Genomic DNA, 56,783 nt, shown 5'->3' with positions numbered 1-56,783 from the left:
CGGGCGCGGTCGTCGTCGGGCGGGTGACGCTGGGACGCGCGTCCAGCGTCTGGTACGGCTCGGTGCTGCGCGCCGAGGACGAGGAGATCGTCGTCGGCGCCGAGTGCAACATCCAGGACCTCAGCTGCCTGCACTGCGACCCGGGCATGCCCGCCGTCCTGGAGGACCGCGTCAGCCTCGGCCACAAGGCGATGGTGCACGGCGCCCACGTCGAGACCGGCGCGCTCATCGGGATCGGCGCGATCGTGCTGAACGGCGCCCGCATCGGGGCCGGGACGCTGGTCGCGGCGGGCGCGCTGGTGCCGCCCGGGAAGAAGATCCCGTCCGGGGTGCTGGTGGCCGGGACGCCGGGCAAGATCGTCCGGGAGCTGAACGACGGCGACCGGCTCGTCCTGGAGCACACGCCCACGGTCTACATGGACAAGGCCGAGCGGCACCGCGCCGCGACGTGGCGGTGACGTCAAGCCCCCCTTGATCTCTGGCTGACCTGCGAAGACGCGGTCTCCGCGCCGGTCAGGAGCCCGCCGGGCGGGTTCTGCTGACTACGATGACCATCGTGGTGTGGGGACCGGGCTATGGCAGCGCTCCGCCGCCCAGCCCGCAGCGGGGGCAGGATCCGTTCACGGAGGCGGAGCGCGACACGCGGGCGATGGTGGCCGCCGCGTGGTGGCCGTCGGCGCCTCCGCAGCAGCGCCACCACGCCATCGGCGGCCGCATGCTCGTGCTCCCCGACGGGACGTGGTGGCTGTTCGGCGCGTGGGCCCGCTGGTACCGGCTGCACCCGTCCGACGGCCAGTGGTACCTGTGCCCGCCGCCCCGCACGCCCGCCGTCCGGATGGCGGCCAGGCCCGCCCAGCAGGGCGCCGGGCAGGTGCCGAACCTGCCGCCGCACGTCGTCCCGGCCGGGCCCGACTTCGGCTACGACCCGCCGTCCGGCCTGCCGTTCGTGGGGCACGGGTTCGCGACCGACCTGACCTCGCGCGTCCGGTCCACCGTCGAGTCCGCCGCGACGCTCGCCGCGCCCGACTACCCGCACTGGTGGCCCGACTTCACCGCCGAGACGCCGTCGACCGTCGCGGCCGCGTGGGGCGTGATGTTGTGGTGCTCGACCGCCCCCGCCTTCGACGCGCGGCTCGACGCGCAGATGCTCGACCTCTGGAAGCCCTACCGGGCCCGTCCCCTCCCCGATGTGGACGGCCCCCGCTGGCTCACCCCGCCGACCCTGGAGAGCCTCGTCGCGCTGTACGCGGAACGGCTCCGGGCCAGCCGGGTGGACGCGGCGGTCGTCATCCTGCGGACGATGTGGGCCGTCGCCAGCGCGCTCCGCGAGGACGTCCGGTTCCAGATGCGGGCGGACGCCCTGCTCGCCATCCTCAGCACCACGCTCGCCAACCCGACCGTCGACTACGGCGCCCTGCCGTACGGGGACGGGGCGATCGTCCAGCAGTGGCTCACCCGGTGCCCGCCGCAGCTCGTCCCGGCGCTGCGGAACGAGAGTTCGCCCGGGGACAACTTCCGGCACGCGTTCTACACGCTCAGCGACAGGATCGCCGAGCTGTCCGGCGACCCGGCCGAGCCGGCCTACCTGGAGCCCCGGCTGGTGGCCGCGGCGCTGCTCGCCGCCGACCTGAACGTCGTCCGCAAGGACATGGTCGGCACGATCGTCCCGTGGCTGGACCCGGAGATCCGGTACACGGTGCAGGCGGTGGCCGAGCAGAAGGGGCATCCGCTGCGCCGGCTCTGGCCCTCGGACATGCGCCTCCCCGAGCCGCTGCGCTCCGCCGCCGGGTCCGGGGCGGGCGCCGAGTCGCTGCTGGCCGCGATGTACGAGACCGACCTGGCCTGGTGCCGGCTCGGCGGGATGCCCGCCCGGCCGCGCGGCTTCCCCGTGCCGACCGCGATCATCGCCGGGATCATCGGGCGCAACCGGGCCCGCGCCACGGCCGCGGCCACGATGTCCACGCCGCAGCCGAACCCGGCGCCGGCGCAGCCGTCGCCGCACGCCATGCAGAGCCAGCCGGGCCTCGCGCCCGGCGCGCCGCCGCAGCCGCAGGGCGCGCCGTCCGAGCCCGACCGGCCGTTCGTGCAGCCGCCCGCGCAGCCGGTCCGGGAGAGCGCGCCCCCCGGCCCCGCCGCCGCCCCCGCAGCGCTCCCGCAGCCCGGCCCCGGGCAGCAGGCCGCGTTCGCGCCGCCGGACCCGCTGCTCGCCGCGCCCTCCGGCGACGACGACAAGGACGAGGCGAGCGCCGCCGCCCCGCCGTACACCGAGCTCGGCTTCCAGCGCCCCGCCGCTGGCCCCGTCCAGCCGCCGGCGCCCGCACAGCCGCTCGCACAGCCGCCCGCACAGCCACTGGCACCCGCGCAGCCACCGGCACCCGCGCAGCCGCCCGCGGCCGCGCAACCGCCCGCGCCCATGCAGAGCCCGGCGCCCCCTCCGCCGGTGCAGAACCCGCCGCCGGTGCAGGCGGCGTCTCCGCAGCCGGAAGCGCAGCTCGGCGGCGTCTCACCCCAGGAGGAGGCGCCGGACGAGGACTTCGTCCCGCCGTACACCCAGCTGGGCTACCAGCCGGCGGGCGCGGCACCGGCACCCGCACCGGCGCCCGCCGCGTCCCCGGCACCCCCGCCGCCCGTGCGGCAGCCGGAACCGCCCGTTCCGGCGAATTCGCCCGAACCGCAGCCGACCACGTTCGACGCGTTCTCCACCCGCGTCGAGGGCCAGGACTCACCGCGGCCCGGCCCGCCCGCACAGGCCCCCGCGCCCCCGCCGCCCGCGAACCGGCCGCCGGGCACGCGCGTCCTCGGCCCCGGCGACATCGAGGACGACCCGGCCCCGGCGCCCCCGCCCGGCCCCGGCGGCGCCGCGCCCCCGCCCGGGACGAAGGTCATGTCCAAGACGATGGTGGGCGACTTCGACTTCCTGGACGACACGCCGTCCCCGGAGCGGCCCGTCGACGAGATCCCGCCGCCGAGCGACCGCAGCACCCGCCGCGTCCTGGAGCGGTTCGGGTTCGGGTTCGTCTACGGGGAGCACGACGCGTCCGTGCTGCTCGGGGACGTCAAGGCGCAGGCCGAGGAGTGGAACAAGCCGACCGGCGACCAGGCCGAGGCGACCCGGGTGGACGGCGCCCCGAGCGCGATCAAGTCGGGCCTGCCCGGGGTGCTGCTGGTCGGCGACCCGCACTCGGGGCAGCGCCGGCTGTCCCGGATGATCGCGCTGACGCTGGCGAACGCGGGCCTCGGCGACGGGACGATCCGCGCCCATGACGCCGAGGACGTCCGGAACGCCCCGCCCGAGCGGATCGGTCAGCTGCTCGCCCAGCCGGGCCCGGTGATCCTGTTCGAGCGGCTGGACGTGGCGATCGCGGACGCCGCCGACCCGGCCGCCGTCGTCGGGGCGGTGCGCCGCGCCCGCCGCGACCCGGTGAACACGACCCCGGTGATCGCGACCTGCGAGCCGCGCGCCTACCGGGAGCTGCTGCGGGAGCACCCGAAGCTCGTGCAGGCGTTCCGCGTCCACCGGCTGCCCGACTTCGCCGACCTCGACAACCGGATGACGCTGCTGCACCTGCTCGCCGACGAGCGGCGGGTGACGATCGGCGCGGCGGCGCTGGAGACCGTCCGGGCCGACCTGGAGCGGCTCCGCGGGCCGGGCGACCTGGTCAACGCCCGCCTCGTCGAGGCGTACCTCGACCAGGCGGCGCAGCGGAACATGGAGCGCGCCGGGGCGTCCCACGACCGGCTCGTGCTGACCCCGGACGACCTCGCGGGCGTCGCGGAGGGCATCGAGCCGGCGCTGCGCCCGCCCGGCGACATCGGCGGCTACCTGCGGCAGCTCGACCAGCTCACCGGGCTGGAGGACGTCAAGGCGGCGGTGCGGGAGCTGGCCGACGAGGCGGCGCTCGCCGCCGACCGCGCCCGGTACGGCGTGTCCGGCGACGCGCCCCGCCACCTGGTGTTCACCGGGCCGCCCGGCACCGGGAAGACGACCGTGGCGGGGCTGGTCGGCGGCGTGTACGCGGCGCTGGGGCTGCTCCAGTCGGGCCACGTGGTGGCGTGCCGTCCCGTCCACCTGGCCGGGCGCGACCAGGTCGACACCCGCAACCGCGTCGCGGGCATGGTCGACCAGGCGCTCGGCGGGGTGCTGCTCATCCAGGAGGCGTACCGGCTCGACCGGGCGCCCGCCGTCGTCGACGAGCTTCTCCGCCGGATGCACCAGTCCGGTACCCGGTTCATCGTGGTCTGCTCCAGCCCGGCGGCGGAGATGGAGGGCTTCCTCGCGGGCAACCCGGCGTTCCGCGCGGAGTTCGGCCGGATCCTGGAGTTCACCGCGATGGGCGACCGCGACCTGGTGGGGCTGTTCCAGAGCTACGCCGAACGCGACCTCTACATGCTGGACGAGGAGCTGCGCGTCGAGCTGCTGTCCCGGTTCGAGGCGATGCGCGAGGACCCGCGGTTCGCCTACGCCCGGACCGTCCGCGCCCTGTTCGAGCAGACGGTGGCCCGGCAGGCGGCCCGGCTCGCGGGCGCCGACGTCAACGCCGCGACCGTGGCCCGCCTGACCGCCCGCGACCTCCCCGAAACCCCGCTGGAGCAACTCCTGGGCGACTTCCGCGCGGGGCCCTGAGCGCGCGGTGTCCCGTCCCGGCGGGACGGAGGCATCAGATGGGCATCACCCGGGAAGACCAGTCGGGAAGGTGGCCCGCGAATGGCCCTCTTGGGTCATGTGCCGGTCGGGGCGGTACGCGTAGCCTCGACTCGGGTGTGGGGAACGAACGGGAGGTGGACGCGGTGCGCCAGAACCTTGATCTGCGCGTCCACGACCGTGTTGCGCTGGACGAGATCGAACTCTATGCCGAGATGCTCAGCGCGGTGGCGGCGGCGGAACGGCCGCTGACCATCGCGGAAATCGACATGGTGCTCGGAGTACGGTCCGACGAAGCCGGTCGTCGCGAGCTTACGCCGCAGGACTAGAACAGTCACGGGCTCGCTAGGTCCGGGGACGCCGCGATTCGGGGCGTCCCCGGTTCGTCATTTCGGACATTGTCACCGTCGGAACGCCGCAGGTCACGCAGGGTTAATGTAAGGAATCTCACTTTTGCCGGTCTCGACCGGGTTCGCCGGGTCGCCCGAGAGACCCCCAAACGGGGGGCGTTCCTCCAGTTAGGGCCCACCCTCACGGGTATGCACCTGCCGATCTAGGGCAATCTTGTAGGTGAGAGGATGGGCGACACCAGCCGAAGCTGGGGCAAAGGTTCTTTTTACGGCGGGTAGCGCCTACGATCCTCTGCGGACTGTTCCAGCACATCAGGAGAACGACGTGCGCTTGCGTCTCACGCCGCGTGAGGACAGCTTCTACGACATGTTCACCGACTCGGCGAACAACCTGGTCACCGGCGCCAGGCTCCTCGTGGAACTCATCAGCGACGGCGCCGACCGGGCGGCGATCGCGGAGAAGATGCGCGCCTGCGAGCATGCGGGCGACGAATGCACCCACGCGATCATGCGCCGGCTGAACGAAACGTTCATCACGCCGTTCGACCGCGAGGACATCTACCAGCTCGCCTCGTCCATCGACGACGTCATGGACGAGATGGAGGAGGCCGCCGACCTCGTCGTGCTCTACAAGATCGACGAGTTCCCCAAGGGCATCGTCAACATGGTGGAGGTCCTGGAGCGGGCCGCCGAGCTCACCGCCGAGGCCATGCCGCGGCTGCGCTCGATGAAAGAGCTCAACGAGTACTGGATCGAGATCAACCGGCTCGAGAACCAGGGCGACCAGGTCTACCGCAAGCTGCTGGCACAGCTCTTCAGCGGCGAGTACGACACGCTCACGGTGCTCAAGCTGAAGCAGGTCATCGACCGGCTGGAAGACGCCGCCGACGCGTTCGAGCAGGTCGCGAACACGGTCGAGACCATCGCGGTCAAGGAATCATGAGCACGGCCAAGGATCCCGGCGTGACCGCCACCCGGGAGCCGGCCGCGGAGGACGACCCCGCCTCCCTCGGAGAGCAGGCCACCCGCCGGGTCACCGGACGGGCCTGGCTGCTCCTGCTGGCCGGCATCCTCATCGTCATGATCGGCGGCGCGCTCGGGCTCCGGTCCGACGCGCAGATGGCCGTCCTCGTCCTCGTCGTGGTCGTCGCGCTCGTCTTCGACTACACCAACGGCTTCCACGACGCCGCCAACGCCATCGCCACCGCCGTCTCCACCCGCGCGCTGACCCCCCGCGTCGCGCTCGGCATGGCCGCCGCCATGAACATGATCGGCGCCCTCCTCGGCGTCGGCGTCGCCAAGACCGTCAGCGAGGTCATCACACCCCCCGACGGGCTGCACGGCCTCACCGTCGTCGCCGCCGGCGTCCTCGGCGCCATCACCTGGAACCTCATCACCTGGTACTTCGGGCTGCCGTCGTCGTCCTCCCACGCCCTCATCGGCGGCGTGGTCGGCGCCGGACTCGCCTCCCTGTCCGACGTCAACTGGCACACCGTCGTCGAGAAGGTCGCCGTCCCGATGGTCGTCTCACCGGTCGTCGGGTTCTGCCTCGCCTACCTCGGCATGGTCGCCATCCTGTGGATCTTCCGGCGGGCCAACCCCAGCCGCGTCGGCCGCCGCTTCCGCATCGCGCAGACCATGTCCGCCTCGTCCCTCGCGCTCGGGCACGGCCTCCAGGACGCGCAGAAGACCATGGGCATCATCGTCCTCGCGCTCGTCACCACCGGCCACGCCGACGGCAGCACCGTCCCCTGGTGGGTGGTCATCGTCTGCGCCGGCGCCCTGTCCGCCGGAACCTACGCGGGCGGCTGGCGCATCATGCGGACACTCGGCCGCAAGGTCATCGAAGTCGACCCGCCCAAGGGCTTCGCCGCCGAAGCGACCGCGTCCGTCGTCCTCTACACCACCGCGTTCATCTGGCACGCTCCAATCTCCACCACCCACACGATCACCTCAGCGATCATGGGGGCGGGCGCCACCAAACGCCTCTCCGCCGTCCGCTGGGGCGTCGCCGGCAACATCCTCGTCGCCTGGGTCCTCACCATGCCCGCGGCCGCACTCGTCGCCGCGATCGTCTACTACGTCGTCCACTTCTTCGGGGCGTGATCTCTTGGGGGGGCTGTGTCCACCCAGGGGGGCGACCCCCTGGAACCCCCGTTGCGAGCCGGTCGATCCTCACGCCACGGTTTCGGTTTCTGTGACCGTGCGGGTTTGTGGCGTGTCGCTGCGGTCGCCCGGCTCGGCGGGTCGGGCGGCCTCCGGGCGCTAGAGCGCCCTCCGGCCGCCCGACCCGTGGCGCAACCTGGGGTCGTTGGGCAGGGTTTCCTGTGGTTGAGGTCGTTGGTGAACGTTTCTGGTCGTGAGGTGGGTGTGGCCCGGGGGTTTGCCCCGGGCCACGTTTGGTTTGCTCTTGTGTTTTTCTACTGGCCTTTGATTCGGGTCAGGGGTGGGGGTGTGATGGTGCCCTGGGCGTTGAAGTAGGCGACGAAGGTGTCCAGGTCTATGGCGCCCAGTACCTGGTCCTGGCCTTCGGTGAAGACGGTGAAGCCGTCGCCGCCGCCCAGGAGGAAGTTGTTCGCCGCGACCTTGTAGGTGGTGGACGGGTCGACCGGGGTGCCGTCGATGGTGATGGCGGAGACGCGGTCGCCCACCGGCTTCGAGCGGTCGATGGTGAAGTTCAGGTTCGCCGACGGCTGGAGGATCTTCTCGCCCGCGGACGTCCACTGCTGTTCGAGGAGGGCGTCCAGCTGCGCGCCCGTCAGGGACGTCACGCCCATCACGTTGCTGAACGGCTGGACGGCGAACGCCTCGCCGTAGGTGACGACGCCGTCGCCCTCGGAGCCGCTCGCGGCGTAGGTGAGGTCGGTGCGGACGCCGCCCGGGTTCATCAGCGCCACCTGGGCGCCGAGGTCCTTGGTGCCGGCGAGCTGGGCGTCGGCGATGACGTCGCCGAGCGCGGTCTCGCCGGACGGGGACGGGGTGCGGGTCAGATCCGCGGTGATCCTGCCGATGGGCTTGTCGGCGATGACGGAGACGCGGTCCTTCCAGGTCTGGACGAACTTCTTCGTCGCCGGGTCCGGGGCGACGTCGCGGGTGACGACGTGGTTGTCCGCCCGCACGGAGGAGCGGACGACGTCGCCGGTGCGCCGGTCCACCTTGAGGTTCACCTCGGTGAGCACGCGGCCGAAGGAGGAGCCGGAGGAGAACAGGCGCGGCCGGCCGGCGGGGTCCTTCACCGAGCAGACGTACTGCTGGTGGGTGTGGCCCGACAGGACCATGTCGATCTCGGGATCGGCCTGCTGCGCGATGCGGGAGCCGGCGCCGGGCACGATGCCGCACTCGTCGGGGCGGCTGCCGGCCTTCACCTGGTCGCCCTCGTGGACGAGCACCACCATCGCGCGGACGTTGCGGCGCTTCAGCTCGCGGGCGGCGCGGTTCGCGGCGGCGACCTCGTCGTCGAACGTCAGGCCCTTGATGCCCTCGGCGGTGACGATGCTCGGGGTGGTCTTGGTGACGAGCCCGATGAAGCCGACCCGGACGCCGTTGATGCGGCGGATCGTCCACGGCTTCATCGCGGGCCGCTGGTGGTGGCCCTGCTTCTTCAGCACGTTCGCGGCGAGGTAGTCGAACTTCGCGCCGCGCCAGGTGCCTTCGGGCGAGCAGCCGTCCACGGGGTGGCAGCCGCCGTTCTGGATGCGCAGCAGCTCCTGGTAGCCCTCGTCGAACTCGTGGTTCCCGACCGCCGACGCCGTGACGCCGACGTTCCCGAGGAACTGCACCGACGGCTCGTCGTGGTACGCGGCGGAGATCAGCGGGGAGGCGCCGATCAGGTCGCCCTGGGCGACGGTGAGGGTGTCGCGGTTCCGCAGCTGCTTCAGGTGCGTCGCGATGTAGGCGGCGCCGCCCGCGAGGACGGTGTCGCCGTTCTCGTCGATGGCGTTGCCGGAGCTTCCGGACGGCGGCTCCAGGTTCCCGTGGAAGTCGTTGAGCGCGAGCAGCCGTACGGACGCGGTCGGCGCGGGACGGGCGGCGGCGGGTTGCGCGGCCAGTCCCACGACCGTCAGCCCCGCCGCGGCGCAGGCCAGGATGGTGCGTCGTCGAGTCATTCTGTGGACGGTAGGTTCGCCCGGCATACGGATCCCGGCGGTGGGATGACGTTTTTGTGACAAATCGATCAGGGCCCCGGACGATCTTCTGGGGCGTCCCGGCGCGTAGGGTGGCGGCGTGGGTGAGCTGCGGGGAACGCTGGACGAGGCCGGGATCGCGCAGGCGCTGGCGCTGGCGGAAGCGGCGGCACAGGTCGACGGCGTGGGGCCGCTGTCGGAGCATGCCCTGCTGGCGCTCCGGGGTGGGCGGCCCGGCCCGGCCATCGTCGATGGCGGGGCTGTTGTGGCGTATGCCCACTTCGACGCTGCGACTGAGGACGAGCCCGCGGCGGGTGAGATCGTCGTCCATCCGGAGCATCGGCGCAGGGGGCACGGGCGTTCGCTGCTGCGGGCGCTGCGTCAGGAGGCCGGCGGGTCTTTGCGGGTGTGGGCCCATGGTGATCTTCCGGCGGCCGCCGCTCTGGCGTCTTCGGAGGGGATGGAGCGGGTCCGTGCGCTGTTCCAGATGCGGCGGCCGGCGTCCGACCCGCTGCCGGAGGCGCACGTCGCCGAAGGGGTGAGCGTCCGCTCCTTCGAGCCCGGACGGGACGAGCAGGCGTGGCTCGACGTGAACGCGCGCGCCTTCGCCGACCACCCCGAGCAGGGCGCCTGGACCATGGACGACGTCCGCGCGCGCGAGGCCGAGGAGTGGTTCGACCCCGCCGGGTTCTTCCTCGCCGAGCGGGATGGGCGGCTCGTCGGGTTCCACTGGACGAAGGTGCATCCCGGCAAGATCGGTGAGGTCTATGTCGTGGGCGTCGACCCCGACGCGCAGGGTCTCGGGCTCGGACGCTCGCTGACCCTGGTGGGCCTGCACCATCTGCGCTCCACCGGGATGGAGCAGATCATGCTGTACGTGGACGAGTCGAACGTCGCGGCCGTCCGCCTGTACGAGTCGCTGGGGTTCACCCGGTACGCCGTCGACGTCATGTACGCCTGAAACCCGGTTGACCGGGTCTCGACCCGGTTTTTGGCCGGTTGAGCTGCGCCGTTAACCCGGCGTCCATCCCAAATCGGGACATTCTTCGCGATCACGCGCGCCCACGTTCATCCGCCGTTCACCTGGATCCGGGCGGCTGGTCACCTCGCCTGCTTAGCGTCGCATTCGACGGCGAACCCCACGGTCCGTCGCGGTGCGAACGGCGAAATCCAAGAGGAGACCCCCCGGTGAAGAACGGTTCCCGGCTCGCCGCCCTGGGCGGTGCGGTCGTCGCGGGCGTGCTGGCCCTGTCCGCATGCGGGAGCGACAACAACGTCACGGCGAGCTCGAGCAGCGCCCCGGCCGGCGACATCGACTGCGCCAAGGCCAGCGTCAACGCGGCGGGGTCGAGCGCGCAGAAGAACGCGATCGAGGAGTGGACGAAGCTCTACGCGAGCAAGTGCGCGGGCGCCAACCTGAACTACAACCCGAGCGGGTCGGGCGCCGGCATCCAGGCGTTCACCAGCGGGCAGGTGGCGTTCGCCGGTTCCGACTCGGCGCTCAAGCCCGAGGAGGCCGCGGCCGCGCGGGAGCGCTGCCAGGGCGGGGCCGCGCTGAACCTGCCGATGGTCGTCGGCCCGGTCGCGGTCGTCTACAACATGCAGGGCGTGGACGGGCTGAAGCTGTCGCCCGAGAACATCGCCAAGATCTTCTCCGGAAAGATCAAGAAGTGGAACGATCCGGCGATCGCCGGGGAGAACGCGGGCGCGAAGCTGCCCGACGCGGAGATCAAGCCGATCTACCGCTCGGACGAGTCCGGCACGACGGACAACTTCACGAACTACCTGCACACGGTCGTCCCGAAGGTCTGGACGTGGGAGAAGGCCAAGAAGTGGCCGAACTCCACGGGCCAGGGCGCGGCCAAGTCCGACGGCGTCACCGGCCAGGTGAAGAACACCGAGGGCGCCATCTCCTACGTGGAGATGTCGTACGCGGAGAACAACAAGCTCCAGACCGCGCATGTGAAGAACGGCGCCGGTGAGTACACCGAGCTGTCGCCGGAGAGCGCGTCCAAGGCCGTCGCCGGGGCGAAGGTCACCGGCACCGGCAACGACGTCGCGCTGGAGATCGACTACGCGACCGAGGAGCCGGGTGCGTACCCGATCGTCCTGGTCACCTACGAGATCGCGTGCGAGAAGGGGCTGCCCGCCGAGCAGGCCGGGTTCGTCAAGTCCTTCCTCACCTACACCTCCAGCGCCGACGGCCAGAAGATCCTCACCGGCCTCGGGTACGCCCCGCTGCCGCAGAGCGTGCTCACCAAGGTCCAGACGTCCGTGAAGGCCCTGTCCTGACCCAGCACGACGGCACCCGCAGCCCCGCCGCCGACGACCTCGGCGACGGGGCCGGCGTGGGTCGCGACGTCATCCAAGGAGGTTTCCCCATGACCACCGAGACCGGCGTCGAGGCGCGCGCCGGCACCCCGGCCCGCACCGCCGCCCCGATGGGCACCGGACGGGCCGGAGACAAGGTCTTCGCCGGGGCCGCCCGCGGCTCCGGCATCGCCGTGCTGGCGATCGTCGCCGCGATCGCCGCCTTCCTCGTCTGGAAGGCGGTCCCGGCCCTGCGGGACAACGAGGCGAACTTCCTCACCGCCGAGGAGTGGAACCCGAACGCGACGCCGCCGGAGTTCGGCATCGCGCAGCTGGCGTTCGGCACGCTGGTCTCGTCGCTGCTCGCGATGCTGATGGCGACGCCGGTCGCGATCGGGATCGCGCTGTTCATCTCGTTCTACTCGCCGCGGCGGCTGGCGTCCGGGCTCGGCTACGTCGTCGACCTGCTCGCGGCCGTCCCCAGCATCGTGTACGGGCTGTGGGGCCTCGCGTTCCTGTCCCGGCACATGGAGGGGATCAGCGCCTTCCTCAACGGGGCGCTGGGCTGGATCCCGCTGTTCGGCGGGGACAGCCCCGGCAAGAACTCGATCTTCACCGCCTCGGTGGTGCTGGCGATCATGATCCTGCCGATCATCTCGTCCATCTCCCGGGAGGTGTTCCTGCAGGTCCCGCGGGCCAACGTGGAGGCGGCGCTGGCGATCGGCGCGACCCGCTGGGAGATGATCCGGATGGCGGTGCTGCCGTACGGGCGGTCCGGCATGATCGGCGCCTCGATGCTCGGCCTCGGCCGCGCGATGGGCGAGACGATCGCCGTCGCGATGGTGCTGACGTTCGTGCCCGGGATCAACTGGCGCATCCTGGAGAACGGCGGCGCGACCTTCGCCGCGAACATCGCCAACAGCTTCGCCGAGGCATCGGTCACCGGGCGCGGCGCGCTGATCGCCTCCGGCCTGGTGCTGTTCGTGATCACCCTGGTCGTCAACATGGCCGCCCGCGCGGTCGTCGCGCGGCGGAAGGAGTTCGCGTGACCAGCGCCTCCACCCCCGAGAGCGTGAGCCTCACCTCGGTGTCGGCGGGACGCAAGATCAAGGACCGGCTCGTCCAGGGGCTGGTCTATCTGGCGTTCGCGCTCGCGGTCGTCCCGCTGGTCTCGGTGCTGTGGACGGTCGCCGTCAACGGCGCCGAGCGGCTCGACCCCACGTTCTTCCAGTTCTCGATGAACGCGGTCAGCGGCAGCGACCCCGGCGGCGGCGCCTACCACGCCATCATCGGCACCCTGGAGCAGGTCGCGATCACCACCGTGATCGCCGTGCCGCTCGCCCTGCTGACCGCGATCTACCTGGTCGAGTACGCCGGCGGCGGCCGGCTCGGCAGGCTGATCAGCTTCACCGTGGACGTGATGACGGGCATCCCGTCGATCGTCGCCGGCCTGTTCGTGCTGGCACTGTGGCTGCTCACGATGGGGTTCGGCTTCTCCGGCTTCGCCGGGGCGCTGTCGCTGACGATCCTGATGATCCCGACGGTGGTGCGCGCCGCGGAGGAGATGCTGAAGCTCGTCCCGAACGACCTGCGCGAGGCGTCCTACGCGCTGGGCGTGCCGCGCTGGCGGACGATCTGCTTCGTCGTGCTGCCGACGGCGCTGACGGGGATCGTCACCGGCGTGATGCTGGCCGTCGCCCGCGTGATGGGCGAGACCGCGCCGCTGCTGCTCACGATCTTCTTCACCAAGGCGATCAACAACGATCCGTTCACCGGTCCGCAGGCGTCGCTGCCCACCTTCATCTGGGAGCAGGCCGCGGACCCGAACCAGCACTCGATCGACCGGGCCTGGACGGGCGCGCTCGTGCTGATCGGGATCATCATGCTGCTCAACCTGGTCGCCCGGCTCGTCGCCCGGCGCGCCGCGCCCGCCGGCCGCTGACCCCCCGAAAGGAAGACCCATGGCCAAGCGGATCGACGTCTCCGGGCTCCACGCCTACTACGGCGGCGTCCACGCCATCGAGGACATCTCGATGACGATCGAGCCGCGCTCGGTGACCGCGTTCATCGGGCCGTCGGGCTGCGGCAAGTCCACCTTCCTGCGCACGCTGAACCGGATGCACGAGGTCATCCCGGGCGCGCGCGTCGAGGGCAAGGTCATGCTGGACGACGAGGACCTCTACGACCCGTCCGTGGACCCCGTCGCGGTGCGCCGCGTCGTCGGCATGGTGTTCCAGCGGCCCAACCCGTTCCCCACCATGTCGATCTACGACAACGTCGCCGCCGGGCTCAAGCTGAACGGCGTGCGGCGCAAGTCCCGGCTGGACGAGATCGTCGAGGAGTCGCTGCGCGGCGCCAACCTGTGGAACGAGGTGAAGGACCGGCTCGGCAAGCCCGGCGCGGGCCTGTCCGGCGGGCAGCAGCAGCGGCTGTGCATCGCCCGCGCGATCGCCGTCCGGCCGCAGGTGCTGCTGATGGACGAGCCGTGCTCCGCGCTCGACCCGATCTCCACGCTCGCGATCGAGGACCTGATCGACAAGCTGAAGACCCAGTACACGATCGTGATCGTCACCCACAACATGCAGCAGGCGGCGCGGGTCAGCGACCGGACGGCGTTCTTCAACATCGCCGGGACCGGCAAGCCGGGCAGGCTCATCGAGATCGACGACACCAGCAAGATCTTCGCGAACCCGGAGGAGAAGGCCACCGAGGACTACATCACCGGCCGCTTCGGCTGACCCGCCCGTCCCGCCGGGGCGGCGGGACGGGCGGCCGGCTCAGCCGGACTGCTCGATGAACGGCGTCTTCTTCGCGGGCTCGGTCGCGGTGCCCGTGCTCACGACGGTGGACGTCCCGGGGCGGGCGTCGGCGTCGGACGCCTGGACGGTGCCGGTGCGCGCCGGGCCCTCCAGGGCCGTCCAGGACGAGCCGTCGAAGTGCAGGTACCGGGTCCTGGTGCCGGTCGTGACCGGCAGCACGACCACGCCGCCCCGCCCGTCGGACGACATCCCGAGGCCGGTCGCGCCCAGCGGGATGTCGGAGGTCGTCCAGGACGTGCCGTCGTAGTGCTGGACCGCGTTCGTGATCTGCGCGTTCTGCCGGACGCGCAGCACGTAGACGTTCGTCGGGGAGTCGGCGACGATGCGGTACAGGGTGCCCTGGAAGCCGAGGGCGCCGAGCGAGCCGGGGACGTCGATCCGCTCCCAGGACGTCCCGTCGAAGTGCATCACGATGCCGGTCGCGGCCGTCCCGGACTCCGCGGTCGTGCCGGCGAGCCACACGTCGTCGGCGGCGCGGACGTCCGCCGCCGTGATCGACGAGGACGGCGGCAGCGGGACCTGCGGGTCGACCCACGCGTCACCCGTCCAGCGGAGGATCGCGCTCGGGCCGCCGTTGAACTGGTTGAGCCCGGCGATCGAGTAGGCGGTGCCGTCGGGGGCCGCGGACACGGCGTTCGGGATGCCCACCAGCGGATACGGGACCTGGCTCCACGCGGTGCCGTTCCAGTACAGGCCGACCGTGCCGCTCAGGCTGTACCCGATGACCCACGCCTTGGACGGGCCGGAGACGGCCACGTCGACCGGTGTGAAGCCGACCGGGCTCTGCTCGGCGGTCCAGCCGGAGCCCGTCCAGCGGACGATCTTCGCCGCCGGGCCGAAGATGTTGCCGGCGGCGCCGACGGCCCAGCCGGCGTCCCCGGCGCCGAAGTCGACCCGGTCGAGGGATCCGTCGTAGGCGATCGCTCCGGTCGCCACGTCCGTCCAGCCGGCGGCGTGCGCGGGGGCGGCCGCCGCCACCGTCCCGGCGGCGCAGGCCAGGGCGGTGGCGACCGCCAGTGCCGCGGTGCGTCTCATGGGGGCTCCCTTTCATGATCACAGCAAGCCCCGGACAGCGTACGCGATCACTTACTCGGCGCCCGGCGGGGCACCGCCCCCGGCTAGCGGAACAGCGCCTGGCGCGTCCCCATCATGATCCGGTCGCCGGGGAGGAGCGTCCGCATGATGGACTCCAGCTCGGGCCGGGCCATCGCGACGCAGCCCGCGGTCGGTCCCGAGCCGATGTGCATGAAGATCGCCGAGCCGGCCCCGTGGACGATCGGGGAGTCCGGCGGCCGGTTGTAGTTGACCACCACGGACTGCTTGTAGGGGCCCCGCTGCATGAGCTGCGACAGGTTCTCGTCGTCCGGCAGGCACGCGCCCCGGTAGTAGCGGTTGTAGCGCGAGTCGCCGATCGTCGAGCCCCAGCAGTCGCCGCTCGCACGCAGCGAGCGGTAAGGGAGCCACGTTCCCGGGTCGCCCTCGCCGAACGCCTCGGTCATGGTGTAGGACCCGGTCGGCGACTTCCCGTCGCCCTCTCGCTTGGCGCCCGGTTCGGCGTAGCCGTTCCGGCCCACATGGCCGAGAGTGGTCAGGAACTGCTTCCAGAAACGGCCTTTCCTGACGCATTCGGTGACGGTCACCTCGGTCGTCCCGTATCCGGCTGCGACGGCGAAGACGACATGCCGGGCTCCGCCCGGTTCGTAGCGCGTCTGCCCCTGGCTGAGAGCCCAGCACGGATCGCTTACGTGGCTCTCTCGAGCGGAGGCACGCGGAATGCCGACGGCCATTGCGACCAGCCCTGCGGCGGCGGAAAGGGCCGCGATTCTCATGGCGGCTGAACACTTCCTCATGAAGCTACGCCTCCCCCTCCGACCTTCCGGATACGCCCGAGCGCGCCTCTCAGATCGATCAAGGAAAAGACATATGACAAGACGCCCGGAACCGTGCGGTTCCGGGCGTCTCGTGCCGAGGGAAAGGGCTACTCGCCCTTCCAGTTCGGCTTGCGCTTCTCGGCGAACGCCGCCGGGCCCTCCTGGGCGTCCTTGGAGGTGAAGACCGGCAGGGTGATCTCCTGCTGCTTCTTCCACGCCTCCTCGGACGACCAGTCGGCGGACTCGACGATGACCTTCTTGGTCGCCGCGAGCGCCAGCGGCGCGTTCTCGGCGACCTTGAGGGCCAGCTCCTTGGCCGCGGCGAGCGCGCCGCCCGGCTCGGCGAGCCGGTTGACGAACCCGAGCTCGGCCATCCGGTCCGCCGGGTACTTGTCGCCGGTGAGGGCGATCTCCATGGCGATGTGGTACGGGATGCGCTGCGGCAGCCGCAGCAGGCCGCCGCCCGCGGCGACCAGGCCGCGCTTCGGCTCGGGCAGCCCGAACTGGGCGTCCCGGGCCGCGACGATCATGTCGCAGGACAGCGCGACCTCGCAGCCGCCGGCCAGGGCGTAGCCCTCGATCGCGGCGATCATCGGCTTGGCCGGCGGGCGCTCGGTGAGGCCCGCGAACCCGCGCCCCTCGACGACGGGGTTGTCGCCGGTGAGGAAGCCCTTCAGGTCCATCCCGGCGCAGAACGTCCCGCCCGCGCCGGTGAGGATGCCGATGGACAGGTCCTTGCGGGACTCCAGCTCCTCGACGGCCGCCGCGATGCCCCGCGCCACCTCGCCGTTGACCGCGTTGCGGGCCTCCGGGCGGTTGATGGTGACTACGAGGACGGCGCCGTCTTCTTCGGTCAGAACAGCGTCGGTCATTCAGTGCCTCACTTGGGCTGGAAGCGGATGCCGCCGTCGAAGCGGATCGTCTCGCCGTTCATGTAGTCGTTCTCGATCAGGGCCTTGACGAGGTGCGCGAACTCCGACGCCTTGCCCATCCGCTTCGGGAACGGGACGGGCGCGGCGAGCTTGGCCTTGAAGGCCTCCGCCTGCTCGCCCTGGCCGTAGATCGGGGTGTCGATGATGCCGGGGCAGATGGTGTTGACCCGGACGCCGATCGCGGCGAGGTCGCGCGCCGCCGGCAGCGTCATGCCGATGATGCCGCCCTTGGACGCGGAGTAGGCGATCTGCCCGGTCTGGCCCTCCAGGCCGGCGACGGACGCGGTGTTGATCACCACGCCGCGGGCGCCGTCGGCGTCGGCGGGCTCGGTCTTGGAGATCGCGGCCGCGCCGATCCGCATCAGGTTGAAGGTGCCGATCAGGTTGACCCGGATGACGGTCTCGTAGGAGGCCAGGTCGTGCGGGGTGCCGTCGCGGTTCACGGTCCGCGACGCCCAGCCGATCCCGGCGCTGTTGACGATGACGCGCAGCGGGGCGCCGGTGTCGACGGCGGCCTGCACGGCGGCCTGCACCTGCTCCTCGTTGGACACGTCGGTCTTGACGAAGACGCCGCCCACCTCGTCGGCGAGGGCCTTGCCCTTGTCCTCGTTGAGGTCGGCGACGACCACCTTGGCGCCTTCGGCGGCCAGCGCGCGGACGGTGGCCTCACCGAGGCCGCTCGCGCCACCGGATACGACGGCGGAAACTCCGTTCAGGTCCATAAGCGACACCTTACGTGAGGGACCGAATGTGGTTCGGGGTGATGCTATCCAGACGTCCGTCCGCGCTCCGCGCACACCCCGGCGGATCGCGGAGCGCGTTATTACTCACGGGTTACAATAGGGCCCGCGTTTGCTCCGCGCAGCTCCGGGCACCCGCGTCTTGTGGACGGCGGGGTCGAAACCTGGAGGAACCGAGCATGAGCGAGCGTCCGGCACAGAGCCAGTCCTACCCCGGCCGGACGGGGGAGATGGCCCCCGAACCGCGCGACGAGATGCGCGACTACCTCGGCAGCGACCAGCTGCGCGGGCGGCGCGCGCTGATCACCGGCGGCGACTCGGGGATCGGGCGGGCCACCGCGGTCGCCTTCGCCAAGGAGGGCGCCGACGTCGCGATCACCTATCTGGAGGAGGACGACGACGCCCGGCACACCGCGAGCCTGGTCGAGGACGCCGGGCGGCGCTGCGTCACGTTCGGCGGCGACATGGCGGAGGAGCGGCAGTGCCGCGAGGTCGTCGAGCACACCGTCCGGCAGCTCGGCGGGCTGGACGTCCTCGTGCTGCACCACGGCACGCAGACGCCGGTGAAGGACGTCCGGGAGATCGACGGCGAGCAGCTCCGCCGCACGTTCGAGGTCAACGTGTTCTCGGTGTTCTGGACGATCCAGGAGGCCCTCGACCACATGGGGCCGGGCTCGTCCATCATCATCACCGGCTCCATCAACGGGCTGCGCGGCAACAAGACCCTCATCGACTACTCCGCCAGCAAGGGCGCGGTCATGTCGCTCACCGCGAGCCTCGCCCAGAACCTGATGGACCGCGAGATCCGCGTCAACTGCGTCGCGCCCGGTCCGGTGTGGACGCCGCTGATCCCGGCGACGTTCGACGCCGAGCGGGTGGAGTCCTTCGGTAAGAACGCGCCGATGGGGCGTGCGGCCGATCCGGATGAGATCGCGCCGTCCTACGTGTTCTTCGCCTCCAACCGCCAGTCGTCCTACTACACCGGGCAGACGCTCGTACCGGCCGGCGGGGAGATCCACCCGGGCTGATGGAGCTGCAACGCTGATGGAGCTGCAACGTAGTGACACCGGCGAACCGGGCTACGGACGCCGGAGAGCAGGCAAAGGCTTCGTATTCCTGGGGCTGGACGGTCGCCCCCTGCAAGACCCCATTGAGAAGGAACGCATCAGGTCGCTCGTCATACCGCCCGCCTGGAAGGACGTCTGGATCTGTCCGGACCCGGACGGCCACATCCAGGCGATGGGCACCGACGCGGCCGGACGGCGCCAGTACCTCTACCACGAGGCATGGCGGGAGCAGCGCGACCAGGAGAAGCACGAGCACGTCCTGGAGCTGGCCGAACGGCTGCCCAAGGTGCGGCACACGCTGGACGAGCACCTGTCCGGGCGCGGCTACTCCCGCGAGCGGGTGCTGGCCGCCGCCGTCCGCCTCATCGACCTCGGCTTCTTCCGCATCGGCGGGGAGTCGTACGCGGCGGAGAACGGCACGTTCGGGCTCGCGACCGTCCTGCGCGAGCACGTCACCTGCCGCCGCGGCGGCGAGGTGACCTTCGAGTACCCGGCCAAGGGCTCGAAGGACCTGTACCGCGCGGTCGCGGAGGAGAACGTGTGCAAGGTCGTGAGCGGCCTCAAGCGGCGTCCCGGCGGCGACCCCGAGCTGCTCGCCCACCGGACGCGGGACGGCTGGCACGACGTCACCACGTCCGACATCAACGAGTACATCCGCGAGGTGACCGCCGGCGACTTCACCGCCAAGGACTTCCGCACCTGGCACGCCACCGTCCTCGCCGCGGTCGGGCTCGCGGTGTCGGTCCGCGCGGACGGCGGCGACACCGCCCGCAGGCGCGCCATCGTCCGGGTCGTGAAGGAGGTCGCCGCCTACCTCGGCAACACTCCCGCCGTCGCGCGGGCCTCCTACATCGACCCGCGCATCATCGAGTGCTACGAGAACGGCGAGACGGTCGCGCCCGTGCTCGACCGGCTGGGCGTCGAGGCGTCGGAGGGCGAGCTGGCGACGCAGGGCCCGGTCGAGCAGGCCGTCCTCGACCTGCTCCGCGCCGCCCGGTGACCTGAGGTTCCGGCCGGGCCGCGGGACGGCGCGGGATCACTCCCCTCCTCGCGATCTCGCGGCCGTCCCACCGGCCCATCACGTAGAGGCGAACGTCACCAGGCCGACACCCGTTCCCGGACGTCCTGGCCTTCCGCGGCCTCCGGCGCCTCCAGCGAGTACACGGCGTAGGCGTGCTGCAGCACCGGCAGCGCCACGTTCCGCACCCGCATGCCGCCGGACGTGAGGCCCTTCTCCGTCCCCTTGTGCGCGTGGCCGTGCACCGCGAGGTCGACGCCCGCCGCGTCGATCGCCTCCCCGAGCAGGTAGCTGCCGAGGAACGGGTAGATCTCCAGCGGCTCCCCTTCGAGGGTGTCCGCGGACGGCGAGTAGTGCGTGAGGGCGACCGTGACGTCAGCGTCCAGCTCCGTGAGGGACAGGTGCAGCCGGTCGGCGAAGTCCTTGGTGTGCCGGATGAACGCCTTCATCTCCGGCTCGCCGAAGTCGCTGGCGCAGCGGCCCTCGAACCCGCCGCCGAACCCCTTGCCGCCCGCGACGCCGAGGGTCGTCCCGCCGCAGTCCAGGACGGTGCCGTCGCCGTCGAGGACGGTCACGCCCGCGTCCCGCAGCACGCCGGTGATCTCGTCCTCGGCGTCAGAGTGGTAGTCGTGGTTGCCGAGGACGGCGACCACGGGCGGCCCGAGGTCGCGCAGCACGCCGGCGGCGATCCGGCCCTCCTCGGGCGTGCCGTGCCGGGTCAGGTCCCCGGCGACCAGGAACACGTCCGCCTGGTCGGCGAGCGCGGCCAGCCGGGCCCGGTACTCCCCGGCCATCTCCGGTCCGACGTGCAGGTCCCCCGCGGCGGCGACACGGATCATGAGATCTGCTCCTCTCCGTCCGGCTCGGGCACCGCGACGACGTGCAGCTCGTTGCAGATCCGGCGGCCCCCGGCGGCCTCCCGGGCCGCCTCCTCGACGGCGCGGCGCCGCTCCTCGCTCACCACCTCGCCGCGCAGGTGCACGAACTCGCCGCGGACGTCCACCCGGATGCCGAGCTCGTACGCCTCCGCGGCGAGCCGCTCCTGGATGTGCGCGGCCAGGTAACCCGACATGTCCGCCATGGCCTGCCCCCCTTCGGTCACAGCACGGCCCTCACAGCACGTCCTCCTCGATCACGCCGAGCCGCGCGAGCAGCGTCAGGAACGCGTACGCGTACGGGGACCCGGCGGTCTCCGCCGCGACCCGCCGCCAGTCCACCTGCTCGCGCAGCGCCCGGCCGACGTGCAGGAACCCGCTGAAGTCGCAGGCGGTCTCGGCGAACGCCATCAGCCGCATGACCATCAGGTCGGTGGCGGGCAGGACCGGCATGAACACCGCGCCCACCGTCATCTCCTCGGCCCGCCGCAGCAGCTCGCCGTCCACCGGACGGCCGGACGGCGTGTGGATCAGGTCGATGGTGTGCTCGCCGTCGTAGGCCTTCTCCAGCCAGTTCTCCGGACTCTCCAGGTGCGCCATGCCCACCGCGGCGAGCGCGTCCAGCGCCGCCTGGACGTCCCGCGGCCGCAGCACGAAGTCGACGTCGTGGGTCGACACCGCCGCGCCGTGCGCGTACGCCGCGAAGCCGCCCGCGAGGGCGTACTCCAGGCCCGCGTCGCGGAGGGCGGCGGCCGCGCGCTTCAGGGCGGTCAGCAGATCGTCCGCCACGCCGCCCAGGCCGGGCCCCGGTCCCGCGGTGCCGGACCCGCGCGTCGCGGCCTTCGGCTGCGTCTGCACGTCCCCCACGCGCTCCCCTGCTCGATTGCGGTCGCGGTGGCGGGGTACCCGGCGAGGGGCCGGTCATGCGTCCCCGGTCACCCGGCCGGGCGGTATCCGGCGGGCGGGGTGGGGGTCGTGCCCAGGCAGGTCGCGACGGGGTCCTCGATCGAGCACCAGCCGGGCTTGCGCACCGGCACGTACCCGGAGGGGACGCCCCCGTTCGCGATGATCGAGCGGTAGGCGGGGACGGCGTCGGTCGGGCGGCGCGCCAGGGACGGGTCGGTCAGGACGTCCACCGTGTAGAGGCCGAACCGTGCCCGGTAGCTGCCCCACTCGTAGTTGTCGGTGAGGCTCCAGTAGTTGTAGCCCATCATCTTCACGCCGTCGGCCATCGCGCGCTGGATCCAGTACATGTGGTCGCGGAGATGGTCCGCGCGCGTGTAGCCGTCCTGGCGCGGCTTGCCGTCATCGGTCGGCATGCCGCTCTCGACGACGAAGACCGGCAGGTGCGGTAGCCGGCGCTGGTAGTTCTTCAGGACGTAGTACAGCCCCTCAGGCTCGGGGTCGACCTTCCAGAACTCGCCGGTGAGGGCGTACACCGCAGTGAAGTTCTGCAGGTTCGCGCCGTAGTAGTAGTCGATGCCGATGAAGTCGAGCTTTTCGGTGACGTCGTTGAACAGGGCCGCGTCGAAGATGCCGTTGAGGGCCGTCCCGTAGGCGACGTTGCTCGACACCGGGGCGCCCGGGTCGACCTTGTGGATCATGTCGTACGCGGCCCGGTGCGTCCTGATGAGGGCGTCGCGCATCTTCAGCATCTGCCCGAGGTCCATCGGGCGGGTGGTGAGCTCCTTGTAGATGTAGGCGCTCGCCTCGTTGAAGGTGATCCAGATGACGCCCTGCCCCTTGTAGCGGTCGACGACGTAGCGGGCGTTGCTCAGCCAGTCGTCCTGCGTGCGGGGGTTGTCCCAGGCTCCCTGGTCGGCGACCCAGCCGGGATACACCCAGTGGTCGAGGGTGAGCATGGGCCGCATCCCGTTCTCCTTGATGCGGCGGATGAGGTCGTCGTAGTACGCGAGCGCCTTCGGATCGCGGTACCCGCGGCGCGGCTCCACGCGGGACCACTCGATGGACGTCCGGAAGACGTTCACGCCCAGGCCCTTGGCCAGCTTCAGGTCGGACGGGTAGCGGTGCAGGAAGTCGACGGAGTCGCCGTAGGGGTCGGTGACGCCGGGCGCCTTGCGTTCGGCGTAGCGCGTCCAGTTGCTGTCGGGGAAGTGCCCCTCGCTCTGGAAGCCGGACGTCGACACGCCCCAGAGGAAGCCGGGCGGGAACTTCGCGGTCGGTGATCCGCCCTCGGCCAGGGCCGGCGGCGCCGCCACGAGCCCGGCGACCAGGAGGAGACCGCACAACACGCGTCCGAACACAGGACTCCCTCCGAGCGCGGAACCTGCTTCTCCTTCGGACTACAGGCGGCCGGATCCGGTCCGTCAACCCCTCGGCCGGGCCGGATCCGGTACTCGCGTCCGTCCGCAACCCGTCATCCCGGCACGCCCGACCCGGCCGATTAAAGGAGACATAAGCCACATTTATCGTTACGTGATACACGCCACAGATCATTACGGAGCGTCGACAGGTTTTCCACAGAACGGCATTCCACTTACCGGCGGGCGCCGCACGGGTCACCATGAAATGGATCTTCAAAGGGGGGAAGGTGACCCAGTTCACATTTTCGCCGGGCTGATCAGAATCAGCGCAGGCCACCGCGGTGGCGCCAATCCCTTTCCCCGCGCCCGCTCCCACCGGAATGACCGGAGTGATTTGCCATGCCCACCCGACTCTGCATACGTTCCTGGACGTTCATGCGGCACCGCAGCCGCCCGGATAACAGAACACGCACCCGACGCGCGGCTCGCGGCCTGCACGGCCGCCCCCACAGGCACGGCGCGGCCCCCCAGGCCGTCCCCCGCGGTACTCCCGCGACGGCCGCCGTCGGAAGCCGAATCCGTGCAGCCGAGATGCACGGAACCGGAAGCGGCCACCGTTCACCCGCGCCCCGTCGAATGGCGCGGCGGAATGGTCGCGGCATCCCGAACCGCAAGGAGAACCCGTGCGGTGACGGCTGCCCGGTAGGCATCACCCGCGAGGTCTGGAGTCATTCTGCATACCCCCCGAAACCCCCTGAAGACCGGAATCACCACCGGCGGGCTCGCGCTCACCGCGACCGCGGCGCTCGGCGCGTCCGTCCTCACGGCCGGTCCCGCCGAGGCGGCGGCACCGCCGCAGCAGGCCGCGGTCGTCACCGCGGCGGCGAAGGTCTCCGCGAAGCAGTCCCGCGCCGCGAAGCAGAAGAAGCGCGCGGCCTACGCCGTGAAGTACGCGGCGAAGCAGATCGGCGACCCCTACCGCTACGGCGGCACGGGGCCCGGCTCCTGGGACTGCTCCGGCCTCGCCGGCGGCGCCTGGCGCAAGGCGGGCGTGAAGCTGCCCCGCACCAGCCAGCAGATCTACCGCGCCGTCAAGAAGAAGGTCTCCTGGAAGGGCGCCGTGAAGGGCGACCTGCTGTTCTTCTACGGCGGGCGCACCCACATGGGCATCTACGCCGGCCACGGCTACATGATCCACGCGCCCAGCTCCGGCAAGCGCGTGAAGAAGATCAAGCTGACCAAGTACTACAAGCGCAACTTCTCCGGCGCCGTCCGGCCGGGCCTCTAGCCCCGGCCGCCCCCGTACCGCCCAGGCCCCGCACGCATCGCGACGTCCCCCGCGCGCGCCGTGCGGGGCCTGTGGCGGTAAGGCCCCTGGCCCGGCATCCTCCGGAAGGGCTCTCAGGAAAGCGCGGGGTAGTCGGTGTACCCGCGGTGGTCGCCGCCGTAGAAGGTCGAGCGGTCCGCCGTGTTGTAGGGGCCGCCGGCCTCGATGCGGGCGGGCAGGTCGGGGTTGGCGAGCCACAGCTCACCGAACGCGATCGCGTCCGCCACGCCCTCCCGCAGCGCCTCGGCGCCCTCCTCCGGTCGCGCCGGGAACGACTCCGGCGTCGGATGCGGGTTCAGGATCAGCGTCCCCGGCCACTCGGCCCGGATCCGCCGGGTCATGTCGCGGTTCAGCTCCTCCATGACGTGCAGGTACGCCAGGCCCAGCGGGGCGAGCCGGCCGACGAGGGCGGAGTACAGTTCCGGCGTGTCGCTCTCGCTGACGCCGCTGGACGTGCCGCCCGGCGACACCCGGAGCCCGACCCGCTCCGGGCCGATCGCGTCCGCCGCCGCCCGCACGGCCTCGACGGCGAACCGCACCCGGTTCTCGACCGTCCCGCCGTAGGCGTCGGTGCGGACGTTGCTCCCGTCGGCGAGGAACTGCTGGATCAGGTAGCCGTTCGCGCCGTGCAGCTCGACCCCGTCGAACCCGGCCGCGACCGCGTTGCGCGCGGCGGCGGCGAACTCCCCGACGGCCCCGGCGATGTCGTCCAGGGTCATCTCCTTCGGGACGGGGTGGTCGAGCATCCCGTCCGGCGTGAAGAGCCGGTCGCCGCTCGCGATCGGCGACGGGCCGAGCGGCAGCCCGCCGTCCGGATACAGGACGGGGTGGCCGACACGCCCGGAGTGCATCAGCTGCGCGAAGATCGTGCCGCCCTCCTCGTGGACGGCGTCGGTGACCGCCCGCCACGCCTCGACCTGCTCGTCCGAGTGCAGTCCCGGCGTGAGGATGTACCCCTGGCCCCGGACGCTCGGCTGCGTCCCCTCCGTGATGATCAGCCCGGCGCTCGCCCGCTGCCGGTAGTACTCCGCGGTCAGCTCGGTGACGGCACCGCCCGCGCTCGCGCGGCTGCGGGTCATCGGCGCCATCACGAGGCGGTTGCGCAGCTCCAGCTTCCCGGCCGACAGCGGCTCGAACAGTTCCCGCACGATGTCCTCCTCGGTTCGTTTTCGCTGATCACGAACGTACGAACCGGCGGATACGGGGTGCATCCGTAGGCTTTCGGTATCCGGGCCCGTAGTTTGGATGGGTGCTCTACGGGCGTAACGACGAACAAGCGCGGCTCTCCTCGCTCCTCGACGAGGCGCGCGACCACCGGCGCAGCGCCGCCCTGCTGCTGCGCGGCGAGGCGGGCATCGGCAAGTCGGCGCTGCTCGCGGAGGCGGCGGCGCGGGCGCCGCGGGTACTGCGCGCCACCGGGGTCGAGGCGGAGTCCGGCATCGCGTTCGCCGGACTCAACCAGCTGCTGTGGCCCGTCCGCGACCGGCTGGCGGGCCTCCCGGAGGCGCCGGCCGCCGCGCTGCGCTCCGCGCTCGGCGAGACGTCCGCCGAGCCGGGCCGCTTCGCCACCGGCCTCGCCGTGCTCGCCCTCCTCGCCGACCTCGCCGAGGACGGCCCCGTCCTGTGCGTCGCCGACGACGCGCACTGGCTCGACACCGCGACCGTCGAGGCGCTGCTGTTCGCGGCGCGGCGGCTCGCGGCCGAGGGTGTCGTCATGCTGTTCGCCGCGCGCGACGACGCCTTCACCGGCACCGGCCTGCCCGAGCTGCGGCTCGGCAGGCTCGGCCGGGACGACGCCGAACGGCTGATCGCGTCGCGGGGCCTGCCCCCCGTCGCCCGCGAGCGGGTGCTGCGGGAGGCGGCTGGCAACCCGCTCGCGCTGCACGAGTTCGCCGCCGCCGGCGAGCGTCCCCCCGAGACCACGCCGCTGCGGGTCGCCGACCGCGTCCTCGCCTCGTTCCAGGAGCAGATCGCCCGGCTGCCGGAGCCGACCCGGACGATGCTGCTGATCGCGGCGGCGGAGGGCCGCGGCCACATGCCGAGCCTGCTCGCGGCCGCCGGCACCCTCGGGACCGGCCTCGCCGACCTGGAGCCCGCCGAGCGCGCCCGGCTGGTCGCGGTCACCGGGCGCAGCATCGAGTTCCGGCATCCGCTGATCCGGGCGGCCGCGTACCAGGGCGCGACGGCGGCGCGGCGGGTCGAGGCCCACCGGGCGCTGGCCGAGTCCGCCACCGACCTCGACTGCCGCGCGCGGCACCGCGCGTCCGCCGCGCTGGCTCCGGACGGGGACGTCGCCGCCGACCTCCAGGAGGCCGCCGAGCGCGCCCGCGCCCGCGCCGCCTACGCCACCGCGGCGACGCTCTACCGGCAGGCCGCCGACCTCACCCCCGGCCGGGCGGACCGCGGGGCGCGGCTCGGCGCCGCCGCCGCGCTCACCCTCCGGGCGGGCCGCCTGGACGAGGCCGGCGACCTCGCCGTCCACGCCGAGAAGCTCGGCGCCGCCGACCGCGCCGCCCTCGCCCGCGTGCACGCCGCCGTCGAGTACGAGCGCGGCGACCCGCGCGCCGCGGCCCGCATCATGGTCGACCGCGCCGCCGGCGACGAGCGCGCGGAGATGCTGCGCGTCGGCGCCGTCTACGGCTGGACGTCTGGCGAGCTGCGCGCGGTCCGCCGCGCCGCCGAGCTGCTGCCCGGCGACCGGACCCTGCGCGGCCTCGCGCTGCTCGCGGACGGCGACTACGCGGGCGGCCTGCCGCTGCTGACCGAGCAGGTCGCCGCGCTGCGCGACGGCGACGGCGACCGGCTGCGCGGCGCCCGGCTCGCGCTGATCGCCGGCGCGGACGCGGCGGCTCTGGAACTGGCCGCCGCCGAGGCCGCGCACTGCCGCCGGGACGGCCTCGCCGGCGAACTGCCGGGCGTCCTGCAGATCCTCGCGCAGACGCAGATCGCGGCAGGGCTGCACGCGGACGCGGAGGCCACCGTCGCCGAGGCGGTCGCGCTCGCCCGCGACACCGGCCGCCCGCACGGCGAGGGCCGCCTCGGCGCCGTCCTCGCCCGGGTCGCGGCGATCGAGGGCGACGAGGCCCGCCTCCGCGAGCTGACCGCGTCCGCCCCGCCCGGCTTGGCGGACGCCGCGCTCGCCCTCCTCGACCTCGGCCTGGGCCGCTACGACGAGGCGCTGCGGCGCCTCGACGAGATCGCGAACGGGCCGCACCGCCACGCCGAGATCCTGTCCGCCGCCGACCAGGTGGAGGCCGCCGTCCGCGCGGGCGAGACGACCGTCGCGCGCGCGGCTTTCGCCCGCTATCGCACCTGGGCCGAGGCGAGCAAGCAGCCATGGGCCCTCGCCGTGTCCCTGCACTGCGAGGCCCTGGTGACCGATACCGAGGAGCTCTACGCGGAGGCGATCCGGCTGCACGAACAGGCGTCGCGGCCGTTCGAGCGGGCTCGCACAGAACTTCTCTACGGCGAGTACCTGCGCCGCGCGCGCCGCCGCTCCGACGCACGCGTCCCGCTGCGCTCGGCGGCCTCCATCTTCGAACGCCTCCACGCCGCCCCATGGCTGGAACGCGCGCGCGCCGAACTACGCGCCACCGGTGAGTCCGGCACCGCCGTCCCGACCGCGCCGGACCTCCTCGACCGCCTCACCCCGCAGGAGCTCCAGGTGGTACGCCTGGCGGCCGCCGGCACCAGCAGCCGGGAGATAGCCACCCAGCTCTTCCTCAGCCCGCGCACGGTCGAGTACCACCTCTACAAGGCGTATCCGAAGCTGGGCATCTCGTCCCGGAGGGAGCTCTCCCACCTGGCCCTGGAGCCCGCCTGAGGCACTACGACGACAGAGTCCGCTTGAGGAAGGCTTCCGTGAGCCGCCAGGCCCGCTCGGCAGGCTCCGGCTGGTAGAACATCGGCGCCTTACGGTTGTGGAAGGCGTGCCCACCGTCCTCCTGGACGTGGATCTCGATGTTCTCCCGTCCCTCTACGGCGCGCTCCACCTTCGCGACGTCCTCCCGGGGGATGTAGGGGTCGTCCCCACCGAAGTGGAACTGCACAGGGCTCCGAAGGGCGTCGATCTGGTCCAGAGCCCCCGGCACGCCCGACCCGTAGAACGACACCAGGGAGTCGACCTCGGCCTGCGCACCCAGCAGGTAGGCGAGCGTCCCGCCGAAGCAGAACCCCAGCACGCCGACCTTGCCGACACCTGGCAGGCCCTTGAGGACGTCCAGCGCGGCCTTCGCGTCCGCTACGCCCTTCTCCCAGTCGAACTGGGAGACCATCGACATCCCCTTGGGGAGGGCCTCCTCGTTGTGGGCGGTCGTCCAGTTCGGCTCGATGCGCCAGAACATGTCGGGCGCCGCCACCACGAACCCGAGCGCCACCAGGTCCTCGGCGACGGCCTCCATGTAGTCGCCGACACCGAAGATCTCCTGGAGGAGCAGAACCCCCGGACCGCGCTCCCCCCACACCCGCAGGTCGAACTCGCCGTCAGGAACAACCACCTTTTCCGTCATGTCACCCGATGATGGCGTATACCGCGCTCGCATGGGCGACGGTCACCGAATCGGCCGTCATGTCGATCTCCGCGAACGCCATCGTCCGCCCCAGCTTCGACAGCTCCGCGCGCACCAGCACGTCCTTGCCCTTCACCGCCCGCTGGAAGGTCGTGCCGAGCTGCACGGTCGTCATCGGTACGAACCCGCCCTTGGCGCCCGAGACCGCCAGCACCACCGCCGTGTCGGCCGCCGCCATCAGCGCCTGCCCGGACAGCGCGCCGCCCTCCCGCGCCAGCCGGTCCGACCACGGCAGCCGCAGCACCGCCGTCCCGTCCCCCACCTCCTCCGGAACGAGGCCGAGGTCCAGCACCCACGGCGCGAAATTGTCACGCAGGATCTCATCGGGCTTCACCGTCATCCCGACATGATGCACGCTGAGGGCATGCACGAGGAGATCTTCCTGCCCGCCGCCTACGCCGACGGGGTCCCGTACGCCGCCTTCGCCCGGCTGCGCGCCGAATCGCCGGTCGTCCGGATCCCCGAACCCGCCGTCGGCCCCTGGCCCGCCGGCCCCGGCTACTGGGCGGTCTTCCGGCACGCCGACGTCAAGCACGTCCTGCGCTCCCCGGACCTCTTCTCGTCCAACCTCGGCGCCACCCAGATCCGCGACCCCGACACGCCCGAGGATCTCGCCTTCGTCCGCGCGATGATGCTCAACCAGGACCCGCCCGACCACTCCCGCCTGCGCCGCATCGTCGCCGCCGCGTTCACCCCCCGCGCCGTCCGCGCCCTGGAGGAGACGATCGAGGCCCGCGCCCGCGCCCTCGTCGCCTCCGCCGCCGGCGAGGACACCGACTTCGTCGAACTCGCCGCCGACCTCCCCGTCTGGACGCTCGCCCACATCATGGGCGTCCCCGACTCCGACCGCCGCCTCCTCTACGACTGGGCGTCCCGCGTCATCGGCTACCAGGACGACGAGTACGCCGGACTCTCCACCGCCGACGCGGCCACGATGACGCCCATGGCCCGCAAGGCGATGCACTACCGCCCGACCACCACCACCCACCCGGACGGGCGTCCCATCAACCCGCGCTCCTACACGGCCCTCGCCGACATGTTCGCCTACGCCCACGCCCTCGCCGCCGAGAAGCGCTCGAACCCGTCCGGCGACATCATGTCCCGCATGCTGGAGGGCGGCCTCACCACCCACGAGTTCGAGAACATGTTCTTCCTCTTCGCCGTCGCCGGGAACGAGACCCTCCGCAACGGCATCCCCGGCGGCCTCCTGACCCTCCTCGAACACCCCGCCGAACTCGCCCGCCTCCGCGCCGACCCCGACCTCCTCCCGTCCGCCGTCGAGGAGATGCTCCGCTACTGGCCCCCGGTGATGGACTTCCGCCGCACCGCCACCGCCCCCGTCACCCTCTCCGGCCAGAAGATCGACGCGGGCGACAAGGTCGTCGTCTACCACGCCTCCGCCAACCGCGACGAGACCGTCTTCCGCTCCCCCGACCGCTTCGACATCACCCGCACCCCGAACGACCACGTCAGCTTCGGCTTCGGCCCCCACTTCTGCCTGGGCGCCCACCTCGCCCGCACCCAGATGCGCGCCCTCTTCCGCGAACTCCTCCCCCACGACATCACCCTGACCGGCACCCCCGTCCGCCTGGCCTCCAACTTCCAGAACGGCCTCAAGCACCTCCCGGTCCACCTGTCCGCCACCCCCTAACCCCGTCGCGAACCCCCCATCGATCTCGGTACGCTTGCGTGACGGGTCGCTAGCTCAATTGGCAGAGCTCCGGACTTTTAATCCGTAGGTTGTGGGTTCGAGTCCCACGCGACCCACCACCCCTGACCAGGGCAAACGGGAGATTGTCCCGGTTTGCCCGCCGCCCGATTCGCCCCGTTCCGTCCCCCTGTCTGCTCGATGTTTGCTCGCGGGCACGGATCGGGCCTGGTCACCCCCCGATTCACATCGATGTTGCCCGGCCGGCAGACACAGTGGTGAGTGCGAGCCCCACCGCCTGCGGGATTGCTGGCACCTATGGGAGGTGGTGCCCTGTAAGTCTCCGCTTGTGGCCGACGCACCAGGAATGGGAGGGCCGCTGCGCCCACTGATCATCTCGCCCGTGGACGACGCCGCCCTCACACGGGTCCTTGGCAAATCGGAGCCGCGGCGAGGTTGGCCATCTTGATCCTCCGCTGGTGATGCGGGCATCATCCGGGCGAACATGGTGTCCTCTCGCCGCGAGCCCACACCAACGAGCCACCCCTAGACGAGCGGACCAGCGTGCGCAGAGGGGGGCCATGACCCGTCGAGATGACGAAGATCATTCCCCTCATCGGGTTCTTGCGCTGGTTGAGCCAGGGTGATCCCCGGGGCGGCCACGGGCCGCCCCCGGGACCAGCGTCCTTCTAGGAGGGAAGCAGGGCGTTCAATCTGGCGAACAGCTGTGCAGCGCGGTTGATGGTGGCGTCGTCGATCGGCTGCTCGGCGAGGACCTCGTGCTGCTTCCGGAGAAGAACGGCGGCAGGCTTGAAATGATCCAGCTTGCCGCCTGCGATGTTGTGCTTGCGGAAGTGATCTTCGACCTGCCGGACGATCCGGGGGTCGTTGGCGTTGAGGTCACCGGTGGTGATCGGGCTCGTCAGGTGCTGTTCGTAGGCGCGGTTCACCAGTTCGACGTAGAGATCGCGCTCGAAGAGGTCCTCGATGTCGGCGTCCGCGGTGCCGGTGAACTCGCTGATCTGGACGAGCCCGTTGGCGGCGAGCCGGTCGTTGTCGCGCAGGTGCTTGACAGCCCCGACGTCCTTGGTGCTGGAGTCGACCAAGACCGCGACGTGGAGTTTGTTAGCACCCAGGAGGGTGACGAAGGTGGACAGCTTGCCCGACCCGCCGATCGGCGTCTTGACCCAGCGGGGGTCGAGTCCCTCAAGCCCCTTGGCCTGGGCCAGGTCGGACAGGACGTCGAGGTAGATGAGGTCGCTGGGGCCCTCGAGGAGCAGTGTGTGCTCGCCGACGAACAGCGTCTGGCTCATCTCGATGCCCATGGACGTCAGCAGCGGGAAGACGGTATCGCTGTCAGCCTTGAAGATCTCCGAGGAGATCTTCGTGCCGACCTTCTCGCGGTCGATGACAGTGCGGACGCGGTGCAGACGGTCCGGCGAAACCATGAAGGGCGAGTGCGTGGTGTAGAGGACCTGGTGCTTGGGCGCCAGCCGCTTGTCGATCAGACGCAGCAGGTCGTGCTGGGCGCGGCCGTGCAGGGACAGGCCCGGCTCGTCCAGCAGCAGGATGAGGTTGCTGGTGGCCGCCTCCTCCAGGTCGGTGAAGTAGGCCAGGAAGGAGAAGAACCAGACGAAGCCGCGGGAGCGTTCGTCGAACGGGACCGAGGCGCGGTGGCGCCGGTTGAAGACCCGGATCTGCAGGATCGGCCCCTCGTTGTAGGGCGGGGCGGCCCCGGTCTCGGCCGGCAGGACCTGGAGTTCGACCTCGAGCTCGTCGTTCTGCGACCAGTACTCGAAGACTTCGTCGGAGATCACGTTCCCGGAGTTCTCCAGCTCCCTGATCAGTCGTTCGTGCTGGTCAGTCTCGTGGAAGTCCTCCAGCGTGACGTCGGCCATGGCCAGAAGGCTGAGCAAAGCGCGCTCGCCCCGGTCGATGTCCTCGGCGTCGCGCCGGCGGATCAGATCCGGGATGGAGATCTTGCCGGGCATCGAGTCGTAGTCGTCGAAGTACACGAACTTCGGCATGTTGGGGACCGCGTACTGATCGATCAGGTAGAGGTTGACGTCCTCGCCCCGCCAGTCGCGGATCCGTTCCACCAGCTCCTGTGCGGTGGACGGCGGCTCCGCCAGGTTGTCGAGCGCTTGCAGGAGTTCCGCGATCGTGGTCGCGGCGTTGACGTCCTGGGCCGCCGTGCGCGGAAGGTCCACTCCGGCGCGCAGGTGCTTGACGATCACCTCCTCGTCATAGTCGTGGACGATGCTCCGGCGGCTGTTGCGGTACCCGATCGTCACCGTGAACTCCGGGCTGCGCAGGGCACCGGCACCGAGATCCTCCTCGATCTCGAGGATCTCCTCGGGCTCGTAGCGGAAGGTGGCCACCACCACGGGGATCCGGCGTCCGTCGGGGTACTCCTTGCGCTTGCGGGTGAGCCGGGCCGGAAAGTCGATCACTTCGTCGAACGTCGCGGCGGCTTCGACGGGGTTGAGCCGGTAGAGCCCCTGAAGGGCGGTCGTCTTCCCGGACTCGTTCTTGCCGACCAAGCAGGTGACGTCGGGTTCGACGTCCAGCCGGCCCGAGTCCTCGATTGACCGGTAGTGGGTGATGTGCGCTGCGACGAGCTGCATCCGAACCTCCATGAAGGGTGGTCCGGCGCACGAGGGTGAGGACACATAGGTGTAACAGTTCGGTAGCCGGGTGTGGCTCACCTGCTGACCTCGGGATATGGTCTAGGTGCGAATCAAGACGGAACCCCGGTGCTCGCGGAACCCGCGTGCGCCGGGGTTTTCGCGTTCGAACTAGCGTACTACTCCGCGGCGGCACTTTCGATTCACATAGCTGGACCCGGAAATTCGCCACAATCCCGCTATGGATAGCTCACAAACCCGACGTCAACCGAACGCCATTCTCGAATCATATTCGGGAATCCATCATGGCGAAGATGATCAAAGGGGTCCTACTGAGAGCCTGCGGAGCAGGGAGTGAGTCAGGTTGGCGGCACGACCGGCAACCACCAAACGTTCCTTAGGTCGACCCCATGCTGCAGCCTCATCCAGTTCGGATGCGCCCGGCCGGATTGGCCTCACAACGGCATCCGGCAGCCATTGTGCGCCCGTACCAAATGGCTCGGCAGCCAGGATCCGAGGCCAGGACGTCATGGCTGGGGCGGCAGCCATCGTTGAGGAGCGGCCAGACGGCCGCACCGAGCCCGCGCGGCAGACAACGCCGAGTGAGGACTCGGGCCTGTGGGACGTCGGCGCGTCTCGCTTATGGGCATGCGGCGCTAAGTCCGCAGGCCTCGGTTGCTGCAGGAGCGGTTGCGCTCGAGACGGAGAGGAATTGGCGGAGGTACGGGGAAGGTCCGCCGTGGGCCAGGTAGTCACTGAGTTGCCGACTGCAGGCGGTCAGGGCTTGGAGGACGAAGTCGAGGGCGGCCTGAGGCTGGAGCGAGTTGGTGGTTTCGCCGCGCCAAATCCACAGGCGGGTTTCGGTGCCGTCCGGGTGGGAGGGGCACAGTTCGCTTCCCTCGGCCCGGATGGTCGGCGAGGCGGTGATCTGGTGTTCCAGTGCCTGGTCCCAGGTAGAGATGGTTCGCGGCGTGATCTTCAGGGCGATGCCGAGCTGGTCGGCGAATGGGCGGACGGTGTCGATGGCCCGGTCGAGCACGGTGAGCGTCTCATCGCAGGAGCCGCATGAGGCCTCTTCTCCCATTGCCACAGTCCAATAGTCGATGACCAGGGGTGTTCTGGGGGCGGAGCCGGCGGCGTCGGATGCCGTGGCGGCGTGCGCGGTGGCGGTCACGAGATTCCTTCCTTCTGGTCGTTGGCCGACGGGGCGCAGGAGGCGCTTGTGGTGAAGTCGTCGCGGGCGCGTTCGAGCGCGTCGGCGATGCCGCGCAGTGTCTCGGCGAGTGGGTCGAATTGGATCTCGTAGAGGACGCTCCGCCCGGTCTTGGTCGCCCGTAGGACGCCTGCAGCCCGTAGAAGGGCGAGGTGTCGGGAGACGACGGACAGGTCGACGTCGAGGCATTCGGCGAGTTCCGAGACTGAGCAGGCGCGGCAACGCTCGGCGAGCAGATCCACCAGGCGGACACGCGTGGGGTCGCCCAGAGCGCGGAAGAGCTGGTGGCCCAGCACCGCACCAAGATCGCCCGTTGACTCAGGTTTGTTCACTTGCACAAGTATGCAAATATTAGCCTTGTGTGGCAAGCAGGAGCGTTTGTGGCTTCGTCAGGCGATACCCGGTAGCGACGGGGTAAGGAGAGCGCGTCCCAGGGCGGCGAGATCGTCGTCGAGATGGGGGCGTCGGCGCAGGTGTTGGATGCGGGCCAGGTCGTTGACGATGGCGAGGACGGCCTGGGTGATCACGCGGGCTTCGGGTTCGATGAGGTCGGGTGTCTCGGTGGTGAGCAGTTGGACCCATTCGCCGACGTAGTCGTGTTGCAGGCGGCGGATTGTGCGTCGTTGGTCGTGGGGTAGGTGGACGACCTCGGTGATCAGTGCGCCGGTGAGGTGGCTGGAGGTCAGGGTCAGGTCGATGTAGGACCGGAGAAGTCGGGTGAGTGCCTGGCCGGGGGTGGACGCGGTGGCGAAGATGCGGCCGGCGTCCATGTGCAGGGCGTCGGCGGCGCGGGTGAGGGCCGCGACGAGGAGTTCGGACTTGGCGGTCACGTGGTTGTAGATGCCGGCGCCGCTGATGCCGGCGGCGGCGCCGATGTCCTCCATGCTGACGGCCTGGTAGCCGTGTTCGCCGAATAGGCGGGCGGCGGCGTCGAGGACGGATTCTCTGCGGGACGCGCGGGAGAGCCCGGTGTTGGTCGCGGCGTTGGGGCGGTCGGGCTTCTCCGGGGAGTCGGGGAGCGCGGTGCGGATCACGGCACCTCCGAGTTGCTGCAGGAGGGCGTGGAAGCGTGCGCGGGGAAGATGGGCGCTGTGGTGGGAGGGGCTGGCGAAGACGGCGAACAGTGCCCAGGTCAGCAGGTCGGCGTCGGCTGTGGTGAGGCCGGGTCTGGCTGCTTGGATGACCGGGGCGGTGTTCTCGGCGACGCCGCGGAAGCGGTGGCGTAGCCGGTCGCGGTCGGCGTCGGGAAGGTTCCGGGATTCGCGTTGCCAGAGGACTCCGAGGTCGCGGCGGTCCAGCGTGAGGGAGGCCATGACGTCCAGGAGGGTGTCGATGTCTCCTGGTGCGGTGTCGCGGACGGCGGTCTCGAACGCCGAAAGGCCGTCGTCGACGGTGCGGGCGAGCAGTTCCTGCTTGTTGCGGAAGTGGCGGTAGAGGGCCCCGGCCGTGATGCCGACCGCGCCGGCGATCTGGTCCATCGTGACGGTGTGGTAGCCGTGCTGGTGGAACAGGTCGGCGGCGGCGGTCACGATCTGCGCCTTGCGGTCGCGTGGGCGCCTGCCGCGTGCCGGATGCGTGCTCGTCCGGGTCATCGCGGTCTTGTCCTCGGTCGGCATCACGTGGGGAATGTTAGGTCCGTTCAGGAGTAGCCGCCGCCGCAGACGACGACCTGGCCGCTGATGTAGTCCGACTCTGGCAGGCACAGCAGGTAGACCGCTCCGGCGGCTTCCTCGGGGGTGCCGGCCCGGCCGAGCGGAATCATCTGCTCCATGGCGGTGAGCAGGCCGGGGTTGACGCCGACCTTGATCTGGCGTCCTTGCACGTCGATAGTGGAGTCGCTGTCGGCGGCGGCTTCGGTGAGGCGGGTGCGGATGAGGCCGTAGGCGACGGCGTTGACGTTGACCGCGTAGCGGCCCCATTCCTTGGCGAGGGTCTTGGTGAGGCCGACGATGCCGGCCTTGGCGGCGCCGTAGTTGGCCTGCCCGGCGTTGCCGCCGAGCCCGGCGATCGAGGAGATGTTGACGATCTTGCGGTGGACGCGCAGGCCGTCGGCTTGTTCGGCCTTGGCGCGGGCGCTGATGACCGGCTGGGCGGCGCGCAGGATGCGGAACGGTGCCTTGAGGTGGACGTCCAGGATCGCGTCCCACTGTTCGTCGGTCATCTTCTGGATGACGCTGTCCCAGGTGTAGCCGGCGTTGTTGATCACGATGTCGACACCGCCGTAGTTGTCGACGGCTGTCGCGACGAACCGGTCGGCGAAGTCTTCGTCGGTGACGCTGCCGACGCAGGCGACGGCCTCGCCGCCGGCGGCTTTAATCGCCGTCAGGGTCTCCTCGGCCGGTTCGGGGTCGAGGTCGTTGATGACGACGCGGGCGCCGTGGCTTGCGAGTTTGAGGGCGATGGCGCGGCCGATGCCGCGGCCGGAGCCGGAGACCAGGGCGATCTTGCCGTCGAGTGTTCCCACGGGAGTCCTTTCCGGTGCTGTCATGCCAGTGCGATGAGGGCTTGGCCGCGCAGCGTGATGGTGCCGTCGTTCAGTGCCACTTGGAGGTCGAGGCGGGCGCGCCGTTCTCCGTCGCCGTCCTCGATCGCGGTGACCTGGCCTGTGCAGATCGGCTCGGCGTGCAGCGGGGTGATGGAGGTGAAGCGGACGCTGTAGGAGCGGATGCGGTCCTGAGTGACCCAGCCGGTCAGGAGCCGGCCGAGGTAGGCCATGGAGAGCATGCCCTGCGCGAAGACGTCGTCGAGCCCGGCGTTGCGGGCGGCGTCGATGTCGATGTGGATGGGGTTGTGGTCGCCTGATGCGCCCGCGTACAGGGCCAGCGTCGTTCGGCTGATCTTCGGTAGCCGCAGGGGCGGCAGTTCGTCGCCCTCGTGCAGGTCGGTGAGGAGGGTCATGCTTCCGCCTTCTCCTGCTGAACAACGATGACGTTGCTCAGGTCGGCGATCGGCCGGCCGGCTCTGGTGACATGGGTCTGGCGGACGAGGAACCGCAGCGCGCCGCCCTTGCGCTCGTAGTCGTCGGTGATGCGGGATTCGAAGGTCAGGCTGTCGCCGGCGTGGCAGAGCGCGTGGTAGGTGAAGCTCTGCTCGCCGTGCAGGACCCGGTCGAGGTTGATTCCGGCCTCGGTCAGGAAGGCGAAGGGGTCCGGCCGGTCCATTTCCAGGCAGAACAGGAAGGTCGGGGGAACGGGCAGGTCGCGGTGGCCGGCACCGCGGGCGGCGTCGAGGTCGGTGTAGACGGGGTCGGTTTCCCCGATGGCCTTGGCGAACAACCGCAGCCGCCCGCGCTCTACATCGACGGTCGACGGCGGCGTGGACAAGCCGATCGCTGGTGATCCGGCCATCTCAGCTGGTCCTCTCGTAGAGGGTGACCACGGCGGCGCCGCCGAGCCCGATGTTGTGCTGGAGAGCCAGCCGGGCGTCCTCGACCTGCCGGGCGTCGGCCTGGCAGCGCAGCTGCCAGACCAGCTCGGCGCACTGCGCGAGGCCCGTGGCGCCGAGCGGGTGTCCCTTGGACAGCAGCCCGCCGGACGGGTTGGTGACGACCTTCCCGCCGTAGGTGTTGTCGCCGTCCAGGACGAACTTCTCCGCAGTCCCCTCGGGGGTGAGCCCGAGCGCCTCGTAGCTGATCAGCTCGTTGGTGGTGAAGCAGTCGTGCAGCTCCACCACGTCGATGTCGTCGGGCCCTACGCCGGCGTCGGCGTAGACGCGCTCGGCCGCGGCCCGGCTCATGTCGTAGCCGACGACCTTCATCATGTCTCCAGCGTCGAAGGTGGACGCGGTGTCGGTGGTGAGCGCCTGGGCGCGGATGGCGACGGAGGCATCCAGGCCGTGCCGCCGCGCGAAGTCGGTGCTGCAGACCACCGCGGCCGCCGCGCCGCAGGTGGGCGGGCAGCACTGCAGGCGGGTCAGCGGACCGTAGATGCGCGGGGAGGCCAGCACCTCCTCCTCGGTCAGCGCCGTCCGGAACACCGCGTAGGGGTTCGCGGCGGCGTGGCGCCGCGCCTTGACCGAGATCTTGGCGAACGTCTCGGGGGCGGTGCCGTGCGCGTCGGCGTAGGCCTGGCCGGCGCCGCCGAACAACTGCGCGGCGACCGGTGCGTGCGCGTCCGCTCCCTGGATCTGCGCCATCGCCGTCTCGGAGCGTTCGAGGGGGTCGGGGCGGTCGTCCCAGACGCTGGCGAGGGCGCCCGGGCGCATCTGCTCGAAGCCGACGGCCAGCACGCAGTCCACCTCGCCGCTCTGGACGGCCTGGCGGGCCAGCCACAGCGCAGAGGAGCCGGTGGAGCAGTTGTTGTTGACGTTGACGATGGGGATGCCGGTCTGCCCGAGGCTGTACAGGGCCGCCTGGCCGCAGGTGGAGTCGCCGTAGACGTAACCGGCGTAGGCCTGCTGCACCTGGCGGTAGTCGAGGCCCGCGTCCGCCAGCGCGACGCGGGCGGCTTGCTCGGCGAGCACCGTGTAGGGGGTGCCCGCACTGGGCTTGGAGAACGGGGTCATCCCGACCCCGGCGATCTGAACGAAACGGTCCACGCAGAACCTCCGCACTGGTGTCGTGCTGCTTGCTCTTGCCAACGGAGGTTAATCCATATTTACTTACGCCACCAAGTGCCCACTACAGACGCATGCTGTGATCTCAGGATCCACCATCGAATCTTCACTCTGGAGGGGTGATGGCGCTGCCTTCCCGGCTCGACCGCCTAGCGCTCCCACTCGTGGCCGCTCCGATGACCGACGTGTCGGGGCCCGACCTGGTGACCGCGGCGTGCCGCAACGGGGTGGTGGGCTCGTTCCCCACCCACAACGCGCGGACGCCGTCCGAGCTCGACGGCTGGCTGGAGCAGATCACCGCCGGCCTGGCCGACCTGGAGGACGAGGCCGCGCCGTTCGCCGCGAACCTGGTCGTGCACCGCTCGAACCAGCGGCTCGCGGGGGACGTCGCCTCCCTGATCCGCCATGAGGTGCCCCTGGTCATCACCAGCGTCGGGTCGCCCGCTCCCGTCCTGGCCCCGCTGCAGGACGCAGGCTGCCTGGTTTTCGCCGACGTCGCGAGCATGCGGCACGTCCAACGCGCGATCGACGCCGGCGTGGACGGCCTGGTGCTGCTGACAGCGGGCGCCGGCGGCCAGACGGGCTGGGCCAACCCGCTGTCGTTCGTCCGGGCCGTCCGCGGCCAGTTCGACGGGCCCATCGTCCTCGCCGGAGGCGTGTCGGACGGCGTCGCCCTGTGGGCCGCCCAGGCCCTGGGCGCCGATCTGGCCTATATGGGCACCAAGTTCATCGCGACCACCGAGAGCCTCGCCGACGACGCCTTCCGCCAGGCACTGGTCGAATCGTCCCTGGACGACGTCACCCTCACCACCGCCCTGAGCGGTCTACCAGCCAACTTCCTGGACGGATGGTTGAAGAAGGCAACGGCGGACGCCCCGCCGCAGGGCGCCGACGGGTTCGCGCAGCAACGGCTCCTCAACCAGCGCAACGTATGGAGCGCCGGCCACAGCGTCTCGGGAATCACCGGGATCCTCAGCGTCGCCGAGCTGGTCGAGCAGACCCTCCGCGAGTACGACCAGGCCCGGCAGGCGACGGCCGAGGCGCTCCAGCGGGCCACCGAGCACCGGCAATCCGCATCACCACGGCAATCCACGGCCACCCCAGGATCAGGAAGGTAGACGCCATGTGGGGAACTCTGCCCAAGGTCTTCGACCGGACGTGCACCTACTACGCCGACCGCACCGCCCTCGTGGACGCCGACCGGCGCCTCAGCTACGCCCAGATGCGCCAGTGGGCCAACCGGGTCGGTAACGGGCTCACCGGCCTCGGAGTCGGCAACGGGCATCGGGTGGGGCTCCTGATGCCGAACTGCCTGGAATTCATCCCGACGATGTGCGGGATCTGGAAGGCGGGCGCGGCGGTCACCCAGATGCCCACGCGCGCCTCCGCCGAGGACTTCCACTACTTCCTCGACGAGGTCGGGGCCTCGACGCTGATCTACCACGAATCCTTCGACGGCCAGATCACGCAGATCCGCGACCGGCTCCCCGAACTCCGGCACGTCATCCGGCTCGGCGGCGGCACCCCCGCGGCGGACGTCCTGGACTACGAGACCGCCTTCGCGACGCAGCCCTCGACTGCCCCGGACGTGGACATCAGCGTCGACGACCTGGCCTTCGTCGGGTTCACCTCGGGAACCACGGGCGTCCCCAAGGGCGTCCTGCAGACCCACGCCACCTGGTCGCACTACGCCATCACCGCCGGCCTGGAGATCGGCGACATCCGCCCCGGCGAGGTCTTCGCGCACGCCGCGCCGCTCACGCACTTCACCCAGACCTTCGTGATGCCCGTCTTCATGCGCGGCGGCACGAACGTCCTGCTGCCCGGTTTCGACCTCGACCTGCTGCTGGACACCATCGAACGGGAGGGCGTGACGGCCACCGCCGTCGTCCCCACGATCGTGTACATGCTGCTGGACCACCCCCGCCGCGAGAAGGCCGACCTGTCCACGCTCCGCACGATCATCTACGCGGGCTCCCCCATGGCCCCCGACGGGCTCCGCCGCGCCCTGGAGACCTTCGGGCCGGTCTTCGCCCAGACCTACGCCGGAACCGAGCCCGGCTACATGACCTGCCTGCGCAAGGAAGACCACCGCCTGGACTCCCCCGAGTGGATCGCCCGGCTGGCCTCGGCCGGACGCGCGATGTACCACGTCGATCTGACCGTCCGCGACGCCGACGGCAACCTCCTGCCGCCGGGCGAGACCGGTGAGATCTGCGCGTCCCAGCCCGGGCAGATGGTCGGCTACGTCGACGCCGACCGGGACGCCGAGGCGATGCAGGACGGCTGGGTACGGTCCGGCGACATCGGCTACATCGACGACGCCGGCTACGTCTTCATCGTCGACCGCAAGAAGGACATGATCGTCACCGGCGGCTTCAACGTCTTCCCCCGCCAGATCGAGGACGTCCTGATCACCCACCCCGCCGTCGCCCAGTGCGCCGTCATCGGCGTCCCGGACCCGCGGTGGGGCGAGGCGGTCAAGGCGCTCGTGGTCGTCCGGCCGGGCAGCCCGGTCGAACCCGACGAGCTCATCGCCCTGGTCAAGGAGCACAAGGGAAGCGTCTGGGCGCCCAAGAGCGTCGACTTCATCGACTCCCTGCCCACCAACCCCGCAGGCAAGATCGACAAGAAGTCGCTGCGGGCACCGTACTGGTCCGGCCGCAGCCGCCAGGTCAACTGACCACCCACCCTCCCCGCAACGCCCTCACCCGTTTCCGACCGCAGCAGAGCGGTCCTCTGCTGCACCCCCGGCGGAAGGACACCCACCCCACATGAGACGCGTAAGCCTGCCCAAAACCAGACCGACACTCCTGATCATCGGCACCCTCATGGCCGTACTGATGACGGTCACCGCCGCCCAGGCCCTCACCGGCAGAACACCGGCCAGAGCCGGCACCACCACACCGACGGCGGCGGCCGTCCCCTGCCAGCAGCTCACCGGCCTGGACCTCACCGCCCTGCCAGATGCCCCCACAAGGATCATCTCCGCGACGCACGTCGCCGCCACCGCCGACAAGCCCGCCTACTGCCAGGTCAAGGGCTACGTCTCACCCCAGATCCAGTTCGAGCTCCGGCTCCCCGAGCAGGGCTGGACCGGACGCTACGTGCAGCTCGGCTGCGGCGGCTTCTGCGGATTCGCCGCCCCCGACAACCCCAACCACTTCCTCCCCGGCGGATGCGCGCCCCCCGACGACGGGCGCGTCGTCCTCGGCGCCAGCAACGGCGGCCACATCGGCGTCGACTCGCGAGACGCCCTCTGGGCCCACTCGGACCCGCAGCTGCGAATCGACATGGCCTACCGGTCCGAGCACGTCACCGCGCTTGTCGCCAAGGCGGTCACCAAGGCCTACTACGGGCAGGCGCCCCAGTACTCCTACTTCGCCGGTTGCTCCAACGGCGGCCGGCAGGCGCTGATGGAGGCCCAGCGCTACCCCGACGACTTCGACGGCATCATCGCCGGCGCCCCCGGCAACAACCTCGTCGCACTGGCCGGCGAGTTCTTCCCCTGGATCGCCACCGTCAACACCGACGACAAGGGCCGCCAGATCCTCGGCCCGGACAAGCTGCCGCTCCTGCAGAGCAAGGTCATGCAGGCCTGCGACGCCACCGACGGGCTCACCGACGGCCTCATCAACAACCCGCGCAACTGCGACTTCGATCCCGGCACGCTGCGCTGCCCCACCGCCTCGCCCCAACCGACCTGCCTGACCAGAGACCAGGTCGACGTGGTCCGCAAGATCTACCAGGGACCGGTCGACGCCAAGGGCCGACGGCTGTTCCCCGCCGGACTCGCCAAGGGAACCGAAGCCGCCTGGCTCGGCTACGTGATCGCACCCCAAGGCCAGACCGGCGGCCTGGAGTCCCTCGGCTACAACTACCTCAAGTACTTCGCGTCCTGGAACAACCCACCCGCGTCCTACACCCTCAAGGACCACCGCTTCGACCTGCGCACCTTCAAGAAACTGCGCGAGATGAGCGGCATCTACGACTCCACCGACCCCGACCTCACCCGCTTCCGCGACCGCGGCGGCAAGCTCATCATGTGGCACGGCTGGGCCGACCCCGCCATCCCGACCGAGAGCACCCTGGCCTACCACCACGCCCTCACCCAGCGGATGGGCGGCCCCAAGGCCACTGGACGGTTCGCCCGAACCTTCCTGTTCCCCGGCGTCTACCACTGCGTCCAGGGATACGGACCCGACACCTTCGACCTGTTCACACCCATCTACGACTGGGTCGAGAAGGGCACCGCACCCGAGAAGATCACCGCCGCGAAGAAGGACGGCGACCGGACCGTCCGGACCCGGCCCGTCTACCCCTATCCGATGCAGACCAAGTACACCGGCACCGGAAGCATCGATGACGCCGCCAACTTCACCGGCGTCATGCCCACCGAACAACCCGACGACCGCTACCCCTGGGTCGGCGCCCCATTCCGCTCCGACTACCAGCAGACCTGCCGCTGGGAAGGCACAAAACTAAAGTGCACCCGGACCAGGTCCGCCTGAGCCCACACTGAAACACAGCCTGACGGGGACCGCGGGAGCGCGTAGTGCACTTGGCAGAACGCCACGGCACCAGCGCGCCCTGCGGTCCCACGCGGTCAAGGCGTTCCCCTCCCGCAGGCCACCGCACCGACGCCCACCGTTACGACGCCCGAACTGAGCGGGCTTTGTACCTCTGTCCACACCCTCAAACCGGCGAAGCCATTGGGCAGAGATGGCCGGCACAGGATGCGATCGGCTCGCGGACATCAAGTTTCATCTGAGGACTCGAACGGAATAGAAGGCGAGGCATCCGAACAGGCAGGATAATCCGTAGGCAATGTTCCGGCCGGTGCCACCGAAGAAGACGTAGAAGCAGGCTGCGAAAACGCAAACCAGGACGAGAACGATGTCCAGGATTCCGAGAATGAGCGCGAGCACAAGTCGGATCAAGAACCAGACGAACCCCAGGCCGTACCACTTCCCCATGGTGGAGTCGCCGTAGGCCCATCGACTCAGGGCCAGTGGACTGTAGAACGCGTCATCCCAGTAGCCGTTCCACCTGTCGATTCCTTTGTTCAGCAGGTTCGGCGGTGCCTCCTGGGCAGCGGCCTGAGCGGGCCTGAACTCGATGCTCCTCGTCTCGACCTGAGTGACATCGATCGTGACCGTCCGGTCGCGGACCTGGACCTTCGTCGTACCGTCCAGGGTGGCCTCGAACTCGCCCGCATGACCGCCGAGATCATAGACCTCGTCGAAACCGACTGACCGGTCCCGGAGCACCACACGGATGGCATCGGCAGGCCGCCGAGGCAGCGAGTACTTGGCGCCGATCGAGAACTCCCCCAGCGGCGTCACGACCGACTTGTCGCCGGTGACGACCATCCCGCTTCCCGGACTATAACTGATCTTGAAGGGAAGGAACGTCGGCTTGTACGACCCCTGGGCACCGCCACCGTTGCCGCATCCCGCAAGTCCGAACAGAACAAAGATCAGCAGCGGGGCGATGACGAGCCCAGTACGGCGAGCCATATCGCCGGAGCCTAAGGTGAAATACGCCCGACGACCATGTCAAACGACACAAACACGAAGTCTTTCGGGGGTGTGTCTTCCCATGCTGTCGGGTGCATCCTCACCACTCGATAGATGATCATTGAGGGACATACGTTCCGTGGCGTGGTGAGACGACGTACAGCCTGCGGCCCCTTGAGGCAGGCCTCGGCTTGGCTGAGTGGACGATCGCCAAGTGCATCCCGTCGGTTGTTGGAAGGGATGACGGTGATCTTGGTGGAGCCGACGGCGGTCAGGTGGTTGCGCAAATCGGCGGAGGTTGACGGCTCCCGGGTGGTGCGAGGATGCGGTCATGGCCGACCTCCGTAAGCGCGAGCCCCGGACGATCAAGGCGCATCTGGCCACGGTGACCTTGCGCGGCGACCACGTGGAGATACGCCGAAGCGGCTTGGCACGCATAGCAGCCGAGCGGCACACGGTGATCCCCTTGGCCGACATCGTCCAAGTGCAATGGAAAGATCCCACGATGCTGGTCAACGGGTGCGTCTTCATGGCTACAGCCGAAGATGTCAAGACCGTGAAGGCGCTGGGGACGACCAAAGAGACGGCGATCGGAGGTAACTCGCACACCGTGCTGTTCACCGGGTATCAACGCAGGCGCTACGCAGAACTGCGTGCCGTGCTGAAGGCACTCCTGCCGGACGTCCCCACGGCACCGGCGGGATAGGCGCCTTCTGGCACCTACTGGATCCAGCCTGCCCGCAGAGAACACGGCCGGGAGGTGTGCCGGCGGTCTATTCGAGGTCGAGTTGGGCGGTGATGTCGCGGACGGCGTCTCGGGCGGTTCTGGCAGAGCCGACCAGGGTCGCCGAGCCGGGGCCCGTCCAGTCGCCGTATCCGAGCAGGTGCAGCCGGGGTTCAGCCAATGACCGGGTTCCACCGCCGGTCGGTATGCGCCCCGTCCCGTCACGCAGGCCGAGCGGCGTGAGGTGACTCAGCGCCGGGCGGAAGCCGGTGCACCAGATGATCGCATCGCAGTCCTCGATTCTGCCGTCGGGCCAGGCCACGCCGGTTGGGGTAAGGCGGTCGAACATCGGCTGGGCGCGCAGAACGCCCCGATCCCGGGCGTCCCGTACCGCAGGCACGGCGACAATGTCGCCCAGTCCGCCGATGCCGCCGGAGTCGGCGTGCCCATCGCGGAGCTGGCGGATACGGCGAGTGGCCAACTCAAAGAGGGCACGTCCGTCGAGGTCGTCGGGGAGGAAGCGCGGCGGGCGCAGGGTCGTCCAGATCGTTGTCGCCCGCGACTGCAGGTCTGCGGTGATCTGGGCGGCGGAGTTACCCGCGCCGACCACCACGACGCGCTGCTCGCGGAAGTCATCGGGCGTGCGGTACTGCGCGGTATGGAGCTGACGGCCTTGGTAGTCGCCGCGTCCCGGATAGTAGGGCAGGTAGGGGCGCCACCAGGTCCCTGTCGCGCTGATGACGTGCCGGGCCCACCAGAACTCGGTCGCGCTGTCCAAACGGAAGAGATCGCCGTCGCGGTGCACCGCGTGGATGCGCACTGGCCGGTGTATCGGCAGGTCGTAGCGCTTCTCGTAGGCGGTCAGGTAGTCGACGACGTGGGCGCCGGGTGGGTAGCCGTGATTCCAGGGCGGCATCGGCCAGCCTGGGAGCGAGCTGTAGCGGGCGGGTGAGAACAGCCGTAGCGACTCCCACATATGCGGCCAAGCCCCGCCCGGCTCTTCCTGTGCGTCGAAGATCGCGAACTCCCTGCCACTGCGGCGCAGGTAGAAACCGGCGGCCAGACCCGCCTGACCGCCACCGATGACGGCGACGTCGAGAACATTGGTAGGCATGTGTCATTCCTCGTTCCTGCGCGGTGCCAGGCGCGGGGCGGGCATGCGTACTGCCGATGGTGCGGCCGACGGCCGGCGTCCTGTGGTGCGGGCCGTTGCGGTACCGGCGGCGAGTACTGCGGCCAGGACGGCGATGACGGTCAGCACCAGAAACATGCGGGGGTATCCGCCGAGTCCGGCGGCGATGGCGGCTCCGGCGAAGGGCGCCACGGCGGTGGCGGTGGTGATGGGCGCGGCGAGGATGCCCGACAGGGCGCCGTAGGACGCGGTGCCCCAGCGGTCGGAGACGGCGGTCGCCTGGAGCAGAGTGGCGATGCCCCGGGTCGTGCCGGCGAGGAAGGCGACGGCGATGAGCAGCGGCACGGGTCCGGGGATGGCGGCGAGGGCGGCGGTGGTGGCGGCCGACAGGGCGAGGATCCAGACGGTCCGTGCGCGGACGCTGGTGCGGCGGACGAGGGCGCCGTAGCCGAGGCGCCCGGTGACCTGGCCGATCCCGCCGAGGCCGAGCGCCCAGGCGGCGGTGCTGCCGCTGGCTCCGCGGGAGGTGAGCAGCGGGATGAGGTTGATCATTACCGCGTACATCGCGAACGCCGACAGGGTGAGCGCGGCGGCCAATAGGAGAAACGGCCTGCTGCGCATGGTGGCCGACACCTCGGACCCGGTCTGCTCGTGCGGGCGGCTGGGCTTGTCCGGTGAGGCCTGGGGTGGCGGGGGCCAGGGGCGGTGCAGGGCCAGCAGGTGCAGCGGGACGGTCACGACCGCCAGGACGGCGGCCAGCACGAGGTAGACGCCGCGCCAGGTCAGGTGGGCCGACAGTGTGTCAGTGAGCGGCGCGAAGACCGTGCTGGCCAGGCCTGCGACCAGCGTGAGAGTGGTCAGGGCGCCGAGGTGGCGCGGCGCGTAGTAGCGGGTGAGCGCGGCGAAGGCGGGCTGGTACAGCACGGCGGACATCGCGACGCCGGCCAGCAGCCAGGCTCCGGCGAACGTCCAGAGGGTGGGCGCGGCGGCCACGGCTAGGACGGCGAGCACGGCGAGCGCCGAGCCGCCGGTCATCAGGACGCGGGGGCCGTGCCGGTCCAGCGCGCGCCCGACCGGGACGCCGCCCAACGCGGCGACGATGAGCGAGGCGGAGAACGCGGCGGTGATGGCCGCGGTGGACCAGCCGGTGTCGCGGGTGATGTCGTGCGCGAGGACGGGGAAGGCGTAGTAGAGCACGCCCCAGCTGGTGATCTCGGTGACGCAGAGGGCGAGCAGCGGGACGCGGGACACCGTGCCGGGGCCGGCGGCGGAGGTGTCCGCCGCCGATCCCGGTGCGGGAGTGCCACGGCTCATCAGGTCGTCGCCCCGTCAGGCACCACTGTGTTCGGCCTCTCCGGAGTAGCCGTGCACGTGCCCGGTTGCGAATCCCAGGCCAGCGGGGGCTCCGATGCCGATGCTGACCGGTTCGGGGGCCGTGGGGCCGCAGCATGATCCGCCGTCGGGTTCGGACTGGGCGGCCGGGGCGGGCGTCGCCTCGGTGGAGCACGAAGTCCCGCAGCCGTCATCCTGGCCGGCGCTCGGGTTGGCGGCGCCCGGTAGCAGGTCGTCGGTGACCAGGCTGGTGGAGCACACGCCGGTCTCGGGCAGGTCGAGCTGGACGGTGTCGGCTGCCTCGCGGTCGCCGGAGAGCGCGGCGACGATGGAGCGGACCTGCTCGTACCCGGTGGCCATCAGGAAGGTGGGGGCGCGGCCGTAGCTCTTCATCCCGGCCAGGTAGAAGCCGGGCTCGGGGTGGGCGAGGTCGCGTTCGCCGTGCGGCGGGACGGTCCCGCAGCTGTGGAAGTTGGGGTCGATCAGTGGGGCGAGCTTGGCGGGTGCCTCGGTGGCGGGGTCGAGTTCGACCCGAACCTCGCGCAGCATGTCCAGGTCGGGCCGGAACCCCGTCGCGGCGACCACGATGTCGCCTTCCAGGACGCGCGGGCCGTCCGGAGTCTGGCCGTTGACCTGGACGGATCCGGCTTCACCGTCCGGGGTGGCGACGCCGGTGATGGTGAAGCCGCGGACCAGGTCGATCTCACCGTTGTCCACGGCCGCCTTCAGGCGGGTGCCGAGCGCGCCTCGTGCGGGGAGGCCGTCGGCGTCGCCGCCGCCGTAGAGCCGGGCCACCGATGCGCCACGCACGGCCCAGGTGATGCGGGTGCCGGGCTCGTTCTCGGCGAGTTCGGCCAGGGCGAGGAGGGTGTTGGCGGCCGAGTGCCCCATCCCGACCACCAGGGTGCGGCGGCCCGCGAAGCGGGACCGGTCACGGCCCAGCACGTCCGGCAGCGGGCCGGTGATGTGGGCGGCTGCCTGGTCCTCGCCGGGAGCGGGCAGGCCGGAGTGGCCGAGCGGGTTGCTGCGGCCCCAGGTGCCGGACGCGTCGATGACCGCGCGAGCGGCGATGTCGTCCACGGCTCCGTCCGGGCCCACGGCGCGGACCAGCAGCGGGCGCTCCTCGCGGCCGACCGTGCGGGTCACGTCCACGCCGTGGCGGGTCACGGCCACTACGCGGGTGCCGGTGCGGATCCGTCCGGCCAGCGCGGGGACCTTGGCGAGCGGTGCCAGGTAGTCGCGGAGGAGTTCGGCGCCGGTCGGCAGGGCCTCGGGGTCGGGCAGACGCCACCCGGTCGGCTCCAGAAGCCGCCGGGCGGCGGCGTCGGTGTCGTATCGCCATGGCGAGAACAGCCGGACGTGTCCCCACTCTGAGATCGCCGCGCCCACCTCTCCCCCGGCCTCCAGGACGAGGAAGTCCTGGTCGCGTTCGGCCAGATGGGCGGCGGCGGCCAGCCCGACCGGTCCGGCGCCGATCACCACGACCGGCAGCCCGTCGAGCGGCCCCTGCTCGACGCAGCCGCAGCCGGCGTCGGTCTTGGCCTGCTGGACGGTGGCACCGGGGTCTACGGCCTGCTCGGCGTCGGTGCAGCACGCGCTGACACCGCAGCAGCTGCTTGCGCTGGCGGGGGCGTCCGGGGAGGCTGCTGGCTCCGGTCGTCCGGTTTCGTCGTTCACGATGACTCCTTTGTCGGTTCGGTCATGGGTGTCGGGCGCCGGGGAATGCTGTCAGAGGCGGGTGCGGTAGGCGGCGGTCGTCACGCGGTCGATGTGTGCGGCGGAGCGGCATGTGGGCGTGCAGACCTGGCCGCAGGTCTCACAGAAGGACACGGCCTTGACGCGCCGGGCGGTGATCCGGGCGAGCAGCGTCTTCATCTCCGACTCCTTGTTTAGATGCTTGTCTAAGCAGGCGCCAGTTTGCATCACTGGATAGATAGATGTCAAATTAGATGCATGTCTAAGATGCTGGAGCTTGAGGACGTGACCGACCCCGGCTGCTGCGCGCCATTGAGCGGTCCGGCGTTGAGCGAGGCGGAGGCCGCCGAGCTGGCCAAGGTGTTCAAGGCGCTGTCCGACCCGGTGCGGTTGCGTCTGCTGAACATGATCGCCTCGGTGGACGGGGGCGAGGCGTGCGTGTGCGATCTGACGGGCGCGTTCGACCTCACCGGGCCGACCATCTCCCACCATTTGAAGGTGCTGCGCCAGGCCGGGTTGATCGAGGGCGAGCGGCGCGGCACGTGGGTGTACTACCGGGTGGTGCCGGACAGGTTGACCCGACTGTCGGGTCTGTTCACCCTGCCGGCTCTAGTCCCGGCCTGATTCCACACGCCGTCTTGCTCTGGAGGCGGTCATCGGGTGGACGTCAGCGCGCCGTCGGAGGTGCGTACCTGCTTGCGCAGCCGGGTGAGGACGTGCCGGGCGTCGGCGGCGACTCCGCGCAGGGTGGCCGAGGCGAAGGAGCGCTGCCATTCCAGGCCGACGAATCCCAGTCCCGGATGGGTGGCCGAGACGCCGCCGCGATGGCGGGGCTGTCCGTCGCCGTCCAGTGCGCCCAGCGGGGCGAGGTACTCCACGCCCGGCCGGAACCCGGTGGCCAGCAGCACCACGTCGACGTGTTCGCGGGTTCCGTCGCTCCAGAGGACCTGGTCGCCGTCCAGGCGGGTGAACATCGGGCGGCGGTCGGGGTTGCCGGTGGCGATGGCGTCCCGGTAGGTGCCGGTGTCGAACACCGGGGTGCCCTTGCCGCCGGTCAGCAGCGGGCGCGCCCAACCGGCGGCGTCCAGCCCGGTGCGCTGCAACCAGATGTGCATGTCGACCCCCAGCACGCGCTGGGGCATGAAGCGGAGCGGGTGCCGGGTCGCCAGCGTGACGTCGGCGACCGCGGCCAACTCGATCGCGATCTGCACGGCCGAGTTCCCGCCTCCCACGACCACGACACGCCGGCCGGTGAACGGGCCGGGACGCCGGTAGTCGGACGAGTGCAGCACCGTGCCGGGAAAGCCGTCCAGTCCCGGCAGGTCCGGGCGGTGGGGGCGGCTGAATCCGCCCGTCGCGGCGATCAGCAGCGGCGCGGCGAAGATCTCGCCGCTCGTCGTGATCACCTCGAACCCCGGTCGTGTGCCGTCCTTGGCAGCCACGACCGTTTTGACTCGGCGACCGGTGCGGATGTCGGCGTCCAGATGGGCGGCGTAGTCGGTCAGGTAGGCCACGACCTCGTCCCGTGTGGGGTAGCCGTCCGGATCGCCGGGGAACTCTGTTCCGGGCAGTGCACTGCGCCGGGCCGGTGAGAACAGGGTGAGGCTGTCGTAGTAGTGCGGCCAGGACCCGGCCGGCCGGCCTGCCGCCTCCAGGACGATGGGCGCCAGGCCGAGGGACCGGGCGATGCGGGCGGTGGCCAGACCGGCCTGGCCGCCGCCGATGACGACGAGTGGTGTAGTGGTCAGCATGCCGCAGAATATATCAACACTTCATAAAATAATGAAGTATTGATATGTGGCGTATGCTGGGGCGCATACCTCGGGGAGGAGCCAGTAGCGATGGTCGAGCCGGTCGAGAAGGCGGCCCCCGCACCGGGCGGTTGCGGGGCGGCGCCGGCCGCTCAGCTCGGTGCCGGAGCACGCGAGTTCCTCAAGGCGCTGGCCAGCGAGCAGCGGCAGCAGATGCTCGAACTCTTCGCCGGCGGTATCGAACTCACCGTCGGTACGGTCGCCGAGCGCCTCGGGGTCGGCCAGTCCAACGCCTCGCAGCAGCTCGCGCTGCTGCGCCGAGGCGGCCTGCTCACCTCGCGCAGGGACGGCAAGCAGGTCTTCTACCGCATCGACTCCGCCGCGGTCGACCGGTCACTCGCCGAACTCCGCGACTATCTGCACACCTGCTGCCCACCCGGCAACTGACCCCTCCCCCTGGCGCGGCTGTCACCGTACGTCCGGGACGGACCGGCTGCGGAGCAGCCAGACCGGGCAGAGCACACGTTGCCGAGGACGTCACGCCCTCGGCGCCCGGCTGCGCGCCTTCTCCTTCACTTCTCCGCTAGGAGCCCGCTGACCAGGTTCTCGATGCGCTTGCGGATTTCGTCGCGGATCGGGCGGACGGCGTCGACGCCCTGTCCGGCAGGGTCATCGAGGGTCCAGTCCAGGTAGCGCTTGCCGGGGAAGACCGGGCAAGTGTCACCGCAGCCCATGGTGATGACCACGTCGGATGCCCGGACGGCGTCGACCGTGAGCACCTTGGGGGTCTCGGCGGAGATGTCGATCCCCTCCTCCGCCATCGCCTCGACCACCGCCGGATTGACCTGGTCGGCGGGCGCGGACCCGGCGGAGCGCACGTCGATCCGGTCACCGGCCAGGTGGGTGAGGTAGGCGGCTGCCATCTGGGAGCGTCCGGCATTGTGCACGCAGACGAACAAGACGCTGGGCTTGGCAGAGCGAGCCTGATCAGGCATCGGCGTTCCTTCGCTGTTCGAGGCCGGGCTGGTCGAGGGTGGTGAGCAGGTCGGTGACGAGCAGGTCGAGTTCGTCGCGAATGCGGCGGATCTCGGCCAACGGTTGATGGGCCGGGTCGGGGACGGCCCAGTCCAGGTACCGGGTGTGCGGCAGGAGTGGGCAGGCGCCGCCGCAGCCCAGCGTGATCACCAGGTCGGCGGCAGCGACAAGTTCGTCGGTCAGCGGTTTGGGGAACTCAGCCGACAGGTCGACCCCGATCTCGGCCATGACGTCGACGACGGCCAGTTCCAGTTCCGCCGCCGGCGCGGTGCCGGCCGAGCGGGCGTGTAGGCGTCCGCACCCCCGGGCCATGGCGAGCGCGGCCGCCATCTGGGACCGGCCGGCGTTGGCGTCGCAGACGAACAGCACCTCGGGGACCGGTTTGTCGAGCCGTCCCTCGGCTTGGGCGAGGGCGGTGAGCCGCGCGGCGGCGAACCGTTCGGCCAGCACCACCAGGTGGGCGTCGACTCTGGCGGTGGCGTGCAGTTGCCGGTAGGAGTCGGTGATCAGGCGGCGGGCGGTCTCGACGGAGACCAGGCCATGGAACCTGGCGGCCAGCCGCGCCGCAATGCGATCGAGCAATGCCTCGCCTGGTGTGCAGGTCACCGTTCGCCTCCCCGACACATCTGGCGGACGACACTCAAGGCCGTCACCGGCCAGGGGCCCCTACTCGCCGCTCGAACCGGACCGGCCCGCCTGGTACGGCTTGTGAAGGAACTCGGTTCGCGCGCCTCGCAGGCGGCGGTCATCGTCGTGTCACCGCCCGGCGGGTTGGAATCGGCGACGCAGCCACAGCGACACGTACACCAGACCGACCAGGACCGGGACCTCGATCAGCGGTCCGACCACGCCTGACAGGGCCTGCCCGGAGGTGACGCCGAAGGTGCCGATGGCGACGGCGATGGCCAGTTCGAAGTTGTTGCCGGCGGCGGTGAAGGCGAGCGTCGCGGTGCGCGGGTAGGGCAGCCGGACGGCGCGTCCAAGAGCGAAGGACCCGCCCCACATGAGCGCGAAGTAGGCCAGCAGCGGCAGGGCGATGCGGGCGACGTCGGTGGGCTGGTTGGTGATGGTGTCGCCTTGGAGGGCGAACAGGATGACGATGGTGAACAGCAGCCCGTACAGCGCGACGGGGCCGATCCGGGGCAGGAACCGCTCCTCGTACCAGGCGCGGCCACGGGCACGCTCACCCAGGCGGCGGGTCAGGTAGCCGGCCGCCAGCGGGACGCCCAGGAACACCAGCACGTTCACCACGATCTTGCCGACGGAGAAGTCCACTTCGTCGGTCGCCAGGCCCAGCCATCCGGGCAGGATCTGCAGGTAGAACCAGCCGAGCGCACCGAACGCGATGACCTGGAAGACGGAGTTGAGGGCGACCAGCACGGCGGCGGCCTCCCGGTCGCCGCAGGCCAGGTCGTTCCAGATGATGACCATCGCGATGCAGCGGGCCAGCCCGACGATGATCAGACCGGTGCGGTACTCGGGCAGGTCCGGCAGGAAGATCCAGGCCAGCGCGAACATCACCGCCGGGCCGATCACCCAGTTGAGCAGCAGCGAGGCCAGCATGAGGCGGCGGTCGCCGGTGACGGTGTCGAGCCGGTCGTAGCGGACCTTGGCCAGCACCGGGTACATCATCACCAGCAGGCCCAGCGCGATCGGCAGCGAGATCCCGCCGGCCTCGACCTCGGCCAGTGCGTCGTCCAGTCCCGGGACGGCGCGTCCCAGCCCGAGGCCGAGCACCATCGCGGCGATGATCCACACCGGCAGGAACCGGTCGAGGGTCGACAGCCCGGCGACCACCCCCGCTTCCTGCGGGCGTGTGGCGGCGCCGGAGTCTTGCGTGCTGGTCACGTGCACGGCCTCTTCCGCTGATGAGTCCGGGACTCGCGGGCGGCGGCGGCCAGTTCCCCGAGTTCGGCGGCCAGGTGCTCCAGCGCCTCGGGCCGCAGCCGGTAGTAGGTGAACCGCCCGCAGGGCTCGGTGTCCACGAGCCCAGCTTCGCGCAGCGCCCGCAGGTGGTTGGAGATGTTGGTCTGCTTGGCGCCGGTCTCCTCGACGAGGTGGCAGTTGCACAACGCCTCTTCAGCCAGTAGCGACACGATCTGCGCACGCAGCGGGTCGGCCAGCAACCTCAACACATCAGTTTGAACTGACATCACGCACGAATGATACATAACAGCCAGGACAAGTCCATTCGGACACCTGCTGCAGCGAGCGTCGTGATACTCAGCCAGCACCAACGACGTGGTCACATGGAGCCGCCAACAGCGTGCCTGATTGTGCGAGCGTCATCACTGTTGGTAGCCAAGTGTGGTGATCACGAACTCGCCAACCCCGCCGGAAATGCGGGTGCCGCCTGAGCTCGATGAGCCATGGCGTATCCGTCCGCGCCGCAGACACCGGCGCCCTCGCGACCGACGCCGCTGGGCGCCGCCTGTGGTCAGTGCCGGGCTGGCCGCCCTTGGCACCGTGGCCGTCTTCCACTTCGCGGGGGCGCCCGGGGCATCCCCATCGTCTCCGCTGCCCGGGACAGACGTGACGGCCCTGAACTACCGGGGGAGCCCGTCCCTGACCGGACGGGCCGCCACACCCGAAGGCGGACGTCCTCCGGGCCGTACCTGGCGTGATCATGATCGTCCGAATCGGGAGGACGAGGCCAATGTGGCATCGGCGGAGGCTGTACCCGGCAACCGCCGGGTACGGCCTCCGCGTCCAGGCAGCAGCACGGTCACACCGAAGGGCAGAGCCCCGCGCCCGCGGACTGTGAAGCCGCCGCGGGCGCGTCGGGTGCCGGGTTGGGTTCGGGCCGAGTGCCGACGCCGCTTCCCGCATGACGGGATCCGCCAAGCCGCGTGTGTCGCTGCGCTGCGCGGCTATTTCGGCCGGTGAACCGTGCTGGACGGTTAGGACGCCTGGGCCTCGGTGCCGGAGTCCGGGCCGTCGGCATTGTGGGTTTCGCTCTGCCCGGCGTCAGGGCTTGGGTTTGCGTCGCCGTTGGGCTGGGCGTGTCCGGGCAGCGGGGTGATGGTGGCGCTGGATGGTTCGGGCGGGTGGCTGGCCGGGTGGTGGTCGGCGTTGTGGATGAGGGCGGCGGCGTCTTCGGCGGCTTGGCGGCCCAGCTGCGGTAGGACGCTGGTGTAGATGTCGGAGGCGATCGCGATCGAGGAGAGCCGCAGGGTCTCCTGGACGACTTTCATGTCGTATCCGGCGGCCAGCAGGAAGGTGGCGGCGCCGTGCCGCAGGTCGTGCAGCCGGATCGGTGGTAGTCCGGCCTCCATGGACAGCTGTTCGAACTGGTCGGTGACGTCGTTGGGGTTGACCGGCTGGCCGGTGGGTGTGGTGAAGACGAATCCGGTCTCGGTCCAGGCGTCGCCGGCGGCGAGGCGTTCGATGTTCTGCCGCGTCTTGTGGGCGCGTAGTTCCTTGATGGTGGTGGAGTCCAGGCTGATGGTGGCCTCCCCGGCGTCGGACTTGGGTTTGCCTTCGAAGGTGTCGGGGGCCGATCTGGGTGATCTGCCACCGGATCGCCGCCGTCCCGCCGCGCAGGTCCAGGTCGGACCAGCGCAGGCCGCAGGACTCGCCGCGGCGCAGGCCCCGGCAGGCGATCAGATGAAACTGCGCGTACAGGCGGTGGCCGCGTGCTCGCTGCAGGAACTGCTTGGTCAGGGCGGGGGTCCAGACCATGACCTTGGACGGGCGCGGCTGCGCCCGCAACTCAAACAACGGCAACCGGAGCCGGCCCTTGTCCCGCGCCGCCAGCAGCGCCTCCTCGATCCGATTCGCCTGCGAGGGAACCTGATCCAACACCACGGTCTCCCGCATCTCCCCACTCACCCGACGGCCCTCCATCAAGTAGGGCCCCTCCGGAAACGTCGGCCATACGCCCCCAAGGCCGACAGCCTCCGCCACAACGAGTGTCGAGAACCGTCGTTAGTTGGACACCCTGACCGCCGGCCCTATGTTGGGCGACATGACCTCCACCGACCCCGGAGCCGAGCAGGCTCACCTTAAGGAGACCTGGCAGCGTCTCCTCGACGGTGCTGTGGCCGCCGTCCGATTCAGCCGAGACGCCGACTTGGCCGTGCTCGGCGTCATCGACCATGAGGCTTGGTCGGGCGCGATCGACCGGCTCCAGGCCGTCCTGGACGACTCGCCCGGCAGTGCTGCATCTACTGGAGGACGCCAGTCGCGGATTGGCCGACCTCGTCACGACCAGCCCTCGCCAGGTGATCCAGCGGGGCGGCATCAGCCCGGTCGACGTCTCTCTGGCTGCTGCGATCATGCTCATGCAGAGTTCGCCCGCCAAGTTGGAAACGAACGGCTCATAGATCGACATCCCTCCGATCCGCACTATCGGTTCCAGGCGGGTCACGAACTCGCCATCGCCTATCCAGGGCGCATCAGGTAACCAGACATGGCCATCTACCTGCAAGTTCTTTCCACACTGACGTCGAATCCCCGAATCCGATGGATGATCTTCACAGTCACCCGGGCACTTCCTGAAGATCCTTCCCACGCCTGAGGAGATACCCCGAAGTCACACCGCACTAGCCGCAATGCCGGGAAGTTAAGGTGACGCCGGAGGTGTCAAGGGTTCTCGGCTGGTGGCCGGACATGAGAACGGAGATCCAGTAGAACGGGTGTTCTCT

At 70.6% G+C, this 56,783-nt stretch carries 52 protein-coding genes, 1 tRNA gene and 1 pseudogene (1 of these 54 running past the window's edge); 22 read left to right on the top strand and 32 right to left on the bottom strand.

The genetic code is table 11. From position 1 onward, the window contains the following. From CHF16_RS21575 to CHF16_RS21555, 5 genes are all read left to right on the top strand, one after another. Window positions 1-458: the 3' portion of a gamma carbonic anhydrase family protein gene (locus tag CHF16_RS21575; RefSeq protein ID WP_089327904.1), read on the top strand. 64 nt of this gene lie to the left of the window's left edge; 458 of the gene's 522 nt are visible here — the last part of the coding sequence; its start codon lies beyond the left edge, outside the window; its stop codon occupies window positions 456-458. An 89-nt stretch (window positions 459-547) separates the two neighbouring features. After that, window positions 548-4,624: an AAA family ATPase gene (locus CHF16_RS21570; protein WP_089327903.1), complete on the top strand. Its 4,077-nt coding sequence runs from the start codon at window positions 548-550 to the stop codon at window positions 4,622-4,624. Between the two features lie 155 nt (window positions 4,625-4,779). Next, window positions 4,780-4,971, top strand: a complete 192-nt coding sequence (locus CHF16_RS21565) for a hypothetical protein (RefSeq protein ID WP_089327902.1) — start codon at window positions 4,780-4,782, stop codon at window positions 4,969-4,971. Window positions 4,972-5,317: 346 nt separating this feature from the next. Next, on the top strand, window positions 5,318-5,935 hold the full coding sequence (locus CHF16_RS21560; RefSeq protein ID WP_089327901.1) for a DUF47 domain-containing protein: 618 nt from the start codon (window positions 5,318-5,320) through the stop codon (window positions 5,933-5,935). Next, entirely contained in the window at window positions 5,932-7,098 is a 1,167-nt protein-coding gene (locus tag CHF16_RS21555) for an inorganic phosphate transporter (protein WP_089327900.1), read from the top strand. Before CHF16_RS21560 ends, CHF16_RS21555 begins: the two co-directional genes overlap by 4 nt. 314 nt (window positions 7,099-7,412) lie before the next feature. On the opposite strand, the gene CHF16_RS21550 is transcribed toward CHF16_RS21555, so the two are convergent. Further along, complete coding sequence (locus CHF16_RS21550) at window positions 7,413-9,098, bottom strand: bifunctional metallophosphatase/5'-nucleotidase (RefSeq protein WP_089327899.1); 1,686 nt, start codon at window positions 9,096-9,098, stop codon at window positions 7,413-7,415. Between the two features lie 127 nt (window positions 9,099-9,225). Between CHF16_RS21550 and mshD the strand changes: the two genes are divergently transcribed. From mshD to pstB, 5 genes are all read left to right on the top strand, one after another. Next, window positions 9,226-10,077: a mycothiol synthase gene (mshD, locus tag CHF16_RS21545; RefSeq protein ID WP_425427504.1), complete on the top strand. Its 852-nt coding sequence runs from the start codon at window positions 9,226-9,228 to the stop codon at window positions 10,075-10,077. 227 nt (window positions 10,078-10,304) lie between these two features. Continuing rightward, window positions 10,305-11,408 (top strand): phosphate ABC transporter substrate-binding protein PstS, encoded by a 1,104-nt coding sequence (gene pstS, locus CHF16_RS21540; RefSeq protein WP_089327897.1) that lies wholly within the window; start codon window positions 10,305-10,307, stop codon window positions 11,406-11,408. Window positions 11,409-11,497: 89 nt separating this feature from the next. Then, window positions 11,498-12,475: a phosphate ABC transporter permease subunit PstC gene (gene pstC / locus CHF16_RS21535; protein ID WP_089327896.1), complete on the top strand. Its 978-nt coding sequence runs from the start codon at window positions 11,498-11,500 to the stop codon at window positions 12,473-12,475. After that, the gene (gene pstA, locus CHF16_RS21530; protein WP_089327895.1) at window positions 12,472-13,368 is read left to right on the top strand and encodes a phosphate ABC transporter permease PstA; all 897 of its coding nucleotides are present in this window, start codon (window positions 12,472-12,474) and stop codon (window positions 13,366-13,368) included. The genes pstC and pstA overlap by 4 nt, the downstream gene beginning before the upstream one ends. Window positions 13,369-13,387: 19 nt before the next feature. Next, the gene (gene pstB, locus CHF16_RS21525) at window positions 13,388-14,164 is read left to right on the top strand and encodes a phosphate ABC transporter ATP-binding protein PstB (protein WP_089327894.1); all 777 of its coding nucleotides are present in this window, start codon (window positions 13,388-13,390) and stop codon (window positions 14,162-14,164) included. Between the two features lie 39 nt (window positions 14,165-14,203). Here pstB and CHF16_RS21520 read toward each other — a convergent pair whose 3' ends face one another. From CHF16_RS21520 to CHF16_RS21505, 4 genes are all read right to left on the bottom strand, one after another. Next, window positions 14,204-15,280: a hypothetical protein gene (locus tag CHF16_RS21520; protein ID WP_089327893.1), complete on the bottom strand. Its 1,077-nt coding sequence runs from the start codon at window positions 15,278-15,280 to the stop codon at window positions 14,204-14,206. A gap of 83 nt (window positions 15,281-15,363) precedes the next feature. Beyond that, window positions 15,364-15,885, bottom strand: coding sequence for a L,D-transpeptidase family protein (locus CHF16_RS21515; protein WP_089327892.1), 522 nt, complete (start codon window positions 15,883-15,885; stop codon window positions 15,364-15,366). Window positions 15,886-16,223: 338 nt separating this feature from the next. Beyond that, complete coding sequence (locus CHF16_RS21510) at window positions 16,224-16,988, bottom strand: crotonase/enoyl-CoA hydratase family protein (protein ID WP_089327891.1); 765 nt, start codon at window positions 16,986-16,988, stop codon at window positions 16,224-16,226. 8 nt (window positions 16,989-16,996) lie between these two features. Then, window positions 16,997-17,770, bottom strand: coding sequence for an SDR family NAD(P)-dependent oxidoreductase (locus tag CHF16_RS21505; protein WP_089327890.1), 774 nt, complete (start codon window positions 17,768-17,770; stop codon window positions 16,997-16,999). Between the two features lie 197 nt (window positions 17,771-17,967). Between CHF16_RS21505 and CHF16_RS21500 the strand changes: the two genes are divergently transcribed. After that, window positions 17,968-18,816, top strand: a complete 849-nt coding sequence (locus CHF16_RS21500) for an SDR family oxidoreductase (RefSeq protein ID WP_089327889.1) — start codon at window positions 17,968-17,970, stop codon at window positions 18,814-18,816. A gap of 16 nt (window positions 18,817-18,832) precedes the next feature. Next, window positions 18,833-19,855 (top strand): DNA topoisomerase IB, encoded by a 1,023-nt coding sequence (locus CHF16_RS21495; protein ID WP_089327888.1) that lies wholly within the window; start codon window positions 18,833-18,835, stop codon window positions 19,853-19,855. Window positions 19,856-19,950: 95 nt separating this feature from the next. On the opposite strand, the gene CHF16_RS21490 is transcribed toward CHF16_RS21495, so the two are convergent. The 4 genes from CHF16_RS21490 to CHF16_RS21480 all read right to left on the bottom strand — a co-directional run bounded on the left by CHF16_RS21490 (window position 19,951) and on the right by CHF16_RS21480 (window position 23,012). After that, on the bottom strand, window positions 19,951-20,712 hold the full coding sequence (locus CHF16_RS21490) for a metallophosphoesterase family protein (RefSeq protein WP_089327887.1): 762 nt from the start codon (window positions 20,710-20,712) through the stop codon (window positions 19,951-19,953). Next, a complete protein-coding gene (locus tag CHF16_RS40385; protein WP_179271632.1) occupies window positions 20,709-20,954 on the bottom strand; it encodes a BON domain-containing protein in 246 nt (81 codons plus the stop codon). The genes CHF16_RS21490 and CHF16_RS40385 overlap by 4 nt, the downstream gene beginning before the upstream one ends. A gap of 31 nt (window positions 20,955-20,985) precedes the next feature. After that, a complete protein-coding gene (locus CHF16_RS21485; protein ID WP_245868971.1) occupies window positions 20,986-21,615 on the bottom strand; it encodes a nucleotidyltransferase in 630 nt (209 codons plus the stop codon). Window positions 21,616-21,683: 68 nt separating this feature from the next. Further along, window positions 21,684-23,012 (bottom strand): family 1 glycosylhydrolase, encoded by a 1,329-nt coding sequence (locus CHF16_RS21480; RefSeq protein ID WP_218826767.1) that lies wholly within the window; start codon window positions 23,010-23,012, stop codon window positions 21,684-21,686. A gap of 943 nt (window positions 23,013-23,955) precedes the next feature. Here CHF16_RS21480 and CHF16_RS21475 point away from each other — a divergent pair. Next, window positions 23,956-24,300, top strand: a complete 345-nt coding sequence (locus CHF16_RS21475) for a C40 family peptidase (protein WP_245868968.1) — start codon at window positions 23,956-23,958, stop codon at window positions 24,298-24,300. Window positions 24,301-24,413: 113 nt separating this feature from the next. On the opposite strand, the gene CHF16_RS21470 is transcribed toward CHF16_RS21475, so the two are convergent. Next, window positions 24,414-25,487, bottom strand: a complete 1,074-nt coding sequence (locus CHF16_RS21470; protein ID WP_245868965.1) for an alkene reductase — start codon at window positions 25,485-25,487, stop codon at window positions 24,414-24,416. 101 nt (window positions 25,488-25,588) lie between these two features. Here CHF16_RS21470 and CHF16_RS21465 point away from each other — a divergent pair, with 101 nt between their 5' ends. Then, on the top strand, window positions 25,589-28,162 hold the full coding sequence (locus tag CHF16_RS21465) for an AAA family ATPase (RefSeq protein WP_089327884.1): 2,574 nt from the start codon (window positions 25,589-25,591) through the stop codon (window positions 28,160-28,162). A gap of 4 nt (window positions 28,163-28,166) precedes the next feature. On the opposite strand, the gene CHF16_RS21460 is transcribed toward CHF16_RS21465, so the two are convergent. Further along, window positions 28,167-28,847, bottom strand: a complete 681-nt coding sequence (locus CHF16_RS21460; protein WP_089327883.1) for a dienelactone hydrolase family protein — start codon at window positions 28,845-28,847, stop codon at window positions 28,167-28,169. Window position 28,848: 1 nt separating this feature from the next. Next, entirely contained in the window at window positions 28,849-29,247 is a 399-nt protein-coding gene (locus tag CHF16_RS21455; RefSeq protein WP_089327972.1) for a PaaI family thioesterase, read from the bottom strand. Between the two features lie 6 nt (window positions 29,248-29,253). Between CHF16_RS21455 and CHF16_RS21450 the strand changes: the two genes are divergently transcribed. Beyond that, entirely contained in the window at window positions 29,254-30,558 is a 1,305-nt protein-coding gene (locus CHF16_RS21450) for a cytochrome P450 (RefSeq protein WP_245868963.1), read from the top strand. Between the two features lie 43 nt (window positions 30,559-30,601). Then, window positions 30,602-30,677, top strand: a tRNA-Lys gene (locus tag CHF16_RS21445). A 567-nt stretch (window positions 30,678-31,244) separates the two neighbouring features. Here CHF16_RS21445 and CHF16_RS21440 read toward each other — a convergent pair. From CHF16_RS21440 to CHF16_RS21405, 8 genes are all read right to left on the bottom strand, one after another. Beyond that, window positions 31,245-33,182, bottom strand: coding sequence for an AAA family ATPase (locus CHF16_RS21440; RefSeq protein WP_089327881.1), 1,938 nt, complete (start codon window positions 33,180-33,182; stop codon window positions 31,245-31,247). Between the two features lie 640 nt (window positions 33,183-33,822). Next, complete coding sequence (locus CHF16_RS21435; RefSeq protein ID WP_143228078.1) at window positions 33,823-34,356, bottom strand: DUF2703 domain-containing protein; 534 nt, start codon at window positions 34,354-34,356, stop codon at window positions 33,823-33,825. Continuing rightward, a complete protein-coding gene (locus CHF16_RS21430; RefSeq protein WP_179271631.1) occupies window positions 34,353-34,727 on the bottom strand; it encodes an ArsR/SmtB family transcription factor in 375 nt (124 codons plus the stop codon). Before CHF16_RS21430 ends, CHF16_RS21435 begins: the two co-directional genes overlap by 4 nt. A gap of 57 nt (window positions 34,728-34,784) precedes the next feature. Then, on the bottom strand, window positions 34,785-36,011 hold the full coding sequence (locus CHF16_RS21425) for a TetR/AcrR family transcriptional regulator (protein ID WP_089327879.1): 1,227 nt from the start codon (window positions 36,009-36,011) through the stop codon (window positions 34,785-34,787). 23 nt (window positions 36,012-36,034) lie between these two features. Beyond that, window positions 36,035-36,859: an SDR family NAD(P)-dependent oxidoreductase gene (locus CHF16_RS21420; protein ID WP_205719621.1), complete on the bottom strand. Its 825-nt coding sequence runs from the start codon at window positions 36,857-36,859 to the stop codon at window positions 36,035-36,037. A gap of 20 nt (window positions 36,860-36,879) precedes the next feature. Then, entirely contained in the window at window positions 36,880-37,293 is a 414-nt protein-coding gene (locus CHF16_RS21415; RefSeq protein ID WP_089327877.1) for a MaoC family dehydratase, read from the bottom strand. Continuing rightward, window positions 37,290-37,742 carry a MaoC family dehydratase N-terminal domain-containing protein gene (locus CHF16_RS21410; protein WP_089327876.1) on the bottom strand — a complete coding sequence of 151 codons (453 nt, stop codon included), beginning with the start codon at window positions 37,740-37,742 and terminating at the stop codon, window positions 37,290-37,292. Before CHF16_RS21410 ends, CHF16_RS21415 begins: the two co-directional genes overlap by 4 nt. 1 nt (window position 37,743) lies before the next feature. Further along, window positions 37,744-38,931, bottom strand: a complete 1,188-nt coding sequence (locus CHF16_RS21405) for a lipid-transfer protein (protein WP_089327875.1) — start codon at window positions 38,929-38,931, stop codon at window positions 37,744-37,746. Between the two features lie 182 nt (window positions 38,932-39,113). Between CHF16_RS21405 and CHF16_RS21400 the strand changes: the two genes are divergently transcribed. The 3 genes from CHF16_RS21400 (at window position 39,114) to CHF16_RS21390 (ending at window position 43,460) form a co-directional block, all read left to right on the top strand. Further along, window positions 39,114-40,067 (top strand): NAD(P)H-dependent flavin oxidoreductase, encoded by a 954-nt coding sequence (locus CHF16_RS21400; RefSeq protein ID WP_245868959.1) that lies wholly within the window; start codon window positions 39,114-39,116, stop codon window positions 40,065-40,067. A gap of 5 nt (window positions 40,068-40,072) precedes the next feature. Next, window positions 40,073-41,632: an acyl-CoA synthetase gene (locus tag CHF16_RS21395; RefSeq protein WP_089327873.1), complete on the top strand. Its 1,560-nt coding sequence runs from the start codon at window positions 40,073-40,075 to the stop codon at window positions 41,630-41,632. A gap of 91 nt (window positions 41,633-41,723) precedes the next feature. Continuing rightward, window positions 41,724-43,460, top strand: coding sequence for a tannase/feruloyl esterase family alpha/beta hydrolase (locus CHF16_RS21390; protein WP_089327872.1), 1,737 nt, complete (start codon window positions 41,724-41,726; stop codon window positions 43,458-43,460). 252 nt (window positions 43,461-43,712) lie between these two features. Here the strand turns inward: CHF16_RS21390 and CHF16_RS21385 are convergent, their stop codons facing one another. Beyond that, complete coding sequence (locus CHF16_RS21385) at window positions 43,713-44,468, bottom strand: hypothetical protein (RefSeq protein WP_143228076.1); 756 nt, start codon at window positions 44,466-44,468, stop codon at window positions 43,713-43,715. Window positions 44,469-44,799: 331 nt separating this feature from the next. Here CHF16_RS21385 and CHF16_RS21380 point away from each other — a divergent pair, with 331 nt between their 5' ends. Then, on the top strand, window positions 44,800-45,174 hold the full coding sequence (locus CHF16_RS21380) for a hypothetical protein (RefSeq protein WP_089327870.1): 375 nt from the start codon (window positions 44,800-44,802) through the stop codon (window positions 45,172-45,174). Between the two features lie 67 nt (window positions 45,175-45,241). On the opposite strand, the gene CHF16_RS21375 is transcribed toward CHF16_RS21380, so the two are convergent. Genes CHF16_RS21375 through CHF16_RS40380 form a run of 4 tightly spaced genes read right to left on the bottom strand, consistent with a single transcriptional unit; the run spans window position 45,242 to window position 49,531 of the window. Then, entirely contained in the window at window positions 45,242-46,306 is a 1,065-nt protein-coding gene (locus CHF16_RS21375; protein ID WP_089327869.1) for an ArsO family NAD(P)H-dependent flavin-containing monooxygenase, read from the bottom strand. 3 nt (window positions 46,307-46,309) lie between these two features. Then, a complete protein-coding gene (locus CHF16_RS21370; protein ID WP_089327868.1) occupies window positions 46,310-47,638 on the bottom strand; it encodes an MFS transporter in 1,329 nt (442 codons plus the stop codon). Between the two features lie 15 nt (window positions 47,639-47,653). Beyond that, a complete protein-coding gene (locus CHF16_RS21365; protein WP_089327867.1) occupies window positions 47,654-49,333 on the bottom strand; it encodes an FAD-dependent oxidoreductase in 1,680 nt (559 codons plus the stop codon). Window positions 49,334-49,384: 51 nt separating this feature from the next. After that, window positions 49,385-49,531, bottom strand: a complete 147-nt coding sequence (locus CHF16_RS40380) for a hypothetical protein (protein ID WP_165950286.1) — start codon at window positions 49,529-49,531, stop codon at window positions 49,385-49,387. A 78-nt stretch (window positions 49,532-49,609) separates the two neighbouring features. Between CHF16_RS40380 and CHF16_RS21360 the strand changes: the two genes are divergently transcribed. Then, entirely contained in the window at window positions 49,610-49,975 is a 366-nt protein-coding gene (locus CHF16_RS21360; RefSeq protein WP_089327866.1) for an ArsR/SmtB family transcription factor, read from the top strand. 29 nt (window positions 49,976-50,004) lie between these two features. Here CHF16_RS21360 and CHF16_RS21355 read toward each other — a convergent pair whose 3' ends face one another. Further along, entirely contained in the window at window positions 50,005-51,102 is a 1,098-nt protein-coding gene (locus CHF16_RS21355) for a flavin-containing monooxygenase (RefSeq protein WP_089327865.1), read from the bottom strand. Between the two features lie 90 nt (window positions 51,103-51,192). On the opposite strand from CHF16_RS21355, the gene CHF16_RS21350 reads away from it, so the two are divergent. Further along, the gene (locus CHF16_RS21350; protein ID WP_089327864.1) at window positions 51,193-51,549 is read left to right on the top strand and encodes an ArsR/SmtB family transcription factor; all 357 of its coding nucleotides are present in this window, start codon (window positions 51,193-51,195) and stop codon (window positions 51,547-51,549) included. Window positions 51,550-51,674: 125 nt separating this feature from the next. On the opposite strand, the gene CHF16_RS21345 is transcribed toward CHF16_RS21350, so the two are convergent. The 6 genes and pseudogenes from CHF16_RS21345 to CHF16_RS41905 form a co-directional block, all read right to left on the bottom strand. Continuing rightward, window positions 51,675-52,097, bottom strand: a complete 423-nt coding sequence (locus tag CHF16_RS21345) for an arsenate reductase ArsC (RefSeq protein WP_089327863.1) — start codon at window positions 52,095-52,097, stop codon at window positions 51,675-51,677. Continuing rightward, complete coding sequence (locus tag CHF16_RS21340; protein WP_218826766.1) at window positions 52,090-52,743, bottom strand: arsenate reductase/protein-tyrosine-phosphatase family protein; 654 nt, start codon at window positions 52,741-52,743, stop codon at window positions 52,090-52,092. The genes CHF16_RS21345 and CHF16_RS21340 overlap by 8 nt, the downstream gene beginning before the upstream one ends. Window positions 52,744-52,893: 150 nt before the next feature. Next, the gene (gene arsB, locus CHF16_RS21335) at window positions 52,894-53,877 is read right to left on the bottom strand and encodes an ACR3 family arsenite efflux transporter (RefSeq protein ID WP_245868983.1); all 984 of its coding nucleotides are present in this window, start codon (window positions 53,875-53,877) and stop codon (window positions 52,894-52,896) included. A gap of 104 nt (window positions 53,878-53,981) precedes the next feature. Further along, the gene (locus CHF16_RS21330) at window positions 53,982-54,269 is read right to left on the bottom strand and encodes an ArsR/SmtB family transcription factor (protein ID WP_218826765.1); all 288 of its coding nucleotides are present in this window, start codon (window positions 54,267-54,269) and stop codon (window positions 53,982-53,984) included. 768 nt (window positions 54,270-55,037) lie between these two features. Then, window positions 55,038-55,526 (bottom strand): tyrosine-type recombinase/integrase, encoded by a 489-nt coding sequence (locus CHF16_RS21325; RefSeq protein ID WP_245868981.1) that lies wholly within the window; start codon window positions 55,524-55,526, stop codon window positions 55,038-55,040. Between the two features lie 310 nt (window positions 55,527-55,836). Next, window positions 55,837-56,043 (bottom strand): annotated as a pseudogene (locus CHF16_RS41905) (type I-G CRISPR-associated protein Cas7); the annotation flags it as partial. Window positions 56,044-56,783 lie beyond the last annotated feature (740 nt).

Source organism: Actinomadura meyerae (genome assembly GCF_900188445.1).
Classification (GTDB): domain Bacteria; phylum Actinomycetota; class Actinomycetes; order Streptosporangiales; family Streptosporangiaceae; genus Spirillospora; species Spirillospora meyerae.
The sequence above is the reverse complement of the archived record's forward strand: the minus strand, read 5'-3'. Positions and strand labels throughout refer to the sequence as shown.

Bases quoted from the DNA above. Each gene is read 5' to 3' on its own strand.
- arsB (WP_245868983.1), bottom strand. From the start codon at position 53,877: ATGGTGCTCGGCCTCGGGCTGGGACGCGCCGTCCCGGGACTGGACGAC.
- CHF16_RS21395 (WP_089327873.1), top strand. From the start codon at position 40,073: ATGTGGGGAACTCTGCCCAAGGTCTTCGACCGGACGTGCACCTACTAC.
- CHF16_RS40380 (WP_165950286.1), bottom strand. From the start codon at position 49,531: ATGAAGACGCTGCTCGCCCGGATCACCGCCCGGCGCGTCAAGGCCGTG.
- CHF16_RS21410 (WP_089327876.1), bottom strand. From the start codon at position 37,742: ATGGCCGGATCACCAGCGATCGGCTTGTCCACGCCGCCGTCGACCGTC.
- CHF16_RS21415 (WP_089327877.1), bottom strand. From the start codon at position 37,293: ATGACCCTCCTCACCGACCTGCACGAGGGCGACGAACTGCCGCCCCTG.
- CHF16_RS21460 (WP_089327883.1), bottom strand. From the start codon at position 28,847: ATGACGGAAAAGGTGGTTGTTCCTGACGGCGAGTTCGACCTGCGGGTG.
- CHF16_RS21350 (WP_089327864.1), top strand. From the start codon at position 51,193: ATGGTCGAGCCGGTCGAGAAGGCGGCCCCCGCACCGGGCGGTTGCGGG.
- CHF16_RS21505 (WP_089327890.1), bottom strand. From the start codon at position 17,770: ATGGACCTGAACGGAGTTTCCGCCGTCGTATCCGGTGGCGCGAGCGGC.
- CHF16_RS21390 (WP_089327872.1), top strand. From the start codon at position 41,724: ATGAGACGCGTAAGCCTGCCCAAAACCAGACCGACACTCCTGATCATC.
- CHF16_RS21385 (WP_143228076.1), bottom strand. From the start codon at position 44,468: ATGGCTCGCCGTACTGGGCTCGTCATCGCCCCGCTGCTGATCTTTGTT.
- CHF16_RS21570 (WP_089327903.1), top strand. From the start codon at position 548: ATGACCATCGTGGTGTGGGGACCGGGCTATGGCAGCGCTCCGCCGCCC.
- CHF16_RS21510 (WP_089327891.1), bottom strand. From the start codon at position 16,988: ATGACCGACGCTGTTCTGACCGAAGAAGACGGCGCCGTCCTCGTAGTC.
- CHF16_RS21375 (WP_089327869.1), bottom strand. From the start codon at position 46,306: ATGCCTACCAATGTTCTCGACGTCGCCGTCATCGGTGGCGGTCAGGCG.
- CHF16_RS21360 (WP_089327866.1), top strand. From the start codon at position 49,610: ATGTCTAAGATGCTGGAGCTTGAGGACGTGACCGACCCCGGCTGCTGC.
- CHF16_RS21450 (WP_245868963.1), top strand. From the start codon at position 29,254: ATGATGCACGCTGAGGGCATGCACGAGGAGATCTTCCTGCCCGCCGCC.
- CHF16_RS21520 (WP_089327893.1), bottom strand. From the start codon at position 15,280: ATGAGACGCACCGCGGCACTGGCGGTCGCCACCGCCCTGGCCTGCGCC.
- pstC (WP_089327896.1), top strand. From the start codon at position 11,498: ATGACCACCGAGACCGGCGTCGAGGCGCGCGCCGGCACCCCGGCCCGC.
- CHF16_RS40385 (WP_179271632.1), bottom strand. From the start codon at position 20,954: ATGGCGGACATGTCGGGTTACCTGGCCGCGCACATCCAGGAGCGGCTC.
- CHF16_RS21440 (WP_089327881.1), bottom strand. From the start codon at position 33,182: ATGCAGCTCGTCGCAGCGCACATCACCCACTACCGGTCAATCGAGGAC.
- CHF16_RS21495 (WP_089327888.1), top strand. From the start codon at position 18,833: ATGGAGCTGCAACGTAGTGACACCGGCGAACCGGGCTACGGACGCCGG.
- CHF16_RS21425 (WP_089327879.1), bottom strand. From the start codon at position 36,011: ATGCCGACCGAGGACAAGACCGCGATGACCCGGACGAGCACGCATCCG.
- CHF16_RS21500 (WP_089327889.1), top strand. From the start codon at position 17,968: ATGAGCGAGCGTCCGGCACAGAGCCAGTCCTACCCCGGCCGGACGGGG.
- CHF16_RS21550 (WP_089327899.1), bottom strand. From the start codon at position 9,098: ATGACTCGACGACGCACCATCCTGGCCTGCGCCGCGGCGGGGCTGACG.
- CHF16_RS21455 (WP_089327972.1), bottom strand. From the start codon at position 29,247: ATGACGGTGAAGCCCGATGAGATCCTGCGTGACAATTTCGCGCCGTGG.
- CHF16_RS21345 (WP_089327863.1), bottom strand. From the start codon at position 52,097: ATGCCTGATCAGGCTCGCTCTGCCAAGCCCAGCGTCTTGTTCGTCTGC.
- CHF16_RS21370 (WP_089327868.1), bottom strand. From the start codon at position 47,638: ATGAGCCGTGGCACTCCCGCACCGGGATCGGCGGCGGACACCTCCGCC.
- CHF16_RS21355 (WP_089327865.1), bottom strand. From the start codon at position 51,102: ATGCTGACCACTACACCACTCGTCGTCATCGGCGGCGGCCAGGCCGGT.
- CHF16_RS21555 (WP_089327900.1), top strand. From the start codon at position 5,932: ATGAGCACGGCCAAGGATCCCGGCGTGACCGCCACCCGGGAGCCGGCC.
- CHF16_RS21380 (WP_089327870.1), top strand. From the start codon at position 44,800: ATGGCCGACCTCCGTAAGCGCGAGCCCCGGACGATCAAGGCGCATCTG.
- pstB (WP_089327894.1), top strand. From the start codon at position 13,388: ATGGCCAAGCGGATCGACGTCTCCGGGCTCCACGCCTACTACGGCGGC.
- CHF16_RS21490 (WP_089327887.1), bottom strand. From the start codon at position 20,712: ATGATCCGTGTCGCCGCCGCGGGGGACCTGCACGTCGGACCGGAGATG.